This window comes from Chryseobacterium sp. MYb328, from assembly GCF_037572595.1.
GTDB lineage: Bacteria > Bacteroidota > Bacteroidia > Flavobacteriales > Weeksellaceae > Chryseobacterium > Chryseobacterium pennae.
On record NZ_JBBGZQ010000022.1, the window covers coordinates 1 to 57,671 of the forward strand.

The 57,671-nt window shown below is 36.4% G+C and carries 48 protein-coding genes, 8 tRNA genes and 1 other RNA gene (1 of these 57 running past the window's edge); 7 read left to right on the forward strand and 50 right to left on the reverse strand.

Features of this window, described 5'->3' with window-relative positions; translation table 11 throughout:
• Positions 1-128: 128 nt before the first annotated feature.
• The 45 genes from WH267_RS18860 to rpsU all read right to left on the reverse strand — a co-directional run bounded on the left by WH267_RS18860 (position 129) and on the right by rpsU (position 44,468).
• Complete coding sequence (locus tag WH267_RS18860; protein ID WP_340010273.1) at positions 129-1,427, reverse strand: alkaline phosphatase family protein; 1,299 nt, start codon at positions 1,425-1,427, stop codon at positions 129-131.
• Positions 1,428-1,536: 109 nt separating this feature from the next.
• The gene (locus WH267_RS18865; RefSeq protein WP_340010274.1) at positions 1,537-2,373 is read right to left on the reverse strand and encodes a GNAT family N-acetyltransferase; all 837 of its coding nucleotides are present in this window, start codon (positions 2,371-2,373) and stop codon (positions 1,537-1,539) included.
• 31 nt (positions 2,374-2,404) lie between these two features.
• Positions 2,405-2,800 (reverse strand): cytidine deaminase family protein, encoded by a 396-nt coding sequence (locus tag WH267_RS18870; protein ID WP_340010275.1) that lies wholly within the window; start codon positions 2,798-2,800, stop codon positions 2,405-2,407.
• Between the two features lie 11 nt (positions 2,801-2,811).
• Positions 2,812-3,414, reverse strand: coding sequence for a GrpB family protein (locus WH267_RS18875; RefSeq protein WP_340010276.1), 603 nt, complete (start codon positions 3,412-3,414; stop codon positions 2,812-2,814).
• Between the two features lie 138 nt (positions 3,415-3,552).
• Positions 3,553-4,299 carry a T9SS type A sorting domain-containing protein gene (locus WH267_RS18880; RefSeq protein WP_340010278.1) on the reverse strand — a complete coding sequence of 249 codons (747 nt, stop codon included), beginning with the start codon at positions 4,297-4,299 and terminating at the stop codon, positions 3,553-3,555.
• Positions 4,296-4,826, reverse strand: coding sequence for an ankyrin repeat domain-containing protein (locus WH267_RS18885; RefSeq protein ID WP_340010279.1), 531 nt, complete (start codon positions 4,824-4,826; stop codon positions 4,296-4,298). Before WH267_RS18885 ends, WH267_RS18880 begins: the two co-directional genes overlap by 4 nt.
• Entirely contained in the window at positions 4,823-5,368 is a 546-nt protein-coding gene (locus tag WH267_RS18890; RefSeq protein ID WP_340010280.1) for a YceI family protein, read from the reverse strand. Before WH267_RS18890 ends, WH267_RS18885 begins: the two co-directional genes overlap by 4 nt.
• Before the next feature lie 12 nt (positions 5,369-5,380).
• Positions 5,381-5,728: a hypothetical protein gene (locus WH267_RS18895; protein WP_228438578.1), complete on the reverse strand. Its 348-nt coding sequence runs from the start codon at positions 5,726-5,728 to the stop codon at positions 5,381-5,383.
• Between the two features lies 1 nt (position 5,729).
• Positions 5,730-6,572: a DUF5777 family beta-barrel protein gene (locus WH267_RS18900; RefSeq protein ID WP_340010282.1), complete on the reverse strand. Its 843-nt coding sequence runs from the start codon at positions 6,570-6,572 to the stop codon at positions 5,730-5,732.
• Between the two features lie 127 nt (positions 6,573-6,699).
• The gene (locus WH267_RS18905; protein WP_340010283.1) at positions 6,700-7,347 is read right to left on the reverse strand and encodes a Crp/Fnr family transcriptional regulator; all 648 of its coding nucleotides are present in this window, start codon (positions 7,345-7,347) and stop codon (positions 6,700-6,702) included.
• A gap of 327 nt (positions 7,348-7,674) precedes the next feature.
• On the reverse strand, positions 7,675-7,980 hold the full coding sequence (locus WH267_RS18910; RefSeq protein WP_034723398.1) for a DUF3467 domain-containing protein: 306 nt from the start codon (positions 7,978-7,980) through the stop codon (positions 7,675-7,677).
• 87 nt (positions 7,981-8,067) lie between these two features.
• Positions 8,068-12,333: a DNA-directed RNA polymerase subunit beta' gene (rpoC, locus tag WH267_RS18915; protein WP_115970255.1), complete on the reverse strand. Its 4,266-nt coding sequence runs from the start codon at positions 12,331-12,333 to the stop codon at positions 8,068-8,070.
• A gap of 122 nt (positions 12,334-12,455) precedes the next feature.
• Positions 12,456-16,277, reverse strand: a complete 3,822-nt coding sequence (gene rpoB, locus WH267_RS18920; RefSeq protein WP_340010287.1) for a DNA-directed RNA polymerase subunit beta — start codon at positions 16,275-16,277, stop codon at positions 12,456-12,458.
• 499 nt (positions 16,278-16,776) lie between these two features.
• Complete coding sequence (locus WH267_RS18925; protein ID WP_340010288.1) at positions 16,777-17,631, reverse strand: hypothetical protein; 855 nt, start codon at positions 17,629-17,631, stop codon at positions 16,777-16,779.
• A 472-nt stretch (positions 17,632-18,103) separates the two neighbouring features.
• Positions 18,104-20,704, reverse strand: coding sequence for a T9SS type A sorting domain-containing protein (locus WH267_RS18930; RefSeq protein WP_340010290.1), 2,601 nt, complete (start codon positions 20,702-20,704; stop codon positions 18,104-18,106).
• Positions 20,705-20,738: 34 nt separating this feature from the next.
• Positions 20,739-21,869 carry a hypothetical protein gene (locus tag WH267_RS18935; RefSeq protein WP_340010291.1) on the reverse strand — a complete coding sequence of 377 codons (1,131 nt, stop codon included), beginning with the start codon at positions 21,867-21,869 and terminating at the stop codon, positions 20,739-20,741.
• 121 nt (positions 21,870-21,990) lie between these two features.
• Positions 21,991-22,476, reverse strand: coding sequence for a hypothetical protein (locus WH267_RS18940; RefSeq protein ID WP_340010292.1), 486 nt, complete (start codon positions 22,474-22,476; stop codon positions 21,991-21,993).
• Positions 22,477-22,748: 272 nt separating this feature from the next.
• On the reverse strand, positions 22,749-23,117 hold the full coding sequence (rplL, locus tag WH267_RS18945) for a 50S ribosomal protein L7/L12 (protein ID WP_045501110.1): 369 nt from the start codon (positions 23,115-23,117) through the stop codon (positions 22,749-22,751).
• A 46-nt stretch (positions 23,118-23,163) separates the two neighbouring features.
• Complete coding sequence (gene rplJ, locus WH267_RS18950; RefSeq protein WP_340010293.1) at positions 23,164-23,751, reverse strand: 50S ribosomal protein L10; 588 nt, start codon at positions 23,749-23,751, stop codon at positions 23,164-23,166.
• Between the two features lie 17 nt (positions 23,752-23,768).
• Positions 23,769-24,461, reverse strand: coding sequence for a 50S ribosomal protein L1 (gene rplA, locus WH267_RS18955; RefSeq protein WP_076354938.1), 693 nt, complete (start codon positions 24,459-24,461; stop codon positions 23,769-23,771).
• Between the two features lie 12 nt (positions 24,462-24,473).
• Positions 24,474-24,920: a 50S ribosomal protein L11 gene (gene rplK / locus WH267_RS18960; protein WP_115970249.1), complete on the reverse strand. Its 447-nt coding sequence runs from the start codon at positions 24,918-24,920 to the stop codon at positions 24,474-24,476.
• A 271-nt stretch (positions 24,921-25,191) separates the two neighbouring features.
• Entirely contained in the window at positions 25,192-26,814 is a 1,623-nt protein-coding gene (locus WH267_RS18965; protein WP_340010296.1) for a T9SS type A sorting domain-containing protein, read from the reverse strand.
• A gap of 143 nt (positions 26,815-26,957) precedes the next feature.
• Positions 26,958-28,517: a tetratricopeptide repeat protein gene (locus WH267_RS18970; RefSeq protein ID WP_340010298.1), complete on the reverse strand. Its 1,560-nt coding sequence runs from the start codon at positions 28,515-28,517 to the stop codon at positions 26,958-26,960.
• Positions 28,518-28,690: 173 nt separating this feature from the next.
• Positions 28,691-29,359 carry a hypothetical protein gene (locus WH267_RS18975; RefSeq protein WP_123320866.1) on the reverse strand — a complete coding sequence of 223 codons (669 nt, stop codon included), beginning with the start codon at positions 29,357-29,359 and terminating at the stop codon, positions 28,691-28,693.
• Positions 29,360-29,365: 6 nt separating this feature from the next.
• Entirely contained in the window at positions 29,366-30,004 is a 639-nt protein-coding gene (locus WH267_RS18980) for a hypothetical protein (protein WP_340010299.1), read from the reverse strand.
• 9 nt (positions 30,005-30,013) lie between these two features.
• On the reverse strand, positions 30,014-30,634 hold the full coding sequence (locus WH267_RS18985) for a hypothetical protein (protein ID WP_340010301.1): 621 nt from the start codon (positions 30,632-30,634) through the stop codon (positions 30,014-30,016).
• A gap of 710 nt (positions 30,635-31,344) precedes the next feature.
• Entirely contained in the window at positions 31,345-31,887 is a 543-nt protein-coding gene (gene nusG, locus WH267_RS18990; protein WP_115970243.1) for a transcription termination/antitermination protein NusG, read from the reverse strand.
• Positions 31,888-31,905: 18 nt separating this feature from the next.
• Positions 31,906-32,112, reverse strand: coding sequence for a preprotein translocase subunit SecE (gene secE, locus WH267_RS18995; RefSeq protein ID WP_002976410.1), 207 nt, complete (start codon positions 32,110-32,112; stop codon positions 31,906-31,908).
• Positions 32,113-32,124: 12 nt separating this feature from the next.
• Positions 32,125-32,195 (reverse strand) — tRNA-Trp (locus WH267_RS19000).
• Positions 32,196-32,250: 55 nt separating this feature from the next.
• Positions 32,251-33,456, reverse strand: coding sequence for an elongation factor Tu (gene tuf, locus WH267_RS19005; RefSeq protein ID WP_340010304.1), 1,206 nt, complete (start codon positions 33,454-33,456; stop codon positions 32,251-32,253).
• 267 nt (positions 33,457-33,723) lie between these two features.
• Positions 33,724-36,822, reverse strand: a complete 3,099-nt coding sequence (locus tag WH267_RS19010) for an efflux RND transporter permease subunit (RefSeq protein ID WP_340010306.1) — start codon at positions 36,820-36,822, stop codon at positions 33,724-33,726.
• 62 nt (positions 36,823-36,884) lie between these two features.
• Entirely contained in the window at positions 36,885-37,970 is a 1,086-nt protein-coding gene (locus tag WH267_RS19015) for an efflux RND transporter periplasmic adaptor subunit (protein ID WP_115970240.1), read from the reverse strand.
• Positions 37,971-37,973: 3 nt separating this feature from the next.
• Positions 37,974-39,215 carry a TolC family protein gene (locus WH267_RS19020; RefSeq protein WP_340010308.1) on the reverse strand — a complete coding sequence of 414 codons (1,242 nt, stop codon included), beginning with the start codon at positions 39,213-39,215 and terminating at the stop codon, positions 37,974-37,976.
• Positions 39,216-39,437: 222 nt separating this feature from the next.
• Positions 39,438-40,802, reverse strand: a complete 1,365-nt coding sequence (locus tag WH267_RS19025) for an ATP-binding protein (RefSeq protein ID WP_340010310.1) — start codon at positions 40,800-40,802, stop codon at positions 39,438-39,440.
• Positions 40,803-41,483 (reverse strand): response regulator transcription factor, encoded by a 681-nt coding sequence (locus WH267_RS19030; protein WP_115970237.1) that lies wholly within the window; start codon positions 41,481-41,483, stop codon positions 40,803-40,805. It lies immediately after the preceding gene.
• Positions 41,484-42,036: 553 nt separating this feature from the next.
• Positions 42,037-42,108 (reverse strand) — tRNA-Thr (locus WH267_RS19035).
• A gap of 41 nt (positions 42,109-42,149) precedes the next feature.
• Positions 42,150-42,222, reverse strand: a tRNA-Gly gene (locus tag WH267_RS19040).
• An 89-nt stretch (positions 42,223-42,311) separates the two neighbouring features.
• A tRNA-Tyr gene (locus tag WH267_RS19045) sits at positions 42,312-42,392 on the reverse strand.
• 20 nt (positions 42,393-42,412) lie between these two features.
• Positions 42,413-42,486 (reverse strand) — tRNA-Thr (locus WH267_RS19050).
• An 89-nt stretch (positions 42,487-42,575) separates the two neighbouring features.
• Positions 42,576-42,648: transfer RNA gene (locus WH267_RS19055), tRNA-Gly, on the reverse strand.
• Positions 42,649-42,735: 87 nt separating this feature from the next.
• A tRNA-Tyr gene (locus WH267_RS19060) sits at positions 42,736-42,816 on the reverse strand.
• Between the two features lie 19 nt (positions 42,817-42,835).
• Positions 42,836-42,909, reverse strand: a tRNA-Thr gene (locus WH267_RS19065).
• A 107-nt stretch (positions 42,910-43,016) separates the two neighbouring features.
• On the reverse strand, positions 43,017-43,307 hold the full coding sequence (locus WH267_RS19070) for an HPF/RaiA family ribosome-associated protein (RefSeq protein ID WP_115970438.1): 291 nt from the start codon (positions 43,305-43,307) through the stop codon (positions 43,017-43,019).
• Complete coding sequence (locus tag WH267_RS19075; RefSeq protein WP_340010367.1) at positions 43,304-44,191, reverse strand: tyrosine-type recombinase/integrase; 888 nt, start codon at positions 44,189-44,191, stop codon at positions 43,304-43,306. Before WH267_RS19075 ends, WH267_RS19070 begins: the two co-directional genes overlap by 4 nt.
• A 79-nt stretch (positions 44,192-44,270) precedes the next feature.
• On the reverse strand, positions 44,271-44,468 hold the full coding sequence (gene rpsU / locus WH267_RS19080; protein WP_045501128.1) for a 30S ribosomal protein S21: 198 nt from the start codon (positions 44,466-44,468) through the stop codon (positions 44,271-44,273).
• A gap of 272 nt (positions 44,469-44,740) precedes the next feature.
• Between rpsU and WH267_RS19085 the strand changes: the two genes are divergently transcribed.
• Both WH267_RS19085 and ssrA read left to right on the forward strand, forming a co-directional pair.
• A complete protein-coding gene (locus tag WH267_RS19085) occupies positions 44,741-48,157 on the forward strand; it encodes a choice-of-anchor L domain-containing protein (RefSeq protein WP_340010312.1) in 3,417 nt (1,138 codons plus the stop codon).
• A 131-nt stretch (positions 48,158-48,288) separates the two neighbouring features.
• Positions 48,289-48,690, forward strand: a transfer-messenger RNA (tmRNA) gene (gene ssrA / locus WH267_RS19090).
• A 54-nt stretch (positions 48,691-48,744) separates the two neighbouring features.
• On the opposite strand, the gene WH267_RS19095 is transcribed toward ssrA, so the two are convergent.
• The 4 genes from WH267_RS19095 to catB form a co-directional block, all read right to left on the reverse strand.
• The gene (locus WH267_RS19095; RefSeq protein ID WP_340010313.1) at positions 48,745-49,305 is read right to left on the reverse strand and encodes an NADPH-dependent FMN reductase; all 561 of its coding nucleotides are present in this window, start codon (positions 49,303-49,305) and stop codon (positions 48,745-48,747) included.
• 95 nt (positions 49,306-49,400) lie between these two features.
• Positions 49,401-50,192 carry a helix-turn-helix domain-containing protein gene (locus WH267_RS19100; protein WP_340010315.1) on the reverse strand — a complete coding sequence of 264 codons (792 nt, stop codon included), beginning with the start codon at positions 50,190-50,192 and terminating at the stop codon, positions 49,401-49,403.
• A 73-nt stretch (positions 50,193-50,265) separates the two neighbouring features.
• On the reverse strand, positions 50,266-51,681 hold the full coding sequence (locus WH267_RS19105; RefSeq protein WP_340010317.1) for an aldehyde dehydrogenase family protein: 1,416 nt from the start codon (positions 51,679-51,681) through the stop codon (positions 50,266-50,268).
• A 161-nt stretch (positions 51,682-51,842) separates the two neighbouring features.
• Positions 51,843-52,472, reverse strand: coding sequence for a type B chloramphenicol O-acetyltransferase (gene catB, locus WH267_RS19110; protein WP_340010319.1), 630 nt, complete (start codon positions 52,470-52,472; stop codon positions 51,843-51,845).
• 393 nt (positions 52,473-52,865) lie between these two features.
• Here catB and WH267_RS19115 point away from each other — a divergent pair, with 393 nt between their 5' ends.
• The 5 genes from WH267_RS19115 to pyk are packed head-to-tail and all read left to right on the forward strand — an operon-like array spanning position 52,866 to position 57,047.
• On the forward strand, positions 52,866-53,105 hold the full coding sequence (locus WH267_RS19115; protein WP_002976354.1) for an acyl carrier protein: 240 nt from the start codon (positions 52,866-52,868) through the stop codon (positions 53,103-53,105).
• 34 nt (positions 53,106-53,139) lie between these two features.
• Complete coding sequence (gene fabF / locus WH267_RS19120) at positions 53,140-54,384, forward strand: beta-ketoacyl-ACP synthase II (protein WP_340010320.1); 1,245 nt, start codon at positions 53,140-53,142, stop codon at positions 54,382-54,384.
• A gap of 9 nt (positions 54,385-54,393) precedes the next feature.
• Entirely contained in the window at positions 54,394-55,158 is a 765-nt protein-coding gene (gene rnc, locus WH267_RS19125) for a ribonuclease III (RefSeq protein ID WP_123320878.1), read from the forward strand.
• On the forward strand, positions 55,136-55,609 hold the full coding sequence (locus WH267_RS19130) for an IPExxxVDY family protein (protein WP_340010321.1): 474 nt from the start codon (positions 55,136-55,138) through the stop codon (positions 55,607-55,609). Before rnc ends, WH267_RS19130 begins: the two co-directional genes overlap by 23 nt.
• A complete protein-coding gene (pyk, locus tag WH267_RS19135; RefSeq protein ID WP_115970581.1) occupies positions 55,602-57,047 on the forward strand; it encodes a pyruvate kinase in 1,446 nt (481 codons plus the stop codon). Before WH267_RS19130 ends, pyk begins: the two co-directional genes overlap by 8 nt.
• 105 nt (positions 57,048-57,152) lie before the next feature.
• Here pyk and WH267_RS19140 read toward each other — a convergent pair whose 3' ends face one another.
• Positions 57,153-57,671 carry the end of an aldehyde dehydrogenase family protein gene (locus WH267_RS19140; RefSeq protein WP_115970447.1) on the reverse strand. It continues 774 nt past the right edge of the window, so only the last 519 of its 1,293 coding nucleotides appear in the window; its start codon lies off the right edge, out of view; the stop codon is at positions 57,153-57,155.

Genomic DNA, 57,671 nt, shown 5'->3' on the forward strand with positions numbered 1-57,671 from the left:
CCTTTGGCGCGCCGAAACTATATAGGGGATACCTAAAAAAGAAAATCACAATACCATAAAGTATTGTGATTCTGATAAGTTCAAACTGATTTCAATTGTATATCAAGCTCTTACTGAAGACTGAATGGTTACCTCAGCTCATCTTTACTGCTTTCTTTTATAATGTTTTTCAGCACTTTTATTTTCCCGTCAATCGGCTGATCAATTGTTAATCCTAAAATTTCAGCTACCAAAGGATAAACATTGATATTGGCAAATTCACCAATTTCCATATTATTTTTGAATTCCGGCCCCCATGCGTAGAAAGTCGCTTTCATTTCAGGAACTGTTTCTGGATTGTACCCATGTTTCCCAACAGATGTTTTCTTTCCTTTTTCCAAAAATATTTTCGGAGCTTTAGGAAGGAGAAGAATCTGTCCTATCCTGCTGTATTTATCATCTCTTGTAGCGAAGTGCAGATATTTTGGTAATTTTTTATCCAAATAAACTTCGTAGTCATCTGTTTTATGAGCTTTTAATTCTTTATAAACAGCTTTTACTTCATCCTGATTTTTAACATATACTCTTAAAAGAGTCTGTGAATTGTAAAAATCAAATCTGTTTTTATCAAAAAGAAGAGCTGGAATTTCCAATGGAGTTCCCCCATCAACCTTAATCATTCCGTGATCGGAAACAAAAATAAAATTAACATTCTTCAATCCAAGATTATCAACTTTCTGAACCAGATCACCTATTGCATGATCAATCAGATGCACAGCTGTTTCTGTTTCTTTTGTGTCAGGACCATAGTGATGTCCGCTTCCATCTACTTCCGGGAAATATAATGAGATAAAATGTGGCCTTTTATCTTCCGGCAGTTTCAGCCAGTCTACCACTTTTTTTACTTTTTCAGACGGAGTAAATTTTTCATGGTAAGGATAATAATAAGTAGGTCTCATTCCGCCTGCATCACTCGCAGAACCTACCCACATTAAGGATGCCGATACCATTCCCTGCTTTTCGGCCAATCCCCAAAGCGGAGTTCCTCCATACCAGCTTCCGTCTTCGGCATTTTTCTTATTGCTCATTGCGTAGGTTTCTTTTCTCTTATAATCGTAGAAAAAATTATCTATCAAACCATGATGAGACGGATAAAGCCCTGTAATAAGGCTCCAGTGATTGGGGAAAGTTATACTTGGATAGCTTGGAATCATTGCATCTGCTTTTACCCCATTATGGGAAAGTTTCAGTAGATTTTCAGCATTATATTTTTTAGCATAATCATACCGAAAGCCATCTGTAGAGATCATGATAACATAAGGTTTTGACTGATTTTCAATACTGTTCTGACGACCTGGCACTACTACCTGAGCAGTATCTGTATTTACCTGCTGAGCAAAAACCGTTAAGGAAATAAACAGCAGTAAAAAAGGTAATCCTCGCTTCATTATTTTAAAATTTTCGCCAAAGTTACATTCTCTACTGCTCCCTGAAAAGTTTAAGAGGTTAAAAGTATATTAAAACCTTTTATTTTTAAATTCAAATGAAAAATTTTTATTAAATGCTGCGTTTCATTTCGAACTGTGATAACCAATTCTGCAGGCCTGCTTTTTTATCAAGAAATACAGCGGTTTCTTTGGATGCATCATCTACGTTATTAATAGCAATTGGCTGTCCATCCGCAATAGCAGTAAAAAGTACGGCACCTATCCCCTGTTTTCTGTAGTCTTTATGAACTGCAATCTGATATATTTTCCTGGTTACCGGACTGTAAATAATATATCCTACCAGATTTCCATCGGTATATGCACCCAAAGTTTTAAAGTTTTCCGGCATAGGATCCAGTACATAAACGGCTCCCTGCCATGAAGGTTCTATATCCCAGAAAGAACGTAGCTCCTCCCATTGGATATCCTTCATTTCTTTAATTGTGATCTTAGTATTTTCTGCTGTTGAATTAATATCTCCTTTAAAACAAAGTAATCTTCTGATTATCTTAAAACCTAAGTTTTCATAGGCTCTGATAGCGGCAGCGTTTCCTTCAATCACTTCCAGTAACAGTATATCTGCGTTTCTTTCTTTTAATATAGGAATGATAAAATCATACATTTTTCTCACTAACCCTTTTCCCCTGCTTTCCGGCACTACACCAGTTCCCCCATTGTAAATAATCTTCTGACCTTTCTCCAGTTTTTCTGCCTGAAGAATGAAACTTACTAGTTTTCCTTCTTCAAAAGCTCCTACTGATAGATTCATATCTAATTTTTCTGTCTCAATTTTAGAAACAAGAACTTCTTTGGTTAGATGAAAAGGAACAATATAATCGGAAAAGGAATGATTGAATACTGCTAAAAGCTCTTCTACATTTACATTGGCTAAGGTTTTAAACTCCATGGATCTTTAATTTTATTTTTTTATACTACATTTACCATTCTCTGTCAAGATCTTCTTTCCAGTCATAAGGCATTAATTCTTTTAAAGTCACGAAAACACCATTTTTTACTTCTATGATAGCGTTAAGATTTTCTTTGGACAGCTGGCTCATCAATTCTCGGCAACGTCCACAGGGCGGAACTGCATTCCCATCATTTCCTACAGCTACTATAGCTTTGATATTGTGCTCTCCATTCTTCAGCATTTCCGCTACGGCACTATGTTCAGCACAAAAGCCCATAGAGCAGGCTGTATCAATACTTATTCCTGTATAAATATTACCATCTGCCGTTTCAATAGCTGCAGCCACTCCTCCATATTCTATAAAGTCATTAAGCGTTTTGGATTTCGCAAACTGTCTGGCTATTTCTTTTAAATCTTTTTTCATTGGGTACGCTATTAAAGTTTTTGATTATGTAAATACCATTGAATAGCTTTCTGTTCTTCTCTTTTTATAAAAGGATCTTTTCCTTCGTTATAATCATTACCATCAAACCATTCCATTGTACTGAGCTGCTCTTTTAGCTGCTGATATTCATTCTTCACTTCAGGATGGGAACGAAGGTAATCACGGAAGGCAATATGGCGGATCCAGTGTTCTGATGATACAGGAATTGTATGAATATGTGCGATGCGGAGGTGATGATTGTGGAGGTCTTCAGGAATTTCTTCTCCCGTATGAATAATCTCTGGAAATCCCAGGTTTGGAGGCTGATCTGTCAGTTTAATAAAAAAACGGCGATAAGGCATATCTTCGTTATATTTTTCATAGTAGACATAATCTTTTCCCTGTAATAAAAGTGGAATCTGATCCAGTTCTGATTCATCTTTTACCCCAATCATAATATCGATAATAGGTTTAGCAGACAACCCTTCTACAGAAGTACTTCCGATATGTTCTATTTTGGGATGTAAAAAGCCTATACTTTCTTTCAGTTCATTTTTAATAGTTTTAAACTGAATTTTCCAGGATGGATTGTATTCTTCAAAAGTAATTTTCATGACAGGCGCTTACTACACAAATATATAAAAAAAACAATCATAAACCCTTGAATAATGAGCCCCAGAGCCTATTTTCAGCGAACAAAAAAACACCTCTGTTTTTCAGAGGTGTTTTTGAAAATATTTGGATGTGTTTTTTTATTCTTTAATCAGTTTTTCGTACGATAGGCTACCATCTTTCAATCTGATTTCAAAATAATAAGTTCCTGACTTAAGATCATTTATTCTGATACTTTCTTTTTCAGGGGCCACAGATTTCACTTTTCTTCCTGTGGCTTCGTAAATTTCAATTGATTTTATTTTGTCAAAATTTTTGAAATTAACCGTTTCTTTAGCCGGATTAGGATAAATTGAGACTTTTTTACTTTCAGGAGCAACAACTTCATTTGTTGATAAAGTACTGGAAGCCATTGTTAAAGTTGCATAGTCTCTTCCTGCATCATGATACCCTAAAGTAGTACCGGTCTTACGTGCATAAGAGATATTGATTGTTCCCGCTGCATTCGCAATTGCAAAATCACCAGCGCTACCAGAAAGACTTCTTGTTGCCACAATAGTTCTTGTACTTCCGGATACTGTATTTGATGTCTCTGTCCAATCTTGGCTGGTATCTGCATTAGGCATCGTCTTTCCTATAAATGTATAATCTCTGTTACTAGAAGCATTATAGATAAATCCATCAGATCCTGAGGCCATACCTACAGATCCAAATCCTATCCCAAGCATGGAATTACTATTCCCGGTTAATGTAAGAGTTACCCCTGTAGGAGTTGTATCTAATTTTACCGTCATACCAGTAGCCGAAAGGGCTACCGTTCCTGAGGAAAACTGGGCCCATGCAAAATTCGCTATGAGTAACCCTAATGTAAATAAAGTTTTTTTCATTTGTTATTTTTTAAGATGTTAATAATGTCTTCTTTATGTGTTTGTAATGCATATTCAAAAGGAGTCATTCCCATTGAATCTTTGATGGATTTATCTGCTTTATATTGAAGTAAGAGCTCTATCAGTTCTTTATTCCCAAATTTTACTGCCCAAAAGAGAGGTGTAGCACCTGTAGTATCTGCAATATTTGGATCTGCCTTTTTCTTTAATAAATCTTCTACCAGCTTTTTGTTATATTTTACTGAGAGGCCGGCAAGGGCTGTTCCTTCTTTGCTTTTATAATTTACATCCTTTACATGATCTATCAGAAATTCGGCTACTTCTATATTTCCTCTATAGCAAGCTAAAATAAGGGGTGAAAAGCCTCCATCATTAGTTTGATTGATGATATCCGGATTGGTTTTCATCAGTTCTTTTACTTCAGAAACGGTTCCGCTTCTGGCAATATCAAATATTGATTTTGTTTTTTCCTGAGCCAGCAATAAGGAGCCCAGAAACATGCTTAGTGCTACAATGAGGGTTCTCATGATTTTATCAGGATATAGTTATACTCAACATTTATATTTTCAGCAATCTTTTTAGTAACCATTTTAGGGATTGTTACTTTATAATCGGCTGGTTTTACTACAAAACTTCCCTGCAAATAAACTTTTCCATCTTTCAGAGAAATTGTAGCAGCAGAGGCTACAGCTTTATCTACTCCATGAAAGTTCATGGTTCCCTGGATAGTATATTTCTGTGGACTGGCAGTCAGTTTAGATTTATCAAAAGCTACAATTTTCCCTTTAAATGTTGCTTTTGGATACTTGGCTGATTCCGCATAGCTTTCATTGAAGTGTTCTTCCATCAGTTTTGTTTTAAAATGAAAGTTTTTCACTGCAGAAACGGATGCCATTTCTCCTGTGTCGGCATTAAGGATAACAAGGTTATTGTCATCCTGAGCATAAATATCGTCAAACAGAGGCACTGATGCTTCAAATGTTACTTTACCTGTTTTGGAACTGTATTTCTGAGCGAAAGCGTAACCGGTAAAAAGCAAAAATACGCTAAGAAGTGTTAGTTTTTTCATATCAAATCTTTTTTAGTTTTCAGTTAAACCATCAGCTTTCCATTTAATGAAAGTATTGATCTGTGTAGTGGATAATGATCCTCCTTTCGGCATTTTTTCCTGGTCTCCGTTTGCTCTTTGAATTCGGTTGAGGATACCATCTATATTATTTTTTACCTGGTCATAAGTAGCCAAAGGTTTAAAGCTTGTTGCAGAATGGCAGCCTATACAATTATTATCCATAATCGGCTTTATATCTGTTGTATATTTTACAGGCAATATGATGGGAGTATTTTCTGAAATCTCCTCATAGGTTCTGCTTTCACATGCAATAATAATTGCTGCAAATGATATGGTCAGTAGGTATATTAACTTTTTCATATTAAAAAACTCTATAAAGATTAAACCCAAAGAAAATATTTCCTTTTCCCCAATTTCCGGATGCATTGGTAAGATATCCGATATCTGAATTGATTTGGGAGTTTGTAAATAAAAGCTGGAAAACATGTCCTCCGGTTTCTATATCCACTCCTAATGATAATGGATTCTTATAAAAACTGTGATTATCGAAATTCACAAAATATTCTGCATTTACAGAAATTCTTTTTGAAATTTTATAACGTCCGCCTAATCCTGCTAAAAACTGATTTTTATCTTCAGTAGTAGGCTCGTAAAGGTTTTTATGTACGTATGAAGGAGTAAGCTGTAACGAAAACTTATCACTGAATCTTCTGGAAATCAGAGCTTGGGTAAGATAAGACATCCTGTCACTGAATCTAAGGTGTGGATAGTTATCTTTATCAAGATTTGTATTGACCCCCATTACATTATACCCAACAATATCTACCGGAAAGCTCTCATTTTGCCTTAGCAATCTGTATTTTACGCCGCCCTCAAAGGTTTTCATATTTGTTTCTCTGGACAGGCTTAAGGATATATTATCTGTAACTCCATAGATCGCCCCTAATTTAGTGGAAGCATTATCCAGTCCGAAAAAATTTTTAAACCCATCACTTATATTACCAAACCGGTGTGCAACAACCATATACCATTCTTTTTTGGCTACAAGTTTAGTAGATTGCCCGGTCACAATCTGCAGTGCCTTGAAAGCAGGTTGTGAGGTATCAGTATTGGTTTTGAGAGTATCGATATCCTTCAGCAGATCTTCCTGTGCAAAGGCAAAAACTGATGAAAATACCGACAAAAATAAGAGAACCTTCGTCATATTACGATTTATATTAAATTATGATATAACAAATCTATCGTGTTATCAATTCAAAAACATGTGATAAAAGTCACCAAGAAAATAGTTTTTATCAATCATGAATTAAGATATTATAAGACAATATAAATTAAACCAATCTAAAATTTTGATCTTCAACTACTTTAATCCCTTCCTTTGTTTGTAAGATATCTCCATCGCTTTCAATTTTTTTCAAAACCCTACTTACTACTTCTCTGGAAGTACCAAGATTATTGGCAATTTCTCTGTGGGTAATTTTGATAGGGTCCTGCCCGGTAATGGAAATCTGTTGTTTGATATAATTAAGAACTCTTTTATCCAGACGATGAAATACAGCATCATTTACCATACTCATAACTTCTGAAAATCGTTTGTCATACTCACGGTAAAACAATTTATTGATCTCTGGAAATTTCAACAGCCAATGATGCATGATGGAAACGGGAACCAGCAATGCTTCGGAATCTTCTTCAGCAACTGCATATACCCTGCTTATATAATCTGTAAAAATAGAAGAAAAGGTCATCAGACAGCTATCACTTTCCTTGATATAATAGTAGATCAGCTCCCTGCCGTCATTGAGTGTAAAAACTTTTATAGACCCTTTGATCAAAAAAGGTACATATTTATTTTTCTGCCCTTCTCTTACTATTTCGGTCTTTGATTTTATATCTGTTAAAACGGCATGTTTCTGAAACTCATCCAGAAAATCGTTTCCCAAAAATCCGAATTTTTGAATAATAAATTGATTGTCCATATCCTTTCGTCAATATTTTAAAACAAATATATAAAATAGGATCAACGATTCATTAAAAATAAATTTCTTTCATTATTAATAAACAAACTCTATCTTAAAGCCTATTTAAATAAATATTTACCATAAAATAATACACCTCATTAACAATCTGCAATAAAAAAAATTGTCTCATAAATGAAACAATTTTTATCAGAATCTATATTTCAGACCAGAATCTGTACTTCAGGTTCAAATCATAAAAGAAATAAGATGTATGATCAGCCAGTTCGCTGAATAAAAAATGCCCCGGTAAAACCGGGGCATTCTTATTTTATTGTAAAAGAAATCTTACGCTTGCACGTTGTTTCCACCTAATACGAAAGGCTCAACTTCTTTAATTTCTCCGAACTGCTGCTCGTAATTAGCGATGTTCTGCTGAAGAGCGCTTAATACTCTTTTAGCGTGAAGTGGAGCAAGAATGATTCTTGATCTTACTTTAGCTTGCTGAACACCTGGCATCAACTGAATAAAGTCTACTACAAATTCTGATGGAGAGTGGTTTACCAATGCTAAGTTAGCATAAACTCCAGCAGCTACCATTTCGTTTAATTCGATGTTGATGTTTCCGTCTTGTGGATTTTGATTGTTGTCCATTGTTATAAATTATGTTTTTAAAATTCGAAATTTGAGATTGTGAAAATATAAAAATAATTTCAAATCCCAAATTTCAAATCATTAATTTTAGTTAAGGTCTTCGAATTCTTTCTTAGAGCCTACGATAACATTCTGATACTCTTTAAGACCTGTACCTGCAGGAATTCTGTGACCTACAATTACATTTTCTTTAAGACCTCCAAGGTTGTCTACTTTACCAGCAACTGCTGCTTCGTTAAGAACCTTAGTTGTTTCCTGGAATGAAGCTGCAGACATGAAAGATTTCGTTTGAAGAGCTGCTCTTGTAATACCTTGTAGTACAGGAGTTGCTGTAGCAGGAAGAGCTTCTCTAACTTCTACCAAGCTTTGGTCTTCACGTCTCAGTTTAGAGTTTTCATCTCTTAATTCTCTTGCAGTAATCATCTGACCTGGTTTGAATTCTTTAGAATCACCAGCTTCTACTACTACTTTAAGACCGAATACTCTGTTGTTTTCTTCTAGGAAGTCATACTTATGTTCAAGAGCTGCTTCAAGGAATTGAGTATCACCTCCATCCACGATAGATACTTTTGTCATCATCTGTCTTACGATGATTTCAAAGTGCTTGTCGTCGATTTTTACCCCCTGTAGACGGTAAACTTCCTGAATTTCATTTACTAAGTATTCCTGAACAGCTGTTGGGCCTTTAATTCTTAAGATATCGTCCGGAGTGATTGAACCGTCAGAAAGTGGCGAACCAGCTCTTACGAAGTCATTCTCCTGTACTAAGATCTGGTTAGATAATTTAACTAAATAAATTTTTCTTTCTCCAGTTTTAGCTTCAACGATCAATTCACGGTTACCTCTCTTAATTTTTCCGTAAGAAACTACCCCGTCGATTTCAGTAACAACCGCTGGGTTTGAAGGGTTTCTTGCTTCGAATAATTCGGTAACTCTCGGAAGACCTCCGGTGATATCCCCTGCTTTTGCAGATTTTCTTGGGATTTTGATTAAGACTTTACCAGCCTTAATTTTCTCACCATCGTTTACCATTAAGTGGGCTCCTACCGGTAAGTTGTATGCTTTCTGCTCAACTCCTTTAGAATCTACCACCTTCAGGGTAGGTACGGCTTTCTTATTTCTAGATTCAGAGATTACTTTCTCTTCAAATCCTGTCTGTTCGTCAATTTCAAGTTGGAATGAAATACCCTGGATAATATCCTCGTATTCTACCTTACCTGAAGTTTCAGCAATGATTACCGCGTTATACGGATCCCATCTACAGATAACATCATCTTTCTTCACTTTATCACCTGGTTTTACAGATAATATAGATCCGTAAGGTACGTTAGCAACCATTAACGGAGTTCTAGACTCGTTATCAGCTACTAATCTGAATTCTGTTGAACGTGAAACCACAACCTCAGCTGTATTACCGTTTTCATCTTCAGAAGTAATTGTTCTTACCTCATCCATTTCTACGATACCATCTCTTCTTGCAACGATTGATGGGTTTTCTGATACGTTTCCTGCAGTACCCCCTTGGTGGAAGGTTCTCAACGTAAGCTGAGTACCTGGTTCCCCAATTGACTGTGCTGCAATTACACCTACCGCTTCACCCATGTGAATCATCTTACCTGTAGCTAAGTTTCTACCGTAACATTTCGCACAGATACCTTTCTTAGCTTCACAAGTTAATGGAGAACGAACCTCAACAGCTTCTAATCCAGCTGCTTCAATTCTTTTAGCTAATACTTCATTAATTACCTGATCAGCTTCAGCGATTAACTCATCACTTTCAGGATCATAGATATTATGTAAAGAAACTCTACCTAAGATTCTTTCAGAGATCTTTTCAACGATCTCGTCATTTTTCTTAAGTGCAGTAACTTCTGTACCTCTTAGAGTTCCACAGTCATCTTCTGTAACGATAACGTCCTGTGCAACGTCTACCAATCTTCTGGTTAGGTAACCAGCATCGGCAGTTTTAAGAGCGGTATCCGCAAGACCTTTACGGGCACCGTGGGTAGAGATAAAGTATTCTAAGATGGAAAGACCTTCTTTAAAGTTTGCAAGAATCGGGTTTTCGATGATCTCCGCACCGGTAGAACCAGCTTTTTGCGGTTTCGCCATCAAACCTCTCATCCCTGATAACTGACGGATCTGTTCCTTAGAACCCCTCGCTCCAGAGTCAAGCATCATATATACAGAGTTGAAACCACCTTGGTCAGTTTTCATTCTGCTCATGATCATTTCAGTTAATCCTGCGTTGGTGTTTGTCCAAACGTCGATTACCTGGTTATAACGTTCTGTATCGGTAATTAGACCCATGTTATAGTTAGCTCTAATTTCGTCTACAGTTTCAATTGAAGAAGCAATCATTTGCTTTTTCTCAACAGGAACTACAATATCCCCTAATGAGAACGATAGACCTCCTTTGAATGCGTTTGAATAACCTAAGTCTTTCATTGCATCCAAGAACTTCACAGTTGTAGGGAAATCCGTATCAGCAAGGATTTTACCAATAACGTTTCTCAATGATTTCTTCGTAAGAAGTTCATTAATATATCCTGACTCTTTCGGTACAATCTGGTTGAATAAGATTCTACCTACAGAAGTTTCGATCAATCTTGTTACGATTACACCGTCTTCTTTAATTGGTAGTCTACATCTTACTTTAGCATTTAATGAAACTCTACCTTCTGCATAAGCGATTTCCGCTTCCTCAGGAGAATAGAATGCAAGACCTTCACCTTTTACTTTCATATCTTCTGTAGAGCTCAATTCTTTAGTCATGAAATAAAGACCAAGAACCATGTCCTGAGAAGGTACTGTAATTGGAGAACCGTTTGCAGGGTTCAAGATATTCTGAGAACCTAACATCAATAACTGAGCTTCAAGGATCGCTTCTGGTCCTAACGGCAAGTGTACTGCCATCTGGTCACCATCGAAATCGGCGTTGAAGGCCGTAGTTACTAACGGGTGTAGTTGGATTGCCTTACCTTCGATCATCTTAGGTTGGAAAGCCTGAATACCCAGTCTGTGAAGCGTAGGTGCTCTGTTCAGTAGAACAGGGTGACCTTTCATCACGTTTTCAAGGATATCATAAACTACCGGTTCTTTTCTGTCGATAATTCTCTTCGCAGATTTAACTGTTTTTACAATTCCTCTTTCAATTAGTTTTCTAATGATGAATGGTTTGTAAAGTTCAGCTGCCATATCTTTAGGAATACCACACTCGTGAAGCTGTAAGTTTGGACCTACAACAATTACCGAACGTGCAGAGTAGTCAACCCTTTTCCCTAGTAAGTTCTGACGGAAACGACCTTGCTTACCTTTCAATGAATCAGAAAGTGATTTCAATGGTCTGTTTGATTCAGATTTTACTGCTGAAGATTTTCTTGTGTTATCGAATAATGAATCTACTGATTCCTGAAGCATACGCTTCTCGTTTCTTAAGATTACTTCAGGAGCTTTGATCTCCAATAATCTCTTCAAACGGTTATTTCTGATAATTACTCTTCTATAAAGGTCATTCAAGTCAGAAGTTGCGAAACGTCCTCCATCCAATGGAACCAATGGTCTTAGTTCTGGTGGGATAACAGGAAGTACACGCATAATCATCCACTCTGGTCTGTTGATCATTCTTGTATTAGCACCTCTTAATGCTTCTACAACGTTCAATCTTTTCAGAGCTTCAGTCCTTCTTTGCTTAGAACCTTCGTTGTGAGCTTTATGTCTTAAGTCAAAAGACAATGAATCAAGATCGATTCTTTTTAATAATTCCTCAACAGCTTCAGCACCCATTTTAGCGATGAATTTGTTTGGATCAGAATCGTCAAGATATTGGTTTTCTACAGGAAGAGTTTCCATGATGTCAAGGTACTCTTCTTCTGTAAGGAATTCCATATTTTCAAAATCAGAACCGTCTAATTTCTTAGCAATACCTTGCTGAATCACTACATATCTTTCGTAGTAGATGATCATATCTAATTTCTTAGAAGGAATTCCAAGAAGGTATCCGATTTTGTTTGGTAATGAACGGAAATACCAAATGTGTGCAATTGGAACTACAAGGTTGATGTGCCCGATTCTCTCTCTTCTTACTTTTTTCTCAGTAACTTCTACTCCACAACGGTCACAAACGATCCCTTTGTAACGAATTCTCTTGTATTTACCACAAGCACATTCGTAATCCTTTACAGGACCAAAGATTTTCTCACAGAATAGCCCGTCTCTTTCAGGCTTGTGAGTTCTGTAGTTAATAGTTTCCGGCTTTAAAACTTCCCCTCTTGAGTCTTGTAAAATAGACTCCGGTGAAGCTAAACCGATGGTTATTTTATTAAATCTACTTGATTTATTTTTATTTGACATAATTTTTTTTAGATTTTAGATTTCAGATTTCAGATTTCAGACGAAATCATCATTCCAAATTCAAGGATTATAAAATTCTTAGAGTGCCATAGTCTGACATCTTGTGTCTGACATCTGATATCTTACTCCTCCAATCTTACGTCTAATCCAAGACCTTGTAACTCGTGAAGTAATACGTTGAATGATTCCGGAATACCTGGTTCAGGCATAGATTCACCTTTTGCAATTGCTTCATAAGTTTTTGCTCTACCAATCACGTCATCCGACTTCACAGTAAGGATCTCTCTAAGGATGTTGGATGCACCGAATGCTTCAAGTGCCCAAACCTCCATCTCTCCGAATCTCTGACCCCCGAACTGAGCTTTACCTCCTAACGGCTGCTGAGTAATCAATGAGTAAGGACCGATAGAACGTGCGTGCATCTTATCATCAACCATGTGTCCTAGTTTCAGCATGTAGATAACACCCACTGTAGCTGCCTGTGTAAATCTTTCTCCAGTACCACCATCATAAAGATAAGTGTGTCCGAATTTAGGTAGACCTGCTTTCTCTGTGTACTCAGTGATCTGATCAAGAGTAGCACCATCGAAGATTGGTGTAGCGAACTTCATTCCTAATTTTTGACCAGCCCATCCAAGAACTGTTTCATAAATCTGTCCGATGTTCATACGAGAAGGTACCCCTAGTGGATTCAATACGATATCTACTGGTGTTCCGTCTTCAAGGAATGGCATATCTTCTTCACGAACAATTCTTGATACGATACCTTTGTTACCGTGACGTCCTGCCATTTTATCCCCTACATTCAGTTTACGTTTCTTAGCGATGTAAACTTTAGCCAATTTCATGATACCTGCTGGTAGCTCATCTCCGATTGAAATTGCAAATTTCTCACGGTTTTTAACCCCTTGGATATCGTTATATTTGATTTTGTAATTGTGAATCAACTGTTTGATCAATTCATTCTTATCAGCGTCTACTGTCCAGTCTGAACCGCTAACATTTACATAATCTTCAACTGAAGTTAATAACTTGTGAGTAAACTTCACCCCTTTACCGATGATTTCTTCGTCAAGGTCATTTTGTACCCCTTGAGAAGTTTTACCGCTTACCAGTGTATTTAATTTTTCAATTAAAGTGTTTCTCAACTCATCAAATTTAGCCTTGTAAGTGTTTTCAATTTCTTCAAGTCTAAGTTTTTCTTCAGTTCTCTTCTTTTTATCTTTGATGTTTCTTGAGAACAATTTCTTGTTGATAACAACCCCTCTTAATGAAGAGTCAGCTTTTAATGATGCATCTTTTACATCACCAGCTTTATCACCGAAGATTGCTCTAAGAAGTTTTTCTTCAGGAGTCGGGTCAGATTCACCTTTTGGAGTAATTTTACCAATCATAATATCTCCAGGCTTCACTTCAGCACCGATTCTGATCATACCATTCTCATCAAGATCTTTAGTAGCTTCTTCAGAAACGTTTGGAATATCTGCTGTAAGTTCTTCCATACCTAGTTTGGTATCACGAACTTCAAGAGAGTACTCATCTACGTGGATTGAAGTAAACCAGTCTTCACGTACAACTTTTTCATTGATTACGATTGCATCCTCAAAGTTGTATCCTTTCCAAGGCATGAACGCTACCACTAAGTTTCTACCAAGAGCTAATTCTCCTTTTTCAGTAGCATAACCATCACAAAGTACCTGTCCTTTTTCCACTACATCACCTACTCTTACGTTTGGTCTTAGGGTAATGGTTGTACTCTGGTTAGTTTTTCTGAACTTAGTAAGTTTATATGTTTTAGTAGCAGACTCGAATTGTACTAAATCTTCGTCTTCGCTTCTGTCATATTTAATAACGATTTTGTCAGCATCTACATACTCTACAGTACCAGTTCCTTCAGCGTTAATTAAGATTCTTGAATCTCTTGCAACTTGTTGCTCAAGCCCTGTACCAACAACTGGAGCCTGTGGCTTCAATAGAGGAACGGCCTGACGCATCATGTTAGATCCCATCAATGCACGGTTCGCATCATCATGCTCCAAGAATGGAATTAATGAAGCGGAAATACCAGAGATCTGGTTTGGTGCAACGTCGATAAGGTTAACCTGAGCTGGTTCAACTACAGGGTAGTCACCATCTAGTCTTGCAATAATTCTGTCTGTTAAGAAGTCTCCGTTATCGCTCAATTCAACGTTTGCCTGAGCAATTACTTTATCTTCTTCGTCTTCAGCATTAAGATAAATAGGATCAGCATTAAGATTAATCTTACTGTCTTCTACTTTTCTATATGGAGTTTCGATGAATCCAAGTCTGTTGATTTTAGCATAAATCCCTAGAGATGAAATCAATCCAATGTTTGGTCCTTCCGGAGTTTCAATCGGACAAATTCTTCCGTAGTGAGTATGGTGAACGTCACGAACCTCGAAACCTGCTCTTTCTCTTGATAAACCACCAGGCCCTAGTGCAGATAATCTTCTCTTGTGAGTGATCTCTGATAGAGGGTTGGTCTGGTCCATAAACTGAGATAGCTGGTTGGTACCGAAGAACGAGTTAATTACAGATGTTAAAGTCTTCGCGTTAACAAGGTCAAGTGGAGTAAAGATTTCGTTATCTCTAACGTTCATTCTCTCCTTGATTGTTCTTGCAATTCTTGAAAGACCTACTCCGAACTGTCCTGCTAATTGCTCACCAACAGTTTTAATTCTTCTGTTTGATAAGTGGTCAATATCATCAACATCTGTTTTTGAGTTTACTAGCTCAATTAAGTGTCTTACAATCGCAATAATATCTTCTTTAGTAAGAACTTCAGTTGTAGTTGGGATGTTCAGACTTAATTTTTTATTCAATCTGTAACGTCCTACTTCACCTAAAGAGTATCTCTGCTCAGAGAAGAATAATTTTTCAATGATTCCTCTTGCTGTTTCCTCATCTGGTGGATCTGCGTTTCTTAACTGACGGTAGATATACTCTACTGCTTCTTTCTCAGAGTTCGTAGGGTCTTTTTGTAATGTATTCTGAATGATAGAGAATTCATTGCTGTTTTCTTTGTGAATCAGGATAGATTTCACACCAGCATCCAGGATAAGATCTAAGTGTTCTTTTTCAAGGATAGTTTCTCTATCTAAGATGATTTCGTTTCTTTCGATAGAAACTACTTCACCTGTATCTTCGTCTACGAAGTCTTCGAACCAAGTGTTCAATACTCTCGCAGCCAATGTTCTCCCTTCCACTTTTTTAAGGGCAGCTTTAGAAACTTTCACTTCTTCAGCAAGGTCGAAGATCTGAAGGATATCCTTATCAGATTCGTAACCGATAGCTCTTAATAAAGTTGTTAATGGTAACTTTTTCTTACGGTCGATATATGCGTACATTACGCTGTTGATATCGGTTGTAAATTCCATCCAAGATCCTTTGAAAGGGATAATTCTTGAATAGTAAAGTTTGGTTCCGTTTGCGTGGTAAGTCTGCCCGAAGAATACACCAGGTGAACGGTGAAGCTGCGTAACGATAACTCTTTCAGCACCATTAATGATAAAAGATCCACTTGGCGTCATGTAAGGAACCGGACCTAAATATACATCCTGAACCACTGTTTGGAAATCTTCGTGTTCCGGGTCAGTACAGTACAGTTTAAGTCTTGCTTTTAGAGGAACTGAATAAGTAAGTCCTCTTTCCACACACTCATCAATTGAATAACGTGGGGAATCTACCAGATAGTCTAAGAATTCTAATACGAATTGGTTTCTTGAATCCGTAATTGGGAAATTCTCCTGGAAAGTCTTGTAAAGGGCTTCCATCTTTCTGGCTTCAGGAAGTGTATCAAGCTGGAAAAATTCTCTGAAAGACTCGATTTGGATATCCAAGAAGTCTGGAGTGATGATTTTTCCTTTCGCTGATGAGAAATTAATTCTCGGATTTCCTTGAGTTGTTGATTTTGTTTTACTCATAAAACTTTTAAGAAAGGGTTAAAAAATATTTTGATTCATTTAAAAATATCAGAAAAGGGCAAGAAACAAGGTAAAAGTAAAAGGTAAAAGTGTTTTTGGCGCTCACGAAGGACCTTAGAGTCTTTTAACTTTGTACTTGGCTCTTTCTAACTGCAACACTGGTATATCTTTTCACAGCGTAATGCAAAATATTTTTCTTACTTTTGAGACGGTATTACCCGCAATATCTACAAATACGAAATCCCTTTCATGTTCTACACAATGAAAGAGTTGATTTTCAATATTTTATAAAATTACAAACAATTTTTCGCGCCAAAAGAGGGGCAAAGATACAAAAAGTTATCCACAATAACAAATTAATCTCCCTCATTTTGAGGTCATTAAAATTTCTAAAAGTAATAAGCCGTCTCAAAAGGGAGACAGCTTATTCTATGGAAATCTTTTCGTCAAAGAATTAATTTATATTTTCTATTTTTTCTTAATTGTAAGCATCTTACATCTATGGCTTAGATTTCTCCAAAATTAAATATATACGATGCCTCCCATTAGAAAGGGGACTAAAATCTCTATAGCCATAAAATGTAGCCTTGTATAATACTCCATCATTACCATGGATTGTAAATAGTGATATGCAGGAGCCCAACGTACTTCCCCAATTCATTGTATAGCTATTAGCTACATTCTGATAACCACCATTCTCTTTCAAAGTTACATATGTTTGGGAAGCATTTGTAGTATACCAGTCCCATCTTTCATTATTAAAATCACTCTGTTCCGTGACTCCTCTTAATACTCTGCTACTCTTATTTGTATTAACCAATAAAGGTCTTATACTACTGGGTACTCCATGATTGGTGTTAGTACTGATAAACACAACATCCATTCGAATTCCATCTATCATTGGAATCTTAGCTACCTGACCTGGATCATTCACCTGAAGCCAAGTGGACATCGTGGTCATCGCAGGGACAAGAACCTCATTCCGTTTATTATTATCATTCAGCGATTTTGGAATCGTATCAGGAAATGTATAATAGAAATGCTGCACCTCGGAAGTTCCTGTATTCCCAGAATTTCCACCGACACATCCCCATGCAGGTAATAAAGGTGTACCATTATTGGTCATCAGACATTTTAGATCTGTATCATAAACAATCAGACCGGTTGCTGGAGAAACAATAGTGTTTCTCTCTTCTGTAGTTACAGGATTTAACAGAGTTCCCTTAATCGCGGAAGCATTACTGGCGACGTGTAGATTGGCAGAGCTGTCAGGCTCTGAAGTGTTTATACCTATTTGTGTAAACCCAGTGCCATTTAATAAAATAATTGCCAGTAAGGATAAGATTTTTCTCATTTTTTAGTTGTTTTGTATTTTAAATTAAAAATTTATTGTGTTTTTATATGAAAAGTTATCTTCTCAATTCAAGATCTAATCTCTATGCAATGCATACAATCAATTATAACTATTGATAAAATCTCTTAAGCAAAACTACCCTTATTAAGCATTGGAAGAAATAGTAGATATCTTCTATTTTTTCAAATTTTAAAGGCAAGACTAACAAAAAAACGGTATGATAAAATGCATTTATCAGGTAAATTCAGGGTGGCAAAAAGAAAATTATATAGAAAAAATCACAAAATCCAAGTTAGTTTCATTCTATCCAATTTTATAGCTATAAAATATTTTTATTCCCAGCGTATTATTGCAATTATTTTTATCGTAGACAAAAATCTTCACTATCAAGCATTTTATTATAGGGGCATTAAAAAAATAAAGGGCTGCTCATTTCTGAGCAGCCCTTCTTTAACACTAAGTATTCTTATGGTTATTTCACAATAACTTTATAAGATTTTGCAGTTGATTTAGTATCTATGTTAATAATATAAATTCCCGTAGGCAATGCAGAGGTATCAATACCTGTACGTGCAGAGAATTTACCAGACTTCACGACTTTTCCTTCTGCAGAGAACAATGTATAAGTTCCTTCTTCTGCTGCTGTAACCATAAGGCTTTCTCCAGCTTTTACAGGGTTAGGATAGATCTTCACATCATTAGCTGCTTGTGTTATTTCTGACTTTCCTGCTATTTTTGCAGAAGCTGTCTGTGCATTTTTCAACAATGAAGCATATGGTGAAAGTGGAGACTTTGGCGCTCCTCTTTTCACAAGATCTGTATCTACTACAGCCTGAATACCATCTTTATCACCATCATTAATCGTAGAGATAAATCCGCCGCCCATTGTATCAAGGTTACCTTTTCCTATCTGATACAGATCGAAGTCTGAACCGTTAGAAGTAACATCCAGGAAGTCAGGTAGATTATCACCATCTGTATTTTTGATTGGGTATTTTAAAGTTCCGGAATCCGGATAAGTTTCCAGGATATCTGCCAAACCATTTTTCCCTACTGCAACACCACTGTCAATAATACCATTATGGTCTGCATCAATCTGGTCAATTACTGAAGTTGGAATACCTGATTCAAACAGATCTAAAATTCCGTCATTATCAGAATCCAGATCACGATAGTTTGGCACAGAATCTCCTAATATTGGCGTAATCAGAACATCACCCTCCATATCATCATCTTCAAATTTTCCATTTTTATCAAAGTCTTCCATTGAATCAGGAATACCATCATTATCGGAATCAAAATCACATGCATCTACAATACCGTCACCATCTGTATCCAGTGTAGGCGATTTATCATTCACCACTGTACATCCTTCAGCACAGTCAGGAATACCGTTACCATTATTATCAATACTGTCATCACCGTTAGGACAACGATCGAAACAGTTTGGCACTCCATCATTATCATCATCTTTGCTGGCAAATGCATTATAGATGTAATAGTTTTGAGGAATACGAACTGCCGTACCGCTATTGAAAGTAATTTTCATTCTGTTAAAAGGTTTTGTAGCCTTTCCTCCTACATAAAATTTATTGGAATTCGTTGTAAAGAAATTTCCACTGATAAGACTTCCTGAACTTGTAAAGTTGTCCGTTACAGTATTCCCATTATATAATGTTACTGTAATATTCTCCAGTACGCTTACTCCAAGAAGGTTTCCTGCTTTTTCCACTGTAAATCCAGCCATCGTATTCGCAGGAAGTGTAGTACTACTGCTTACTGTAGCATATGCAGAGAAGATACTGAAGATAGATGCAGCCGGAATTGTTGCAGTAGCATAATTAGAAGGATTGTTATCCACAATTGCTTCAGGATTTGTCATTTTAGCCAAAATAAGACCAAGGAATCCAGGCCCTGATGTCCAGCTTGATCCCGTTACCAGATTTCCTGGTACTGCTGATCCACTGGTCTGAATTTTATCATCACATTCACAAGAGATCGGCTCTTCAAAAGCATAATACACTTTAAGCGCTCCAAGATTAAATCCTACCGTCTGAGTAATTTTTAATCTTACTTCATTAAAAGGCTTAGTAGTTGTTAAAGTTACTTTCTGTTTTCCAGAACCGTATCCAAGAACTTTAATATTAATCAATCCACCACCATCAGACAACTGCTTAGAATCCTGAAGCTGTCCGAATAAGTAAGTTTCAATAGTGATATTCTTTAAAAATTCAGCGCTTAGTAATTTCCCCTGATCATCAGGCTCAATGACAAATCCAGTTCTGTTTCCTGCAGGGTATACCTGGTTTTTATCTAAAACTCCCACTGAGTAAGATCCCAACAATCCAATTGGAAGAACAACTTTTCCAAATGAATTTTTATTTCCATCCCCTATATTTTCTTTGTTCTGAACGTAAGAAAGCGGAGCAAGAAAACTACTGCTTCCCGATACATTACCATCCACCCCACTTCCTGCAATGATATCATCACAAATACCATTGTTATCAACAGGTACTCTTGCCGGATCAAATGCAAATGCATAATACACATTCATAGCACTGAATACAGAAAGAACATTGGTCTGATACAATCTCACTTCATCAAACTCCTTAGAAGTTTTAAAATGTAAAAAGATTCTGTTCTTGCTTCCTCCGAATGCCGGCACCGATAAAAGGGTACTGCTGGAAGTAGTTTCCTGAAGCACTCCGTTTCTATAGGTGCTGATTCTTAAAGAACTTAAAAGATCAATCGTAATAAAGCTTGTCCCAAGATCCACATTAAATCCGGTAATATATCCTGCCGGGTAAGCTGTATTTTTGTTTTTTACGGAAATTCCGTTGCCACTTATCAAAGAAGCAAAGTTTCCCATATTTACACTATTATCCAGATTAGCATCTACCACCGGATTCATACTTCCGTTATAACATGCTAAACAGATTCCGGAGTTATTTACCGGTTTTGCTTCTACGCCCATCCCGCGGATCGGCTCGTAGCCCTGCTGTGCAAATGCTACAGCTGACATCACTAATGTCATGAGCACTGCGGTCAGTTTCTCGAATAATTTTTTGGTCATTTTTTAATTTTATAAGGTTTGTGTTTATTATGAATTAGTATAAAGCTTTCCATGATGTACCATTACATCCTTCATGTACTCTAGCTGTAGAATTGTACCGGATTGCTCCTTCTTCTTTACCTGAGCAGGCAGTTCCGGATGTAGCAATACCTTTCAGCTGAAGTGCTGCTCCTGTTGCGGTGTCAGCAGTAGGTACCATGTTAATTCCTACAATTGTATCCGTTCCGTTCGTTACATTAAAAAAAGCATGTGATTTATTAGCAAATACTGTTTGTCCAGAACCTGCTGTTCCAGAAAAACCAATAGCCAGGGCCTGCCCTCCGGTAGCCGAACTTGCAGAACCCACTGCCATACTGTTTAAATCTACTGTATTGCCACTACCTATAGCAATTCCCCCTTTATTGGTATGTAGGTTCCCCAATGTGAGTCCTGCCACACCAGTAACTGTATTTGTATTTCCAAATACAAGATGATTGGCTCCCGATGCGCTATTAGAATTTCCAATAATTTTTGCGCCATTGGTTGCTGAATTATTAGCCCCAATGGCTATCGCTGGAAAATTAGCAGTTGCAGCAGTTGCAGTATTATTTCTTCCGATAGCAACATTTGATGATGTTGAATTAATCGTATTATTTGATCCCCATGAAAAAGCGGCATAAGATCCTGTTGCATTATTAGAATTCCCACCTTGCAGTGTTCCGTTTACATCCAGTATTCCTTTTACATTTTTTTGAGTGGCCAGTACCAGATTCTGCCCGTCACTTGTTCCCAGATAGTTTCCTGTAGAAATATTTGTTCCTAATGTTGCAGAAGTAGCCACTGTACCACTGTTTCCTACTGTGCGCCAATCTGCATTTAAATTCCCCCATTTTGTTCCATCGAAATAATAGTAACCAGGCGTTATGACATCTACAGTTTGTCCTGTAGGTGCAGTTTCTGCTGAAGTTACATATACAATCGCTCCAGTCTGGGCAGCTGTATAGCTTTTAGCATTCAGCTGTACTCCAGTAATTCTAGGAGCAATAATACCATCCAGTTTATTTTTATCCGATGGAAAACCCACCACATCAAGGCTAGCTTGCGGTTGTGGACTGTTAATCCCTACCTGTGCGAAAATAGAAACTCCGACAGATAGAAGTGCTAATGTGAATAATTTGCTTTTCATTCTTAGTTGATATTTGTTGTGTTTATTTTGGTATAAAAAGACAATCCTTTAGCCCTTCATTTAAAATAATATAAATGAATAATGAGAATTCCGGCTTGGGATCGTAAAAATTTCAGAAGTACTACTGTATAGTAATGACGGTAAGTTTATCAGGAATTTTAATAATAAACTTAAAACCATCGACTAATTTAAAAGAGTTCATATCAAAAGTCTTTACCATTTCAAATATTGCGACAGGATTGGTATGATGGACCGGATTGGCCCACCTCCATTTATTCCAGTCAGAAGTAAACTTTAAATTCTTCACAGAGAATAACACAAAGTTCTGGTCATTCACAAATGGAATATTGCCGGGTAAAACAGCATCTTGAAAGTTATCATTAATTTTTAAATGATGGGCAGATCTGCAACTCACAGAATTGATTGATTTCTGTGAAAAAATATCAGATAAATGCAGGTAAAAATCAGAATCGGTTATATCCGCACGATGAAACAATTCAGGCTTGCTCACCGTAGAAGATATAATCCTCGCATTTAGTCTTCCTATAGTCGACAGCAGCAATAGAAATGCTATTTGACCATAGGAAAGAAAATAATTTCTATCCAATTATGTTGTGTTTTCGTTGATGCAAATATAGTATTTTTTCAATTAAAACAATGTTTTAATAAAAAAAATACAACAAAAATATTCATTTAACATAATTAAATTATTTTATTATGTTAATTTTTACGAAATGATCAATCATAATAAAATATTAAACTATACATATCAATAATATTGCAATACACATATAGATAAAGTGCAAAATAGATTCAAATAAGATCAAAAAAAAGCCTGAGCAAATGCTCAGGCTTCTTATATTTATTATAAAATTGAAATTATTTCAATTCTACTTCAGCACCAGCTTCTTCTAATTGCTTCTTAAGAGCTTCAGCTTCGTCTTTAGAAACACCTTCTTTGATTGCAGAAGGAGCACCATCTACGATATCTTTAGCTTCTTTAAGACCAGCACCAGTTAAATCTTTTACTAATTTAACGATAGCTAATTTAGAAGCACCTGCAGACTTAAGAATTACGTCGAATTCAGTCTTTTCTTCAGCAGCTTCACCTGCACCACCTGCAGCAACTACTACAGCAGCAGCAGCTGGCTCAATTCCGTACTCATCCTTAAGGATAGTAGCTAATTCGTTTACGTCTTTTACAGTTAGGTTTACTAGCGTTTCAGCTAAATTTTTTAAATCTGACATTGTTGTAATGTTTTTGTTGATTATTTATTTAATTTTTTGAGTATAATTATTCAGCACTTGTTTCTTCAGTGCTTTCTGCAGCAGCTTCTGGAGCTTCAGCAGCAGGAGTTTCTTCTACTACAGGAGCAGCTTCTTCAGCTTTAGCTTCTACAGTTTCAGGTTTGTTTTGAAGAGCAGAAACAACTCTCTGGATTGGAGACTGAAGTAATCCGATGATTTCACCGATCATTTCTTCTCTAGACTTGATATTAGCTAACACGTCTAGGTTGTTGTCACCAATATAGAAAGCTTCTTGAACAAAAGCAGACTTTAAAGCTGGCTTTTCTTCTTTCTTTCTGAATCCTTGGATAAGTTTCGCAGGAGCGTTTGCTGTATCAGCAATCATTAACGCTGAGTTTCCTTTGAAAGATGGGAACATTTCAGAGTAATCTACTCCTTCAATTTGCTCCATCGCTTTTTGTAAAAGTGTATTTTTTACAACTTTCACTTTGATGTTTTGCTTGAAAGCCTGTCTTCTGAAATCTGAAGATTTACCAGCGTTCAAACCATCTAAATCTGCTACGTATACTACTTTTGCATCCTGAAGCAAATCTTTGATCTCTTGTATTGCTACAACTTTTTGGTCTTTTGTCATTGTCTTAAGGATTATTATTAGTTAACAGATTTAGTATCAATTGCAATACCTGGGCTCATTGTAGAAGACAAATAGATAGACTTCACATAAGTTCCTTTAGCAGCAGTTGGCTTCATTTTGATCAAAGTAGAGATCAATTCCTGAGCATTTTCCTTGATTTTAGCAGCATCGAAAGATACTTTACCAATACCAGCGTGGATAATACCGTATTTGTCTACTTTAAAGTCAATTTTACCAGCTTTTACTTCAGTTACTGCTTTACCAATTTCCATTGTTACAGTTCCTGATTTAGGGTTTGGCATTAAACCTCTTGGACCTAATACTCTACCTAATGGACCTAATTTACCCATTACAGCTGGCATAGTAACGATAACGTCAACATCTGTCCAACCATCTTTGATTTTTTGTAAATATTCGTCAAGACCTACATAGTCAGCACCAGCAGCTTTAGCTTCTGCTTCTTTATCTGGAGTTACTAAAGCCAAAACTTTAACATCTTTACCAGTACCATGAGGAAGAGATACAACACCTCTTACCATTTGGTTTGCTTTTCTTGGGTCTACACCTAATCTTACAGCGATATCTACTGAAGCATCAAACTTTGTAGTGTTCACTTCTTTTACAAGAGCTGAACCTTCTTCAAGGTTATAGATTCTTCCTTTTTCTACTTTGCTTAAAGCTTCCTTTTGCTTTTTAGTCAATTTTGCCATTTTCTAATAGTATTAAGCGTTAAAAGTTGGTTTAGTTCCTGTTACTCTTAATCCCATAGATCTTGCAGTACCTGCAACCATAGAAACAGCAGAATCCATTGTAAAACAGTTAAGATCCGCCATTTTATCTTCAGCGATTTTCTTTACTTGTTCCCAATTTACAGAACCTACTTTGTTTCTGTTTGGTTCACCAGAACCTCCCTTGATTTTAGCTGCATCCATTAACTGGATCGCTGCAGGTGGAGTTTTAATAACGAATTCAAAAGATTTGTCTTCGTATACTGTAATTACTACAGGTAAAACTTGCCCTGGCTTATCTTGGGTTCTTCCGTTAAATTGCTTACAAAACTCCATGATGTTCACACCTGCAGAACCCAATGCTGGACCTACTGGTGGAGAAGGGTTAGCTGCGCCACCTTTCACCTGAAGCTTTACCATTTTAAAGACTTTCTTAGCCATTGTTTGTTTTTTAAATTTGAATAATTAATGAGTTTGGAAGCATTTATTATTCAGCAGATTATCGCACTCACTTATGATAAGTCTGCTTTTTGGACTGCAAAAGTATAAAATATTTTTGAAACTACAAACGGATATTGCTGATTTTTAAAAAGTTTAGAAAAAAAAATAATATCCTAGAGCTCTACCTCTCCTGACCTTCTTTCTATTCCACGAAACATTCTGCTGATACAAAGACTTCTTCTTTAATCTTATTATTACAATTATAGAATCCTTACTTCTTGATAAATTTTATGCTTTTTTCTTTTACCTTTATATGATAGATTCCTTTTATAAGATTTTTGACATCAATTTCCCCCTGCTTCATACGTCCTGATTTTATCAATTGTCCAACGGCATTATAAATGCTAAAATCCTGATCTTTCATTCCATCAATATGAATAAAATCCACCGCAGGATTCGGATATAATCTGATATTGGAATTATTATTGGAAATTTCATGAGTTCCCATCGTACCATTAGGTAACATCAGATTCTGTGCATAGATACCAGACAAGTTAGTCTCGGTATTTTTGGTTTCCTGAAATACAACGACTCCCTGCCCATTAATAGGTTTTAATACGGAAATATATCCTTTAGAAGCCTCAAAAGTTGCTACAGGAAGATAATGTTGTGGCCATTCAAAATCGCCATTGCTATCCAGTAGAACAGCATTTAAAGATATATTGAGCGCAGTTCCTACTTTTTTCTGTACAACAAAATAAGGCTTATCATTTACCAGCTGCAGACCATCATAATGGAACATAGACATATTATCTACAGCAAAAACCTGTTTTGCATTATCAGTAAATAATCTTGCTCCGGTATTTTTATCAAACTTCTGTACAAATTCACCATTGTCTCCCTGAGATGAAGAACTGTAATTGGCAATGGACCATATATAAGAAGACCCTGGTGTAAAAGCAATTTTCATATCTTTTTCAAAATAAGTCTGATGAGTATCAAAGTCTACCCCAAAAATGCCCCATGGAAGGCTACTATCGGGATTGATTCTTTGAAGATACCCGTCAAATCGCATATTTTCACCAGTACTGTATCCGTAGTATACCACATTACTATCTACGACTCCGCTATATTTTGCATTATAGGCTGTAGATTTAGTCGTGATCTGTTTAGCTGTATCCCATAATAGCCCTCCGCTGATAAGGTTTAACTTTTGAGCGAACAGGTAACTTGTGGTTCCAAAAGACATTTGTTTGTGGAAAATAATTTCACATTCATCTCCTTTGAGTTTAAAAAGATCAGCCGGGACTGTATTCTTAGTATTATCATCAGAAACAATCTGAGCCGGACTTGTCCATACCGGCTGCCCTGAAGCATTAAATCGTTGTACTTTAGTATGCTTCTGGCTAGGTGGAAAATATCCGACAATAATATCTCCTTCAGGCAATGGCAGAATAGTCGGAAGATATCCTTCCCCAAGACTGATCCCGTTTGGCCATATGGAAGTTCCCTGTGGGGTAATTTTAAAAACATAACCAGGATTTCCACCTCCTGTTCCTGTAACTCCAATATACAGATTATCTGACGAGTCTACTGCTGTTTTTTCCATAACAGTATAGGTACTCATCGGAATTTGGTCACTTACTTTGATTCCTTCCGGCCCCAGCTGCTTATTTCCGGCCTGATCCAGAATCTGGACCCATAATTCATAGTTTACCGGTGCGGAAACCCGTTTCCAGTATCCGATGTAAGTTTTCCCATCACTTGTAGTAGCAGCAAAGGAAGATCCCCCTCCATTCGCTACCAAAAAATTCTGATCCAATACAGGATTCCATTGTGCCTTTCCCGGAGAATATATTGAAAGAGCAATAAAAAGAATAAGTAACTTTTTCATAGTGGTATTGTTTTAAATAGGAGACAAAGGAATGCATTGCCACTCAACCTATATAAAAATACCACACACAATTACCACTTATAAGGAAAAAAACACCACATCATTTCCACACACATAATAGCAATATACTAAATACCAATACATTATAATTCATTTAAATATTGAGCAAGGTCTTCTTTGGTATTGGTAAGATTCATTTTTTTCCTCAGGCGTGTTCTCGAATTTTCAATTGTTTTTGGGGTTACATTCAGCAGATTTGAAATTTCTTTTGTAGACAATTTAAGCTTCAGCATAGCTGCCAGCCGTTTATCGTAGTTGGTAAGCCCGGGATGTTTGCGATCCAGATTTTCGTAAAACGATTCATGGATATTCAGAAAATGGTATTCAAAATCTCCCCATGAGTCGTGTTTAGTATTCAGCTTAATTTCGTTGATAATCCTGGAAACCTCATTGATCTCACTGTCTTTAAGCTTAGTTTTCAAAACATTGACCTGTTCCAGAAGAGATTTAAAAATTTCTTCTATTTTAGATTGTTCCATAGATTTATATACCAACATTTTTTCTTTCATCTGATTATCTATTTCCAGCTGCTTCTCACGGTTTTCAATCAGTTTCTTTTCTAAGCGGAGTTTTTCAGCCTTGTTTCTGAAATTAATAAGCAGCAAAATACTGATTGCTACGACCAGCAGAAGAATAATGACCATCACTACATACAGCATATTCTTTCTATCCTGCTCTATTTTGTCTATTCTTTTCTGCAGTTCATAATCATGTCTTACTTTTAAACGCTCTACATTCACTGCTTTTTCCTCTACGTTCAGCAATTCCCGTATAGAGTCATATTTTTTAAAAGTTTCTACAGAGTTTTTATAGTCTTTATTGAGCTGGTAAGCCTTATATAAAGTTCTTAAATAATTTGTATTATCAAAGCTGATGGCATTGGGGACAATATGGTTTCCCACATTTCCGGCATACTGTAAGGCTTTTTCAGGATTTTCTGTTTCAATATAGAAATTGGCAAGGTTATAATTAACCTGATAGTTGGATTTATGATCTTCAATCTTATTATTTTTCACAATAGCTTCTGCTTCTAAAAGATACTCTTCTGCCTTAGCATTGTTACCTTCCAGAAAATTAAGTTTCCCCAAATTTGAGAAGACAAATGCTTTGATAACAGGATTATTATATGTTTTAAAAGCCACCAATGCTTTTTCAAAGTAATATCTTGATGAATCCAGTTTGGATAATACCAGATAAGCATTTCCCAAATTATTGAGAAGCTTAATGGTTTCTGTTTCCTGTTTTTGCTTCTGATAAAATCCTAAAAGTTTCTTGTAATAAGAAATAGCCCGCCTGGTATCGTTAAGCTGTGAGTAAGTATAAGCAAAAATACCATCTATTTTAGCCATTTTCCCTTCATCTTTATCCAAAAACAGATGATAAGCTTTGTTGGAATAATCCAGCGCCAGATCAAAATAATTTACATCACTGTAAATTTTTGCAGCTTCGATATAAAAGTCTCCTAAATCACGTTCATCAACTTTTTTTCTTGCCTGCTGTATATTAAACTCTGCCTTTTTCCAGTCTTTAAATTTCAGCCCATTGGCAGTATTCATATATTGCTCATACTCTTTTCTGTTCTGCCCCAAACACAGCGCTACTGAAAACAGTAATAATAATATAGAAGGTATTCGTTTTCCCATTTCAATATAATTCCATATAAAATTATAAAATCATTTGAAAAAGCAATAAACAATATTCAACTACACCTGATAAATTGACAAAACATTCATTATATAACTGTAAAAATATCAAAATAAAAAACCAGACTCTTATTCAAAAGTCTGGTTTCTTAATCAACTAAGTTTTTATTGTATTAAAAACCTGATGGTTTATTAATTGTTTGAGCAGAACCATCAGTTCCACCAAGATTAGCATTAACCTCATTGATATTATGCTTTGTAATCAATCTTTTATAGGCCATCAGATAAAGATCAACAGTAAAATCATTATAAGTTCTTGATGGTCCCGCAGAAGTGTTGGCAATAATTCTGCTATCAGTAAATCTGGCTTTGATATGCCATGTTCCATTACTTTTGAACGCAGTTACATCAGGTGATCCCTGTTTGTTGTCATTAACTCCGTTATCACCATAATCAAGCATTACATTGGTATTTCCATTGCTAAGCTTGAAAGAATAGTTATGAAGTACAACCAGAAAGTTATTGGCATCAATTTTTGTATCATAATCAGCAATTCCTTGTCCCGAAACTCCTGTCAGCGTAAGCTTGATATAATTGAATAGTCCGCTGCTTTCCAGATTCGGATCATATAGCTGTAATGCATTTTCTGATGTGGCCAGAAAACTTCCCCCTGTCATGGTAGGTTCTCCCGGATTTCTGAGATATAAAGAATTGGTATGAGTCTTTCCGTTTACATCAAGTGTCTCTGTAGGGTTATCTGTCTTGATTCCTACTTTTCCGGTCTGGGCATTCAGAAAGATCCCCAGTCCTATCATCATTGTAATATAAATTTGTCTTATCATGTTTTATTATTGAAGCCCAAGAGGCGTGTTGGTAGATACTCCGGTAAAAGACGCCGAAGCTGAGACAGAACCAGCAAATGTTCCCCAGTCTTTTACCAGAGATTTTTCAAATACATTTAAAGTAAGTGTCCATGTCCCGCTTTGTGCAGATACAGTACCCGCTCCCTTAAAACTAAGATTAACGGCCTGATAATTTTTCCCGTTTTTTTGTATTTTGGTTACTTCTGTAGAATACGCCCCGTACAGTCTTGAAGTAGAGGTTGTAGTAGCAGAAACAGCATCAGTGAAAACAGCACCAGTAATAGCTACAACATATTTATCTGCATCCAGCCCTGTATTCAGGTTAATTACTTCGTCCTGCTTTACGTTTTTCAGCACTACATTATACATATTTACCGGAGCTACGTTACGAAGTGTAATATCAAGCAGCTTCACTTTCCCTACAGGAGAAGAATCCTTAGAACGGGTAAGCAGTAAATAGTTCCCTCTTGCCGTTACATTTTCAGTATCGATAAGATAAGATTCTACTAAAGTTTCTCCTTCTACATCCAAAGTTCCCTTTGGGTTGGCAGTATTAATTCCGATTTGTGCCTTTACTCCCAATGAAGCAATAGTCACAAAGAATAACGTTATCATTTTTTTCATTGTCATGTTTTATTGAATTAAAGGAGCAGCAGCGGCACCTGTTGTAGAGTTTCTAAGGGACTGAGTTGAGTTAAATTCTTTTGCGTAAGATCTGTCATATACCAATAAATTAAGCGTCCATTCTCCTGTTGGCAACGTAGACGTGGGAGAAAAACCTTCATAGTCAGCTTTTAATTTCCAGGTAGTACCTGTTGAATAAGCAAATATCTGAGGAACCGGAGTCAGCCAGTCTGCGGTATTGGTTCTTACAGGCTGGGTAAATCCGAAGGAAGAGATTACTACCAGAAATTTTTTAGAATTAATTTTGGTATCAAACTCTTTTACCCAGTCTTTATCTGAAGGATCACAGGTAATTTTAAACTGTATAATATTGATGGGTGCCGGCGAATTGGGTACAAAAGAATCATTGTACGCCGTAATTTTATTTTCAGGAGCAGGAGATTTGATAATAAAAGTATAATTTTCATCAGTGCCCAGTTTTTCCATTGGCTTTTTGAAAACAATACCTGAAGTTTTCATCGTACCGTTCACCGTAAGCTCCTTTTCCGGGTTTGAAGTATTTATACCAACTTGAGCATTTAATAATACTGCTGAACCTAATAAAAGGATCATCGAAGTAATTTTTGTCATTGTGCGTTATGTGTTTGCTAAGATTTCCATTCCTCCCACATCTCATGAATCACATTTAAGATTTTCGGTTTAAAACACAAAATATACTGCGCATCTGTAAACAGTGCACGTATGAGAAAAACAATAAGTTTTATGGGCTGATTGATGAATAACTTACAAGAAGCATGCCATCAAAATAGAATTAACCTTTGAAAACACCTTTAAATAAAGGAAAAAATACCTATTATCCCATAAAAGTGAGTATTGAATTCTGGTAAAGTCCTTAATAGAAACGGCTAACGTGAATCATATTTTGTGTTTTTAATAAAATAATCCATTAAAATTTATAAAAAATAAAATTATACAGATAAAAAATGATAGTTTTTTATTAATATTAAAATATTTTAGAAAAAAGTATAGTTGAAAGACTTTAAAATTAGCTCCATATTATTCATTAAATGGATCAATATCGGGTTTTGCCAGACCAATGGATGAATACTTTATCTGATAAGTAGGCTAGGATCTCCGCTTCTATTGAAAGGTTAATATCAAGTATCCGATAATCCAGAGCTAATAGCCAATTATTACAGTTTCTCAGAAATAATAGAATAAAGACTGATCTTTACATTCAATCCTCATTAACAATCATATTTCTGATCCTTAAATGGGGATGTTATAAAATGAAAAAAGACCGCTTAAAAGCAGTCTTTTTTATATTATGTAAGTAATTATTATACTTTTTCTACTTGCATGTAGCTAAGCTCCATTGGAGTTTTTCTACCGAAGATCAATACAGAAACTTCAATTTTCTTTTTATCTTCAAGAATCTTCTCAACTGTACCATTGAATCCGTTGAAAGGACCATCGATCACTTTTACGTTTTCACCTACTACATATGGAATCTCAACATCACTTGCGAATTCTGAAAGTTCATCCATTCTTCCAAGCATTCTGTTCACCTCAGATTTTCTCATTGGAACAGGATCTCCACCTTTTGTTAGACTTAAGAAAGAAATAACACCAGGGATGTTTTTGATAACGTGAGGAATTTCCCCCATCAGTTCAGCTTCAATCATCAAGTATCCAGGATAGTAAGGCTTTTCTTTAGGAACTTTCTTACCGTTTCTAATTTGAATAACCTTTTCCATAGGAATAACCACCTGAGTAACGTACTGCTCAAACCCTAAACGTTTGATTTCTGTCTCAATATAGTTTTTCACTTTATTTTCCTGTCCGCTGATTGCTTTCAGCACATACCATTTCAATTCGCTCATTATGGGAAAATACTTTAATTAGTTGAACAAGTTGATTAGCATTCCAATGATGTTGCTGATTGCTTTTGAAAACAATTCATCAACTCCAAAAGTAAATAAAGCCAAGATCACTGTCGCAATAGTCACTACAATTGTAGACGACTGAAGGTCAGCCCATTTTGGCCATTCAACTTTATGTCTGAATTCGTTATAAGAACCTTTTAAAAAATCAACAAATGAACTCATAATTTATATTTGCACGGGCACAAGGATTCGAACCCTGATCAACGGTTTTGGAGACCGGTATCCTACCATTGGACGATGCCCGTAGTTAAAAAAGCTTCCGAGAGTTTCCTTTCGGAAGCTTTATTTATTTTAAGATGATTAGTCTAAGATTTCAGTAACCTGACCTGAACCAACTGTTCTACCTCCTTCTCTGATCGCGAATCTAAGACCCTCGTTAAGAGCGATTGGTTGTAACAATTCTACAGTGATTTCTAAGTTATCACCAGGCATTACCATTTCTACACCTTCTGGTAAGAAGATTTCACCTGTAACGTCAGTAGTTCTTACGTAGAACTGAGGACGGTATTTGTTGTGGAATGGAGTGTGACGTCCACCTTCTTCTTTAGAAAGGATATAAACAGATGCTTTGAATTTTTTGTGTGGCTTCACAGAATCTTTCTTAGCGATAACCATACCTCTCTTGATGTCAGTTTTTTCAATACCTCTCAACAATAGACCAACGTTATCACCAGCTTCACCTCTGTCTAGGATTTTTCTGAACATCTCAACTCCTGTAATAGTAGAAGTTAATTTTTCTTCACCCATACCAACGATATCAACTGGATCTCCAGTGTTGATAACACCAGCTTCGATTCTACCAGTTGCTACAGTACCTCTACCTGTAATAGAGAATACGTCTTCAATTGGCATCAAGAATGGCTTATCAGTATCTCTTACTGGCTCGTCAATCCACTCATCAACTGCATCCATTAATGCTTCAACAGTTTTGAACCACTTATCTTCTGAGTCACCGTTAGTAGCTGCAGTAAGTGCTCCAAGAGCTGAACCTTGGATTACTGGAGAGTTATCTCCATCAAAGTCATAAGTAGCTAATAGATCTCTAAGTTCCATTTCAACAAGCTCTAACAATTCTGGATCATCCACCATGTCAACTTTGTTCATGAAAACAACGATCTTAGGTACGTTTACCTGACGGCAAAGTAGGATATGTTCTCTAGTTTGAGGCATTGGACCATCAGTTGCAGCACATACTACGATAGCTCCATCCATCTGAGCAGCACCAGTTACCATGTTCTTAACATAGTCGGCGTGACCTGGACAGTCAACGTGAGCATAGTGTCTTTTTACAGTTTCGTACTCGATGTGAGCAGTATTGATAGTGATCCCTCTTTCTTTTTCTTCTGGAGCAGAGTCAATTGCAGAGAAGTCTTTTTTCTCAGCAAGACCTTTGCTAGCTAATACAGCAGAAATAGCAGCTGTAAGAGTAGTTTTACCATGGTCAACGTGACCAATAGTACCAATGTTCAAGTGTGGTTTGTTACGATTAAACGTTTCCTTTGCCATGATTTAAAATTATTTATTTATTGTTTTTCAAATTTTCGGTGTGCAAATATAATGAATTTTTAGATACCAAAAACTTTTTATTCAAAAAACTTTCAATATTCTTATCCAATGAAGGACAAACCTTATATTTCAACGTATTGAGACTGCAAATTTACACATTTTTCCGGATTGAAAAAAACTTTCTGGAACCTTTTACAACCACTTTCATGAAAGAGCCTGAAATACAGAATATTTCAGGCTCAATTAATATATAAAATGAAAGATAAATCAGGCTTGACTTAGCCTTTTAGTCCTGTTAAAAATCCAGAAAATAATAGGAAATATAAGCAGGGTAAGCACAGTAGCAGTGATAAGCCCACCAATAATTACAATGGCAAGAGGCTTTTGAGATTCTGAACCAATCCCAGTAGATAAGGCTGCCGGCATTAATCCTATAGACGCCATCAGAGCGGTCATAATGACTGGTCTGGTTCTGGATTTTACTCCACTTAATATCGCATTATCTATATCCAGTCCGTTTTTAACATTCTGATGGAATTCCGTAATCAAAATCACTCCGTTCTGTATACAGATTCCCAGAAGTGCGATCATTCCTACTCCTGCGGAAATTCCAAAATTCATTCCGGTAACATGTAGGGCAATAATCCCTCCAATCAGAGCAAATGGAACATTCGCTAAAACCAGAAGAGAATCTTTCATATTTCCAAACAGGATAAACAGAAGGAAGAAGATCATCAGAATACTTACCGGAACCACCTGGGCCAATCGGTGTGAAGCACGCTGTTGGTTTTCGAACTGTCCTGTCCAGCCTAAGGAATATCCATCCGGAAGTTCAACCGCTGCCACTTTTTTCTGAGCATCAGCGATGGTACTTCCCAAATCACGATCCCTGATTGAGAATTTCACTCCGATATATCTTTTAATATTATCCCTGTAGATAAATGCAGCTCCATTATCTTTAACGATAGTACTGATTTCTTTTAAAGGAATTTTTGCTCCGTCCTGAGTAGGAACCATCAAAGCGGCAATATCATTCTCATTGGTTCTGTATTCCTGGGAGTAACGAAGACGGATCGGGAATTTTCTTTCTCCATCAAACATTTCAGAAGCCGTTTTTCCTCCAAAGGCCATTTCCAGTACCGCCTGCGCATCAGCTGGCATTACTCCATAAGCTGCCATTTTATCTCTGTCCAGTACCACACTTACCTCAGGCTGACCGATATTTTTAATAATACCCGGATCTTTTACTCCTTCAACGTCTTTAATTTTTGCTAAAACCTCATTCGCTAATTTGTCTAAGGTTTCTAAATTATCTCCATAAATTTTAATTCCGTTCTCAGCTTTAAAGCCAGCTACTGCTTCTGCCACGTTATCTGAAATCGGCTGGGAATAATTGAACGTGATCCCTTGATAGTTTCTCAGCTTCTGGTCTATTTCATTGATGAGTTCATCATAAGTGATCTTCCGTTTCCATTCTTCTCTTGGTTTAAGGTTTACAGCAAACTGTACGAAACCGAATCCGTTCGGGTCTGTTCCGTCATTACTTCTCCCCGTCTGTGCCAGTACATCTGTTACTTCAGAGAAACTCATGATATCCTTTTTCAAAAGATCTGCAGTTTTCAGCGACTCTTTTAATGATGAACTCATTGGCATTTCGGCAGTGATCCAAAGTGAACCTTCATTCAGCTGAGGCAGGAATTCTGTTCCTAAAAATTTTCCGGAGAATAAGGTAACTGCCAGAAATGAGATGGCTACGATCATACTCGTTCTTTTATGCTTAAAGGTTAAATTAAAACCTTTCAAAACGATTCTGTCCCAGAAATTCACAAACGGATTATTTTTTTCTTTTACATTTTTATTTAAAAGAATATGGGAAAGTACAGGAACGAGTGTTAAAGTAAATATCAATGCTCCTATCAATGCAAACCCTAAAGTAAAGGCTAAAGGTGAGAACATCTTACCTTCCACTTTCTGGAATGAGAAAATGGGAATCAGAGAGGTAATAATAATCAGCTTTGAGAAGAAAATTGCTTTACCCAAACCTGTACCCGTCTGCTTAATCCAGCCTCCTTTCGCTAATTTATTGAATTTCTCCTTTCCGTATTTATGTGCTTTATGGTCGAGCATTACAAAGAGTCCTTCTACCATGACGACAGCTCCGTCAATGATAATTCCAAAGTCTACAGCTCCCAGAGAAAGCAGATTGGCACTCATTCCTGCCAGTTTTAAACATAAAAACGCAAATAATAGGGATAGAGGAATAATAATGGAAACAATCAATGTCGTTCTCCAGTCTGCCATAAAGATCAAAACGATCACCGTTACCAATATAATCCCTTCAATCAGGTTATGCATTACCGTTTTAGTCGTAAAATCCATCAGGTTATCCCTATCGTAGAAAGTCACCATTTTTACATCTTTCGGCAGGATTTTCTCGTTCAGTTCATTAATTTTAGCTTTTACCCCTATCAGAACTTCTCTTGGGTTCTCTCCTTTTCTCATCACAACAATTCCTTCTACAGTATCATCATGAGTATTCAAGGCCGCCTGCCCTACTCTAGGCATAGAGCTTTCATGTACTTCTGCTACATTTTTTACCAGAACTGGGTTTCCACTATCATTCTGAATGGTGATATTTCCGATATCTGCAATAGATTTTACCAACCCTATTCCTCTTACGACATACGCCTGTCCGTTTTTTTCAATGACATCTCCTCCGACATTCAGATTGCTCTTGGTAACAGCATCATATACCTGAAGAGGTGTCAGATTATATTTATCCAGTGCTCTGGGATCAATACTTAATTCAAATACTTTGTCCTGTCCTCCAAAAACATTGATATCCGCTACTCCGGGAACTCCTCTCAAAGCGCGGTCTATCACCCAGTTTTGCAGGGTAAGCAGTTTTCGGGAATCTTTTGTTTTACTTTCCAGGGTGTATCTGAAAATTTCTCCGGTTGGCCCGTAGGGTGGCTGTACTTCTGGATCTACCTCATCAGGAAGGCTAATGGTTCTTAATTGGTTATTGACCTGATTTCTGGCAAAAGTATCATCCACCCCATCATCAAACAGAATCTTAACAATGGAAAGACCAAACATAGTGGTACTTCTCACACTGGTTTTCTTCTGAACCGGGCTCATCGCCAATTCTATGGGAGTAGTAACAAAACGTTCTACTTCTTCTGCACTACGTCCGTTCCATTGGGTAATGATTACAATCTGAGTATTGGTAACATCCGGGAAAGCTTCAATAGGCATATTTTTGAAACTTATAAACCCGGCAATCGCCAAAATAGCAACCCAGATAAAGGTAAATGCTTTATTTTTTAATGAAAAAGCGATTATATTTTTTATGAATTTATTCATGATAGATACATTGATGACCTAAAAAAGCCGTTGAGAGAATTTATTTTAAATCATTACAATTTTCAGCTGTTCAGAGAACGGTATATCAACAATTGGTTGTTGGTTATTACTTCTTCTCCTTCTTTAAGGCCATCCACAATATAAGTAACATCACCTACCTGTTTCTGTACTTTCACTTCTCTCACCTTCACATCTGTTCTGGATTTAAAAACCACAACAAAACTTTTGTTATCATCAAAAATTACTGCTTTGGAAGGTACAGTCAGCATTGTATTGCTTTCCAGACTGGAAACTTTTATGGTGGCTTTACTGTCCGGGATCAACAGTCCATTGGCATTATCCAGTACTACTCTTGCCTGCATGGCATTGGTTTGCGGATCAATGATTTTAAATATTTTATCAATTTTTCCATCAAAAACCTTATCCGGGTAAGAGAGTGTAGATACCTGAGCTTTCATTCCAAGGCTTATTTTGTCAATATCGGACTCGTTAACGTTCATGATCGCCCATACATTGGTTGTATTAGCCACATCGAAGATATTTTCGCTTCGGTCACTTCTCAGCTGCATATCTTTATTGATACTCTTCTGAACAATATATCCGTTGATTGGCGCTACCACGCTGTATATATTTCCTGATTTTACGTTATAGACAGTACTTACGGCTGTAGCTCTCTGTAGCTGGTCCTGAGCTTTCTGCAGCTGGCTTTTTGCTTCCAGCACATCTCTTTCGGTATTCAGTTTCCCTTCATAGAGCTCTTTAGCAACCCTAAGATTATTTTTTGCGACGACAAGATCTGTTTTAGAATCGCTGACATCTTTTTGAATTTCTGCAAGCTCCGTACTTCTGATGGTGGCCAGTACCTGTCCTTTTTTCACATAATCCCCAAGTTCTACGTTTACACTCATCACATTTCCACCTACCAATGGATAGACATCTATATAACTGTTTTTGTCTGCAGAGATCTTCCCGTAAAAGCTATATTCATCTTCTATATTCTTCTGTTCAACCTTTGCCAGGGAAATGGAATTCAGCATGGTATTGCTGAGTTCAAAACCTTTTTTGGCCTGGTTATTTTTTTCTTCCTCTTTTTTTGAGCAGGCCATTAGCGATAAGACCATCAATACTGGAATAATATAAGTTTTCATTGTTTAATAGAAGATTTTCGTTTGTACTAATTGGTTAAGTTGTTCCGCCGCCTGCATAATTTCGTTTTTCATATCATAGATCTGAAGAGCAGTTTCCCGGTAGCTGTCCATAAAGTCTGTAAATTCGATAAGGTTTACATTTCCTTTTCTGAAATTGGTCATCATCCCGTTATAGACCAGATCCATATTCTGCAGATCCGTTGTTTTTATATCCAAAAGCTGATCGTATTGTGCTTTCCAGGTTTTATAAGCCGCCTGTACTTTAGTTTCAAGAGTGAGTTTCTGAAAATCTGCATTTTTTTGATTCTGCTGGATTGCATAGTTGGCTTTTTCCACATTTCCCTGATTCGCTCTCCATAAGGGCAAAGGAATTCCCAATGTTAGATTGGCTTCATTATTAAAGGTTCCTCCTGCCTGATCCCATGCTGCTCCCACATTAAGATCCGGCACATTCAATGATTTCTGCCACTGGGCGTACAGTTTGCTGTTATCAATTAATTTTAAGTTATATCGATAATCCGCATTATTTTCCAATGCCTTACTTTTCAGTTCTTCTTCACCTCCAAAAGGCTGGGCTCCTAATGCTTCTTTAGCTTCAGATTCAGGGATCAAAGGCTCTATGTCTTCTGAAATTCCTGTAAGAACTTTTAAGTTCTGCTCAAAGCCAAGAATATTTTTATTGATTTCAAGCTTGTCATGATTCAGCTGGATCACAAGACTCTGAAGTCTTACCGCATCTTTAAGGGATACATTCCCTTTTGCAGACTGTACACGATAGGCACTTAACAGGTCATTCATATACTCTAGTTGCTTATCGGTATTCTCAAGCTTTAATTTTTCGTAATAAAGATTAAAATAAGCAGTCCGGAGCTGGGCCCTCAGGTCAACAAGAAGCTGAGAAAACTGAAGCTGGGCAAGTTCTTTATTTGATTTTGCAAAGGCAATTTCATTTTTCTTTTTACCGCCCATATAAATTAATTGGGTAATTCCTGCTCCCTTTGAATGCCCTATATCAAAATTTTTTTTATCCTGAGGATTATAAGCATTAAACTGTCCACTCAATTGTGGCAATTCCCAGATTTTAGCCTGCAGAATATCAGCATCAGCCATATTGATGTTGTATTGTTCGGCGAGCAGCTGGAGATTGTTCTTCTGAAAGGCTTCTTCGCATTCCAAAAGAGACATTTGCTGTTGTGCCGCCATGAATGAGGAAACAGCCAGACACAGCACTGCAATTCTGTTCATTATTTTTTATTTTAAATTACAAAATTGCTTGGATGCGATTAAAAGAAACTTAAATGAGCCTTAAAAAAATATTAAAATCACTTTAGACAGGCCATTTCCGACAAGGTTAAATAAGATTAAAAGGACAATTTTTCTCCAGGTATTGAATTTTTATTTGAAATTTTAATCTGAAGTTTAACAAAAATTTGCAACTGTTTTGGGATAACAGCCTATCCGTAAAATTTATTTTTTAAAGATCACGGTGAAGGTATTCATATATTCTGTTGGAGATGAATAAATGATTCCCGCATCATGATATTCCAGAATTCGTTTAACAATTCTCAGCCCTAAGCCGGAACCGGAAATATTCTGGGCGTTATTTCCTCTTGTAAAGGCTTCAAATAATTTGGATTGTTCTTCTTCTGATATAGTGTCTCCATGAGAAGTTACATCAACACTCAGATGATCACTGGTCTCGGTTATCAAAACCTTTACTTCAGTAGTATCAGAATATACAGCAGCATTCTTGAATAAATTAATAAAAACAATCACCAATAACGATTGAATCCCACTGATGGTAAGAAAAGCATTTTCGGAAGGATCTTCGGTAATCAGAAAATCCAGTTTAAGATCAGGATAACTTTTCTCAACTGCATCAAATGCTTCAAAAATAACTTCATCAACTCTTACATCTTCATAAATGCTCTGAATGTTTTCTTTATCAAACTTTGTAAGTAACAACAGTGAATTCGTCAGATCAGATAATTGATAAACATCCCGCTGGATCTGCTGCAGAGAAGATAATGTTTTCGGAGAATGTTCTTCAAATTTAATCAGGTTTTCCAATTGAAAAGCCATTCTTGTGATAGGAGTCCGAATCTCATGGGAAGCACTTGCCGTAAAATCTTTTTGCGACTGGAATACATCATTAAGTCTTACGATCATTGTATTGAACGATTTTGCAAGAACGTTCACTTCATCATTAGATTCCTGCACAGGAATCTGAGTCGTTAATTTATGGGCCGTGACTTCTGAAATTTCCTGATTCAGATCTTCCAAAGGGCGAAGGAATTTTTCTACAAAATAATAGCTGAAAAAACCAATAAGAAGTGTACTCATTGCATAGGCAGCAATCAAGAGGTATTTCAGATACTTCAGCTTCGATTTTCCATTGGTATCAAAGGCACTGGTAAGAATGTAATAATCCTCCCCATTAATATTTCTCAGTGCTGCATAAATCTCCGGAACTGTTTTTTCTGTATAAATAATTTTCTTCTTATCCAGTTCCTTAAGCATAGTAGTATCCCAGGTAACATTCCGGTCTTTAATGGTACTGTAGATCAATTCTTTTTGCTCATTGAAAATTAAGATCTTTTCATTAAGGAGAATATTATCTGAGTTTTCATTGAAAAAAATAGGTGCTTCTTCTTCAAAATCTTTTGACTTTGAAATAAAATGCGTGGTAAATTCCAGCCTCTGTCTGAATCTTTCTTTAAACTCATCTCGCCTGAAATCATTAAAAGATAAATAAATAACAGCCATCACCATTCCAAAAAGTAATGAAAAGGCGATACTGATCGTTAAAGCTATCTTTCTTTTTAAGGACATTTATAGTGGGCTTAAGTAATATCCGAAACCAGAGCGGGTATGAATGAGTTTTATTTTAAAGTCTTTATCGATCTTTTTTCTTAGGAAATTGATGTACACTTCTACCGTATTGGTATTGGTATTAAAATTATGTTCCCATACGTGCTCAGTGATCTGTTGCTTGGAAACAGTTCTTCCCTGCGCTTCTGCCAAATACGCCAACAATTGGAATTCTTTTAAAGTAAGGGTGATTTCATTTCCGCCACGATACACTTTCTGTTCTGTTTTATTGATAATAAGGTCGTCTATTCTGATAATATCCTGATCGGAAGTATCAGATGGCATTTTCCGTCTCAATAAAGAATTAATTCTTAAAAGAAGTTCTTCAAACTGGAAAGGCTTTACCAGATAATCATCTGCAAGACGGGTAAAGGCATCCTTCTTATCCGAAATATCTCCATAAGCGGAAATGATAATGATGGGGGTGCTTTTATCAAAAGAACGGATCGTCTGACAGACATCCAGCCCGTTTATTTTGGGAACATTAATATCAAGCAGATACAGATCGTAGGAATTATTTTTTATCTGGCGAAGAAAGGTTTCTCCGTCATAAATTTTATCGCAGGTAAAATTATTGGATTCCAAAAACCGACAAAGCTCCGCAGAAAGAATGAGATCGTCTTCTAATAAAAGAATATTCATCAAAAATTATTTTACACGAATTTAACGAAAATTTTTATGATGGTTATGAATCAGTCTTAAAAGTTGCCGGATAATATTGTTTGTATTTATGGAATTTAATTTGATGCAAAGTTTATTAGCGCCTTACCTCATATTCTTAAGAAAAAAAGGAATGGAATCAATTTTATTGATTCTTGCCAAGCAAATTCATAGTCACGAAACTTCTACAGTTATAAAATAGCACTTCTTAGCTCTCTAAAATAAAACATTTGAATCATCTTTCTTTACAATGAAAAATAATCTGCTTCTTCAATGAAAAATATAGCTCTGTATTAATCCTCAAGTTTATGCCTGATTCAGAAAAATCAGAATGCAATTTAAAAGAACTACAATATAAATGTTTTTTCTCTCTAGATTACCTAAGCTTTTTGTATCACCTGAAGTTTTATACCGATCCGATCTTTTGTCTATTTTTAAACAAGCGTATAACTATTTTACTCTATCATCATCAGTATTTTTCTTAATCTGAATTTTGAGCAAAAAAAAATTCCCGAAAAAATTCGGGAAAATCGAGAGCCAACTACGGGACTTGAACCCGTGACCTCTTCCTTACCAAGGAAGCACTCTACCGCTGAGCTAAGTCGGCATCAACTAAAAAAATCACACTAAGTAGCATGATTTTTATTGAGCGGAAGACGGGGGTCGAACCCGCGACATTCAGCTTGGAAGGCTGACGCTCTACCAACTGAGCTACTTCCGCAATTTTGTTTCCAAAATTATTGGTAAACGCTTTGCAAAACTAAGAATTAATTTTTAATTCTGCAAACTTTTTTCTAATATAAAATATAGTGGGGAGAGCAGGATTCGAACCTACGAAGCCGAAGCAACTGAGTTACAGTCAGTCCCATTTAGCCACTCTGGAATCTCCCCAGATATTTTATATTAAATTGAGCCTCCAGAGGGATTCGAACCCACGACCCCGAGATTACAAATCACGTGCTCTGGCCAACTGAGCTATGGAGGCAATTTAACTTTTAGACTGAAAGCGATTGAGAAAATCTACTCTACGCATTTCAGTGTTAAAAAAATCAACTTTAAATATTGATTTTTGTGAGCGGAAGACGGGGGTCGAACCCGCGACATTCAGCTTGGAAGGCTGACGCTCTACCAACTGAGCTACTTCCGCAATTTTGTTTCCAAAACTATTGGTAAACGCTGTGCAAAACTAAGAATTAATTTTTAATCTTGCAAGTTTTTTTTCAAAAATATAAAGTGGGGAGAGCAGGATTCGAACCTACGAAGCCGAAGCAACTGAGTTACAGTCAGTCCCATTTAGCCACTCTGGAATCTCCCCAGATATTTTATATTTTATGAGCCTCCAGAGGGATTCGAACCCACGACCCCGAGATTACAAATCACGTGCTCTGGCCAACTGAGCTATGGAGGCAAAATAAAAAAGAATTCAAAAGATCGCTGTTCCTTTTTTGCGATTGCAAAGATAGAACGGATTTTTTGAATTCTCAAATATTTTATAAACTTTTTTTATTTTTTTTTCTATGCCATTTCTTTTTTCTTGATTAATAGCTTTTTAGCAGTATCAACGCAAAGGTCCAAACTTTCCTCAAAACTTGCACTTGTCTTTTTTACTACAATATCATCTCCCGGAACCGCTAAAATAATCTCAGCTGTTTTGTTAGCTTTATCAGCATTATTTTCTACTTTTAGAAATATTTTACACTCATGAATTTTATCATAGAATGTTTCTAGCTTGCTTACTTTTTTTTCGATGTGTGATTCTAGTGGTTCATGTGGAGTTAAACCAATTGATTGTACTGTGATCTTCATAATTCTTCTTTTTTTGATGCTCGAGGGTGAGCTTGATTAAACACTTTTTTCAATTGTTCAATATTAGCATTCGTATACACTTGAGTACTTGCAAGACTGGAATGCCCTAATATTTTTTTTACTTTGGAGATCTCCGCCCCATTATCCAATACGTGAGTAGCAAAGCTATGCCGAAGGATATGAGGACTTTTTTTTTCTTTCGTTGTTATAAGACTAAGGTACTTATTAACTACCACATAAACAAATTTTTCGTTGAGTTTTTTCCCCTTCTTATTGACAAAAAAATAGGTTTGATATTCTGCCTGCGGATTTCTTATTTTCAAATAATTTTTAAGAAGCTCAGACAACTCCCCGGAAATAGGAACTACCCTTTCTTTGTTTCCTTTTCCGATGATTTTTAATTCATTTCCATTTAAGTCAACATGTTCAAATACCAGGCCACAAAGTTCCGCTTTACGCATTCCTGTCTGATAAAGAACCTCCATAATAGATTTCTCCAATATATCATGCATTTGTCCAAAGACACGTTCATTAAGATCTTTCATTTCTTCTTCAGACATAGGGATCTGTTTTTCAGCATAAAACTTAAGAGAAGAGACTCCTTCCGTGGGAGAAATTTTTATTTCACCTATTTTTAATAGAAATAGATAAAAACTTCTAAGAGAAGATAATTTCCTATTGATACTTCTTTTTGAAATATTGTTTTCACTTAAATCAACAATAAAGTTTCTGATAATTTTTTTATCAGCTTTCGAAATATCTTCAGAAGATTCTGTTCGGAGATAGAAATGGGAAAAGTCGTCAAGGTCTTTTTTGTAGCTTGTAATCGTGTGAGGAGAGTACCTTTTTTCGAATTGTAGATATTCTAAAAACTTTTCCAGCATCATGGGATATAAAATAAAAATTCACTTCTCAAATATAAGAATTTAAGAAGTGAATTAATATGTGTTTAAGAAAAAATTCTTAAGCCTGCTCTTCCTTGCTAAGTGCTCTTTGCTTGTAAGCAGCTTTCAACTTAGATTGTCTCAAAGTTACAGAAGGCTTGATAAACGCTTGTCTAGATCTTAATTGACGAACTGTACCTGTTTTATCAAATTTTCTTTTGTATTTTTTTAAAGCTCTGTCGATGGATTCACCATCTTTAACTGGAATTATTAACATATTTTACATCTCATTTTGGATTGCAAAACTAAACATTTTTTCTTAAAACACAAAATTAAAAGCATTTTTATTTTCAACGACTCATGGAATTCCCTAATCCTCCATCCTTGATCAAACTAATAAGTTAAAGAATCCACCGAAACAAGTTATTAATTTAGAATAAAATTCTATTAAAAATATCTCAAACTTGAAAAACAACATAAAACACTAACTAACAGCGTTTTAAATAGGAAATAAGAATAGTAAATTTTATTTTGCAAAAAAACACACAAATGACTCGACACCTTTTTATTTCCTTAATTTTCTTCAGCAGTTTCGTATTTTCTCAGCAAAGAACTAAGATACCTCCACAGAAACCAGGTCCGGCCAGTATGAAAGCTGGCGCTTTTATAGATATTAACTCTGCTCCATATCCTGAGTCCAATTATGACATAACACAATTGGTAAAAGATGTACTTATTACAGGAGGATCTACATGTACTGGAGCTAATGTTAGCAATGTGATGGTATCTCCGAATTTGGCTGCCACCAACCAGAACAGAAGCTGGGGATACTTTAATAAGGCTACTACAAATTTCCCATTTGAAAAAGGTATAATGCTTTCAACCGGATTTGCCAGAAGAGCAGGAAATAATTTCCAGGCAGATTTAGGCGACAATCTCCCTTCCGGCGGAGATACAGATTTAGCAACAGCATTAGGAATTTCAAATTCAGATTTATTCAATGCCACTTTTATAGAATTTGATTTTGTTCCTTTATCCACTGAGGTATCATTTAAATATTTATTTGCTTCTACGGAATATCAGAGTAATTTTACATGTAATTTTACCGACGGTTTTGCTTTACTATTAAAAAAAGTGGGAGACCCTGCTTATACTAACCTTGCTGTCCTTCCTAATGGAGAACCTGTAAGTGTAACCAACATCATTCCTTCCCAGTTGTCTTGCGGGCCAAAGAATGTTCAATACTTTGGTGGATTGAATCCTTCACAAACTGTAACCAATTTTAAAGGCCGCACAATACCATTAACAGCAAAAGCTACTGTCATTCCCGGCCAGACCTATCATTTCAAAATAGTTCTAGCAGATTTTGGTGATTCTCTATTTGATTCCGGGGTATTCCTGGAAGCAGGTTCTTTTGATATCGGAGTCAAAATATTAGACCCTACAGGTGTTCAACCCCCCCCTTTCATCAACCTTTGTGATAACAAGTCACAAGTTCTTACTGCATCGGTTCAGGCCGGAAACCCTACTTATCAATGGTCATTCAACAACATTCCTATTCCAGCTGCCACCTCGGCAAGCCATACTGTAACACAGCCAGGAGTATACAGTGTACAAGTGATCCTACCTGGAAATGCATGTCCAGGGACAGCCAGTATCACCGTCACAACAGGTACATCTGCTACAGTACAAAATACTAAATTAACAACATGCTATACTTCCGGAAATGCTATATATAACTTAACCTCAGCACAATCTTCTATAAGTACAACACCAGGGGTTACATTTCACTATTATCAAAACCTATCTGATGCTAATTCCGGAAATACAAATACCATTGGTACCCCAACAGCCTATTCAAGTCCTGGAAATCAGACAATCTATGTATTGGTAAAAAATGGATTATGTAATAAGGTCGCAGAACTCAGTCTAGTCAAGGCCAATGAAATCATTACCACTATTACAGCTTCCACATCCACTATATGTTATGGACAGAGTGCAACACTAACCTCCAATCATCCCTCCGGCAACACCTGGTCTACTGGAGAAACCACCCAGTCAATTACCATCACAACATCCGGAGTCTACACTTTAACAAACAGCTTAGGAGAATGTACAGGCCAACCAGCTTCTGTAACCATCACCGCCGAAGCAGATCCTAACATACAGATAACCGGCAAACTCTCATTATGCAACGCTCCGACACAGCTCACCGCATCTTCATTGGGAGCGGGAAACACCTATACATGGTCAAATGGAGCAACCGGAAACTCTATCACCGTTTCCATAGCTGGAACTTATACTGTCACAGTAGAAACCAGCAATGGATGTAAATATCAAAAATCAGTAACAGTAACGCAAGATATAATACCTATTCCAACAATCTCAGCTTCCTCTCAAGTAATCTGTGGTAACAATAGCATAATCCTGACTTCCAATCTTCCAACAGGCAATACATGGTCAACCGGAGAAACTACGTCAAGCATTACTGTGACCACTCCAGGCATTTATACGCTAACGAACAGCAACGGGGTCTGTACAAGCCTTCCCGCCTCTGTCACAATTACCAAAGAAGCAAATCCTAACCTAAACATCACAGGAAATACAACTTTCTGTGGAGGAGCTTCTACTACATTAACCGCTACTGCAGCAGGAAATGGAAACAGCTTTTCCTGGTCAAACGGGGTAAACACCGCCAGTAACACTGTAAATACTCCCGGAACTTATACTGTTATTGTAACAACTGGAGCAGGATGTCAGTATCAAAAATCAATAACCGTAACAATGGATCCCAAGATCACAGTCAACATTGCTATACCTGAGGAGATCAACTGTATCAATAAGCAAATTACACTAGATGCTACTACATCCGTTTATCAAGCAGGAGCAACATTTTTATGGACTGCAGCAAATGGAGGAAATATTGTATCAGGTACTAATACTTTGACTCCCATTGTAAGTAACAGTGGAGTCTATACACTTACTATTACTAATCCCACCACCAACGGATGTACAAAACAAGCTTCAGTAACTGTAACAAAAAACACAACTCTTCCTATAATTTCTATTTCAGCTTCATCTCTCACAATATGTCAAGGAGATTCTGTAATCATTACTGCTTCAGGGGCTACAACCTATACATGGTCCGGATTATCGGGAACAGGAAATACTCAAACCGTAGCACCCACTATCACCACAACATATTCAGTTACAGGAACCAATCCAAACAGCTGTAGCTCTACAACAACCATAACCATTAAAGTTGTCCCTGAAATTATATCTACGCTACATAATATTGAAATATGCCAAGGTGACAAAGCGCTTTTAGATGCAGGCCCCGGGCCCCAATACACTTACCTATGGAACAATGGAGCAACGACCCAGACAATTCTCACCAATACTGCAGGAAGTTATTCTGTAAAGATCAGTAACGAAAATTGTTCTAAAATCTTTACAGCAACCGTTTCTTATATTGCCGTACCGGAAATACAGGAAATAACCTACAAAGACAATACATTAACAATACATGCAAAGAATAATGGGAATACACCTTTAGAATACTCTATTGATAATGGTGTCACCTGGCAGTCTTCTCCGGTTTTTCAAAATATTCTCAGAAATTCCCAATATTATATTGTTGTAAAGAATAAAGGAGCATCATGCGCATCCCATATTGAATATTATACTTTTTTCATGGCCAATATTATCACGCCCAATTATGATGGTATCAATGATGTCATCGATTTCAGTATCATCAGTAAATATGGAAATTTTCAGGGTAATATATTTGATAGGTATGGAAAAAATGTTTTCAAAATAGGTACTAAAAAACCTGTCTGGGATGGGACATTTTTAGATCGTCCACTTCCTACCGGCACTTACTGGTATACATTATCATGGGAAGACCGAATTACTAAAAAACCTGTCACATCATCAGGATGGATACTCTTAAAAAACAGAAACTAAAATTTTATATGCCGGCCATTGTGCCGGCATTTCTATTGATCATCACTGTCTTCATTATTATTTTAAAAAGTAATCCAGAGTATTAATGGTATGTAAACAAAAAGTATTACCTTTGCATTCACTTTATTCATGGGGTTGACTGGTTTCGACAGCAAGATCAATGGGTAAGTAAGCATGCAGAGAACCGTAGTGCGATCTCTATAATCCCTTGCTACAAAATTTTAACTGGCAACGAAGAGTTCGCTCTTGCAGCTTAATATCGAAGTATAGTAGATCAAGCGTTTTCCCGAAGTTTTCAGTAGGGAAGCAAGATATTCCACAAATGCTCTGTTCTGCGGCGTTTGATCCTGGGATATAGGAATGCAGAAATAAGATTTCAGAAGCTTCGGCTGAAATTCGAAAAACTTAGAAGATAAGCTGGAAGTTGGGTGTCTACCCTCTGCCTTCAGTCGAAAATCAATGGTAGAATAAGCATGTAGAAAGCTTATGTGTTGCTTGTTTGGACGAGGGTTCGAATCCCTCCAACTCCACAGAAATATAAAAACCACTGATTTATTCAGTGGTTTTTTTTATAAATACAACATATATTATGAAGTGCTATTCTTTTTAAACCATTCAATATAAGCACCTACAGCTTTCTGGAGAAAATTTCTCACTTCTTCATCTTTTAAATTCCCGTTTTCATCCCATACTTTATCAATATGAGGCAAATAAACTTCAGGTTGCTGCATCGCAGGGACATTCAAAAAAACAAGGCTTTGCCTCAAATGATGATTAGCTCCAAAGCCTGATAAATTTCCCGGCGAACTACTGAATACCGCTCCCGGCTTTCCATCCCATACATTCTTACCTGCAGGCCTTGAACCAACATCTATAGCATTTTTCAATACTGCGGGAACAGATCTATTGTGCTCTGGGGTAATAAAAACAACTCCGGCAAGGTTTTTTATTTCATCTCTGAATTTCACATAAGATTCAGGAGCATTATTATAATCATCAAAATCCTGGTTGTATATTGGCAAATTGTCTATTAAAATAATTTTAAACTCAAAACCATGAGGAGCCATAGAAATTAAGGCTTTTGCTATTTTTTTAGAGAAAGATTCTTTCCGTAAACTGCCGGCTATAAGTCCGATTACTTTGTTCATAATAATAGTATTTAAGTGATTATACTATTGATAACAGCAAAAATAATGCGACAATATCAGGAAAATCCGGATTACCAGATAACAGCAATAGAATATTAAGATATCATACTGGGGGATAGACCAAACTGCTTTTTAAAGGTAAAAGAAAAATGAGACAGATCTTCAAATCCCAGATCAAGATAAATATCAGACGCTTTTTTGCCTTTCTCCAACAAATACCAGGCTTCCTGTAACCTCTTTTGAAGCAGCCATTTTCCGGGAGCAATTCCAAAGATTTTTTCGAAATCTCTTTTAAATGTTGCTAAACTTCTTCCGGTGAGATAAGCAAAACGGTCTAGCTTTACATTAAAATGATAATTCTTCAACATAAACTCTTCAAGGTTGATTTTATGTGGATCATAACTGTCATATAAAATATTTTTAAGGGTTACATCGTGTCCAAATAAAAGCAATAACGCCTCTTTTTGTTTTACCAAGGCTAGTTCTGGAGATTTATTTTCTAAAAGATCCTGATATTGCAACAAAGATTCCATAAAATATTTTAAATATGAAACTTCTGATAAATTGATAAATGCCGGTGTTTTCTTTTTTTCCTGTAGTACAAAATCTTCCTCAGTACTCATTTGCTTTAGTAAAGTATCATCAAATCTTATAGACAGTGATTTAAATCCTTCCTCTTCACATGGCTTTTTCAGGAATTTTAAAAGCTGATTTTTCTGAACAAGATACACATCTCCACTTCGGAACACTTTTCTATGTACTCCGTCATTAAGTTCCATTTCTCCTGAAATCACCATAGACAATGCATTATAAGAAACAAACTGTTCTCCTTCACGGAAAACCGTAAAGTAACATGAGTAATTGATATAATCCAGATTTTCAGACATGATAATACTTTGAAATACAGTCAAACCAAAAAAAAATCTGACGTGACTGTTAAAGATACTGTTTTTAATTATTTTATACTAAAATAGATTTCGGCTCAAGGTATTCTTCTAAGCCATAAACTCCAAATTCCCGTCCTATACCCGACTGTTTAAAACCTCCAAAAGGAGCTAAGGGATCATGTTTAAAACCATTTACACAAACTCTTCCTGCATCTATCCATGAAGCTACGTTTAATGCACGCTGTTCATCTGATGATGAAACATAAGCAGCTAATCCATATGTAGTGTCATTTGCAATCGCAATAGCATCTTCTTCATTCTCATATGGGATGATTGAAAGTACCGGACCAAAAATTTCGTCCTGTGCTATTCTCATTTCATTCTTTACATTGGTAAAAATAGTAGCCTTGACAAAGTTACCATTTTCCAGACCTTCAGGCTTCCCTATACCTCCTGACAATAACTCAGCACCCTCTTCTACTCCAATCTTGATATAACTTTGTACCCGTTCATATTGTTTTTCTGAAACCATTGGTCCTACATTCGTGTTTTCATCCTCCGGATTTCCTACTCTTACCTGTTGAATGACTTCTTTTGCAATAGCGTTTACTTCCGCAAGCTTTGAATAAGGAACCAGTAAACGTGTTGGAGCAACACAAGCCTGACCACTATTCATATAGGCTCCAAACACTGCCTGAGGAATTACCTGTTTCAAATCAGCATCATCAAGGATAATATTTGGTGACTTTCCTCCGAGTTCCAATGTCACCCTTTTCATAGAGCCTACAGCCTCTTTCGCAATCATTTTCCCTGTCTGTGTAGAACCGGTAAATGATATTTTAGAAATATAAGAACTATTTACTATTTCACTTCCAACAACATTCCCTAATCCATTCACTACATTAAAAATTCCTTTTGGAAGTCCCGCATTATGAAAGCACTCCATAATAACCTGCGTTTGCATTGCACTCATTTCACTAGGTTTTACTACCATTGTACAACCAGCAGCAACAGCTGTTGCAAATTTGCTACAGATAAAACTATTACTGGAATTCCAAGGGGTAATAATTCCCACTACTCCTACAGGTGTCATTTCTACCTTGGTGTTTCCTGCTTTTCGGGTAAATTTAAAATGACGCAAAACTTCTATCATACTATCGAAGCTACTTAGCATATTTTGAAAACTCATGGTACAAAACTGTCTCGTTCCACCATATTCCAGAATCATCGTCTCAATGAGATCTTTTTCTCTACTTTCAACAGCTTTCTTTACATTCTGAAGAATAGCAATACGTTCTTCAACAGTTGACTTTGAAAATGTTTTAAAAGCTTCTTTTGCAGCAATAATCGCTTTTTGGGTATCTATTTCATTTCCCAATACCACCTCTCCAATTTTCTGATGATTGGAAGGATTAATGAGGTCAAAAGTTTCAGTCCCACTCAGTGTAATAAATTCGCCATTAATATAGGCTTGGTCAATATTTTTCATATGTATTTATTTTAATTTTACATGACAAATTTCTGACAATAGATCACTCATAGCTTTGCCAAGAAGCTCAATTCAACTTTGTTAAAAAGCTCAAAAAAAATATAACGTGAAAAATACGCCCTTAAGAAAACAAAAAAGACCCTTAAATAGGGCCTTTTAAATTATTTCATCTTTTTATAAAATTCGTAGAGTGCATCAATATCTGCAGAGCAAAGTATGGGGAGCACTTTCTCAAGAATTATTTCATCCCATTCCCACCATTTCATTTCAAGCAACAGTGCTATATGATATTCACTAAACCTTTTTCTGATAGGTTTTGCTGGGTTTCCCCCTACAATCGTATAAGGTTCTACATCTTTGGTTACCAGAGCACGGCTCCCAATCACTGCTCCGTCACCAATTTTAACTCCAGCCATGACCATTGCTTCCGTACCAATCCACACGTCATTTCCGATGACAGTATCACCTGCTGGTTCAAAGGCATCTTTACTATTTTGAAAGTATTCCACTTCTGACATATAATAGAAGGGAAAACTTGAAATCCAGTCATAGCGATGTCCCTGATTTCCACTCATGATAAAACTGGCACCACTTCCAACGGAACAATAGGAACCAATAATTAACTTATCTACATCATTTCTGTCAGGAAACAAATAACGGGCACAATCGTCAAAGGAATGGCCATGATAGTATCCGGAGTAATATGAATATTTACCGGCAATAATATTGGGGTTTTGAATATGGTCTTGTATGATTTTGCCCTTAAAAGGACTTTCAAAGAAATTTTTCATTTTTTAGCTTTTAAATATAACAATAGAGATAAGGAGAACAGCTGTAAGCCATTCTTTAGAAAAAATAGGTTTTGTTAATTCAAAAAAGCTAACGTGTTAATTTCATAACACACAAATATAGGTAAAAAAGCATAGACTTTTCATTCATTTTTGATCCGGAAAAGACAAAATCTGACTTTTTTCAACCATTTTATTCAGAAAATAATTCAGTCTATCAGCAATTTAAAATTAATACTCTATAATCCAATCAAATATAAATAGCTGAAAACTAAAACACTAAACACAGCTCATCTAAAATGAAAACTCTCTGTCCACAAAAAAGACTAAAAAAATGTTTTATCGTAAAGAATTTTATATATTTGCAGCATCTAACAATTAAAAAAATAATTTACTATGTCAGACATTGCATCAAGAGTAAAAGCTATCATCGCTGATAAGCTTGACGTTGAAGAAACAGAAGTAACTCCTGAAGCTAGCTTCACTAACGATTTAGGAGCAGATTCACTAGATACAGTTGAGTTAATCATGGAATTTGAAAAAGAATTTAACATTCAGATCCCTGATGACCAAGCTGAAAAAATTACTACTGTAGGGCACGCTATCGCTTACATCGAAGAAGTAGTAAATAAATAATATTCTTCAACAAAAAAGAAATTAAACAAAGTTTATGGAATTAAAAAGAGTAGTTGTAACAGGTTTTGGAGCAATAACACCAATCGGAAATAATGCAAAAGAATACTGGGAAAATCTTGTAAAAGGTGAGAGCGGAGCCGCTCCGATTACTCTTTTTGATGCCACAAACTTTAAAACCAAGTTCGCTTGTGAGGTGAAAGGTTTCGATCCATTACAGCATTTCGATAAGAAAGAAGCTAAAAAAATGGACCGAAATACTCAATTGGGGCTTGTTGCTGCTAAAGAAGCAGTAGCACATTCCGGCATTATTGAAGATAATGTAGATAAAAACAGAGTTGGTGTAATTTGGGGCTCCGGAATCGGAGGTCTGGAAACATTTGAAACGGAAGTTTTAGGATGGGCAAATACGGAGATTCCTAGATTCAACCCGTTCTTTATTCCTAAGATGATTGCTGATATGACTCCTGGTCAGATCTCAATTGAATATGGTTTCCATGGTCCTAACTATACAACTGTATCTGCATGTGCTTCTTCAGCTAATGCTATAATTGATTCCAAGATGCTTATCCAATTAGGGAAAGCAGACGTGATTGTGTGCGGAGGCTCTGAAGCAGCCGTTACGGCAAGTGGTGTCGGTGGATTCAATGCAATGATGGCACTTTCTACAAGAAATGATGATCCTACAACAGCTTCAAGACCTTTTGACAAAGACAGAGATGGATTTGTATTAGGCGAAGGTGCTGGATGTATTGTTCTTGAAGAATATGAGCACGCGGTAAAACGTGGGGCTACAATTTATGCAGAATTATTGGGAGGCGGTATGAGTGCAGATGCATATCATATGACTGCTCCACATCCTGAAGGCCTTGGTGCTTATCTGGTAATGAAAAACTGTTTGGAAGATGCAGGCTTAACTGCTGATGAAGTAGATCATATCAACATGCATGGTACTTCTACTCCATTAGGAGATATTGCAGAATCCAACGCAATTTCGAAATTATTAGGCGAGCATGCTTTTGACATTCAGATCAATTCTACAAAGTCAATGACAGGTCACCTTTTAGGGGCTGCAGGTGTTATTGAGGCTATCGCTGCGTTAGGAACTATTATTCATGGTATTGTTCCTCCTACCATTAACCATTTCACTGATGATGAAAAGATTGACAGCAGACTAAACTTTACGTTTAACACTGCCGTTAAGAAAGATGTAAAAGTAGCCATGAGCAATACTTTTGGATTTGGCGGGCATAACGCTTGCGTTCTATTTAAGAAAATCTAAATTCAATGAATGGAGTTACAGAAATACTTTTCTAAATTCCTTCTCAAAAAAAGAAAAAGACAATTAACGGAAAGAGATTATTTCCTCAGTACTGAACTTAAAAAAGTTTTGGGTACAGAGGTAGAAAATATGGCTCTTTACCGTGAGGCTTTTTCTTTAAAAAATTCTTCTAAAAATCAAGACAGTAATTACGAAAGGCTTGAATTTTTAGGAGATTCTGTTTTGGGTACAATTATTTCTTGTCATTTGTTCCAGACCTATCCTCAGGCTAATGAAGGATATCTGACACAGATGAAATCTAAGATTGTTAATAGGAAAAATCTTAATAAATTAGGGGAAGACCTTAAGCTTACAGACCTTCTGCAAAAGCAGAATAATTCTTCAGCTTTAGGGGAAAATATCTCTGGAAATTTATTTGAAGCTTTAATCGGTGCCGTTTATCTGGATTTCCATTATGACACTTGCAGAAAGATCATTCTGGAAAGACTTCTGACCCCTTCCGAAATTAACAAACTTGAAAATAAAATTGTCAGCTACAAAGGTCTCCTTCTTGAATGGAGCCAGAAAAAGAAGGTAAGTATAAAGTACGAAACCTGTGAGGAAATACAGCCCAACAAAGCAGTTATGTTTCGTTGTCATGTATGGCTGGGTGATGAAAAGATTGCCAATGCTACAGAAACCTCCAAGAAAAAGGCTGAAGAAAAGGCAGCACAGAGGGCTTTTTATATTTTAAATAAAAAAGAAAATATACTTGGAAATTCAAAAACTTTATGATCTGGATGATATAGAATTTGAAGATATTGCCATAGGATTGGTAAGATTAGCAAAAGATATACCCGCTCATGAGTTTTTCTATAAAATAAATCAACTTAACAATCTCAGTTTTTCAAGAAAAAAAGACATGGTCTTTCATGGGGATTATTATGATTACTTTTTTCCAAGGTTTGAGGCTTATCACAAGTTTTCTAAGACCTGTTTTACCTTTATTTCAAATAAATCTTCTGAAAGTAAACAAAAAAAAGTTCAAACCGAGCTCTTTACAGAAGAAGAAAACATTAAATTTTTATTAAATAATCAGGTAGATGTAGAATATATTCTGCATAGTTCGGAACAGTTTCCTGATTTTTCCGTAATTTTACTCCCTGAAAATCTTGTTTTTCCAATTCAAGATTATACACTGAGTTCTGATGAGGAACTTTATCAAATTATCCAGTATTATGAATAAGTATTTAAAGAAGACAAAAATTATCGCAACACTAGGGCCTGCTTCGTCATCGAAGGAGGTAATGTTAGATCTAATGAAGGCGGGTGTTGATATTTTCAGAATAAATTTTTCCCATGCAGATTACGACTTAGTTCGATCAAATATTGAAATAATTAGAGAGCTAAACAACGAGTATGGTTATTCAGTGGGTATCTTAGGAGACCTTCAGGGACCTAAGCTAAGAGTAGGTGTCGTAAAAGAAGGATCATATCTGAACCCTGGAGATATTCTTACTTTCACTAATGAAAAGATGGAAGGAGACTCTACCAAGGTTTATATGACTTATCAACAGTTTCCACAGGATGTAAAAGTAGGGGAAAGAATCCTTATTGATGATGGAAAACTGATGTTGGAGGTTATCGAAACCAATGAAATAGATACTGTAAAAGCAAAAACCATTCAGGGAGGTCCGTTAAGTTCTAAAAAAGGAGTTAATCTACCTAACACGAATGTTTCTCTCCCTGCATTGACAGAAAAGGATATTCAGGATGCTAACTTCATGCTTGACATGGAGGTAGACTGGATTGCTCTTTCTTTCGTACGTCATGCACAGGATATCATTGATTTGAAAGAATTAATTGCAAAACATCCAAACGGTAAATTCAAAACTCCGATTATCGCTAAGATTGAAAAACCTGAAGGGGTTAAAAATATTGAAGAAATCTTATTGGAATGTGATGGACTGATGGTTGCCCGTGGTGACTTAGGAGTTGAAGTTCCAATGGAGGAAGTTCCAGCTATCCAGAAAAACCTGGTAGAGAAAGCAAGATTCTATTCTAAGCCGGTAATTATTGCCACTCAGATGATGGAAACAATGATCAACAGCTTAACGCCAACCAGAGCGGAAGTAAATGACGTTGCCAACTCTGTATTGGATGGAGCTGATGCGGTAATGCTTTCAGGAGAAACTTCTGTAGGAAGATATCCGGTACAGGTGGTAGAAAATATGGCTAAAATTGTAAAAAACATTGAAACCACTCACTTCTATCAACACAAGAACGAACCAATTGAAAAAGACTACAACTGCATCGATGAGAGATTCATTACGAACAGGGTATGTCTTGCTGCGGTAAGAATTGCTAAAACAACAAACGTTTCTGCGATCGTAACCTTGACTCACTCAGGATATACAGCTTTCCAGCTTGCAGCTCACAGACCTAACTCTCAGATTATCGTATACAGTGGCAACAAAAGAGTAATTACTATGCTGAACCTTCTTTGGGGTGTTCACGCTTACTATTACGATATGAAAAAGTCTACCGACGAAACCATTATCCAGGTAAATATGCTAACCCATAATTACGGTTATATTGAGACAGGTGACTTCGTTATCAACATCAATGCAACTCCATCGTATGAAGGGGGTAAAACTAATACGTTGAGATTAACGACAGTTTAATTGAATAAGCAATAAGCAATAAGCAAAGTTACTTTTTGCCAAAGCATAAAAAACTCCCGGAAATTGATTTTCGGGAGTTTTTATTTTATAATATAGGTTTAAAACTTAGTTACCTACAATAGTCTTTGCGGTTACAAACTCTTTTAAAGCATGTAAAGAAAGCTCTGTTCCATACCCTGAACCCTTTGAGCCTCCGAATGGGAAACGTGGGTCAGAACTGGTCATTCTGTTGATATTAACAGTTCCTGATTCCAGGTTTTCAATAAAGAATAGCTGACGGTCTTTGTCTTTAGTCCAGACAGAGTTTGAAAGCCCGAAAGGAATATCATTGGCAATCTGTAATGCTTCTTCCGCATCCTTTGCAATCATGACCATTCCAAGTGGTCCGAAAAGTTCTTCTTTTAAGATTGGATTTCCTTCCTTAACTCTGATTAAACCCGGTTGAAATTGATTCTCTGAAATTCTCTCCAAAGGAAGAATGATTTCAGCACCATTTTCCAACGCTCTGTTGAACTGAGCTTCTAACTCATCAGCCAAGTCTGGTCTTGCCATTCCTGCTAATCTAGTTTCTTTATTTAAAGGATCTCCGATTTCATATTTTTTATATTCTTCAATGAAAATAGG

Coding starts and splice junctions, on each gene's coding strand:
- WH267_RS19115 (WP_002976354.1), top strand. CDS start 52,866: ATGTCAGACATTGCATCAAGAGTAAAAGCTATCATCGCTGATAAGCTT.
- rplL (WP_045501110.1), bottom strand. CDS start 23,117: ATGTCAGATTTAAAAAATTTAGCTGAAACGCTAGTAAACCTAACTGTA.
- rplK (WP_115970249.1), bottom strand. CDS start 24,920: ATGGCTAAGAAAGTCTTTAAAATGGTAAAGCTTCAGGTGAAAGGTGGC.
- rpsU (WP_045501128.1), bottom strand. CDS start 44,468: ATGTTAATAATTCCAGTTAAAGATGGTGAATCCATCGACAGAGCTTTA.
- rpoB (WP_340010287.1), bottom strand. CDS start 16,277: ATGAGTAAAACAAAATCAACAACTCAAGGAAATCCGAGAATTAATTTC.
- nusG (WP_115970243.1), bottom strand. CDS start 31,887: ATGAGCGAATTGAAATGGTATGTGCTGAAAGCAATCAGCGGACAGGAA.
- WH267_RS19010 (WP_340010306.1), bottom strand. CDS start 36,822: ATGAATAAATTCATAAAAAATATAATCGCTTTTTCATTAAAAAATAAA.
- WH267_RS18910 (WP_034723398.1), bottom strand. CDS start 7,980: ATGGACAACAATCAAAATCCACAAGACGGAAACATCAACATCGAATTA.
- secE (WP_002976410.1), bottom strand. CDS start 32,112: ATGAGTTCATTTGTTGATTTTTTAAAAGGTTCTTATAACGAATTCAGA.
- catB (WP_340010319.1), bottom strand. CDS start 52,472: ATGAAAAATTTCTTTGAAAGTCCTTTTAAGGGCAAAATCATACAAGAC.
- WH267_RS19085 (WP_340010312.1), top strand. CDS start 44,741: ATGACTCGACACCTTTTTATTTCCTTAATTTTCTTCAGCAGTTTCGTA.
- WH267_RS18975 (WP_123320866.1), bottom strand. CDS start 29,359: ATGATAAGACAAATTTATATTACAATGATGATAGGACTGGGGATCTTT.
- WH267_RS18885 (WP_340010279.1), bottom strand. CDS start 4,826: ATGAGAACCCTCATTGTAGCACTAAGCATGTTTCTGGGCTCCTTATTG.
- fabF (WP_340010320.1), top strand. CDS start 53,140: ATGGAATTAAAAAGAGTAGTTGTAACAGGTTTTGGAGCAATAACACCA.
- WH267_RS19015 (WP_115970240.1), bottom strand. CDS start 37,970: ATGAAAACTTATATTATTCCAGTATTGATGGTCTTATCGCTAATGGCC.
- WH267_RS19095 (WP_340010313.1), bottom strand. CDS start 49,305: ATGAACAAAGTAATCGGACTTATAGCCGGCAGTTTACGGAAAGAATCT.
- pyk (WP_115970581.1), top strand. CDS start 55,602: ATGAATAAGTATTTAAAGAAGACAAAAATTATCGCAACACTAGGGCCT.
- WH267_RS18890 (WP_340010280.1), bottom strand. CDS start 5,368: ATGAAAAAACTAACACTTCTTAGCGTATTTTTGCTTTTTACCGGTTAC.
- WH267_RS19030 (WP_115970237.1), bottom strand. CDS start 41,483: ATGAATATTCTTTTATTAGAAGACGATCTCATTCTTTCTGCGGAGCTT.
- WH267_RS18935 (WP_340010291.1), bottom strand. CDS start 21,869: ATGAAAAGCAAATTATTCACATTAGCACTTCTATCTGTCGGAGTTTCT.
- WH267_RS18875 (WP_340010276.1), bottom strand. CDS start 3,414: ATGAAAATTACTTTTGAAGAATACAATCCATCCTGGAAAATTCAGTTT.
- WH267_RS18980 (WP_340010299.1), bottom strand. CDS start 30,004: ATGAAAAAAATGATAACGTTATTCTTTGTGACTATTGCTTCATTGGGA.
- WH267_RS18860 (WP_340010273.1), bottom strand. CDS start 1,427: ATGAAGCGAGGATTACCTTTTTTACTGCTGTTTATTTCCTTAACGGTT.
- WH267_RS19100 (WP_340010315.1), bottom strand. CDS start 50,192: ATGTCTGAAAATCTGGATTATATCAATTACTCATGTTACTTTACGGTT.
- rplJ (WP_340010293.1), bottom strand. CDS start 23,751: ATGACAAAAGACCAAAAAGTTGTAGCAATACAAGAGATCAAAGATTTG.
- WH267_RS19105 (WP_340010317.1), bottom strand. CDS start 51,681: ATGAAAAATATTGACCAAGCCTATATTAATGGCGAATTTATTACACTG.
- WH267_RS18865 (WP_340010274.1), bottom strand. CDS start 2,373: ATGGAGTTTAAAACCTTAGCCAATGTAAATGTAGAAGAGCTTTTAGCA.
- tuf (WP_340010304.1), bottom strand. CDS start 33,456: ATGGCAAAGGAAACGTTTAATCGTAACAAACCACACTTGAACATTGGT.
- WH267_RS18900 (WP_340010282.1), bottom strand. CDS start 6,572: ATGACGAAGGTTCTCTTATTTTTGTCGGTATTTTCATCAGTTTTTGCC.
- WH267_RS18985 (WP_340010301.1), bottom strand. CDS start 30,634: ATGACAAAAATTACTTCGATGATCCTTTTATTAGGTTCAGCAGTATTA.
- WH267_RS18905 (WP_340010283.1), bottom strand. CDS start 7,347: ATGGACAATCAATTTATTATTCAAAAATTCGGATTTTTGGGAAACGAT.
- rpoC (WP_115970255.1), bottom strand. CDS start 12,333: ATGTCAAATAAAAATAAATCAAGTAGATTTAATAAAATAACCATCGGT.
- rnc (WP_123320878.1), top strand. CDS start 54,394: ATGGAGTTACAGAAATACTTTTCTAAATTCCTTCTCAAAAAAAGAAAA.
- WH267_RS19025 (WP_340010310.1), bottom strand. CDS start 40,802: ATGTCCTTAAAAAGAAAGATAGCTTTAACGATCAGTATCGCCTTTTCA.
- WH267_RS18880 (WP_340010278.1), bottom strand. CDS start 4,299: ATGAAAAAAACTTTATTTACATTAGGGTTACTCATAGCGAATTTTGCA.
- WH267_RS19020 (WP_340010308.1), bottom strand. CDS start 39,215: ATGAACAGAATTGCAGTGCTGTGTCTGGCTGTTTCCTCATTCATGGCG.
- WH267_RS19075 (WP_340010367.1), bottom strand. CDS start 44,191: ATGCTGGAAAAGTTTTTAGAATATCTACAATTCGAAAAAAGGTACTCT.
- WH267_RS18965 (WP_340010296.1), bottom strand. CDS start 26,814: ATGAAAAAGTTACTTATTCTTTTTATTGCTCTTTCAATATATTCTCCG.
- WH267_RS19070 (WP_115970438.1), bottom strand. CDS start 43,307: ATGAAGATCACAGTACAATCAATTGGTTTAACTCCACATGAACCACTA.
- rplA (WP_076354938.1), bottom strand. CDS start 24,461: ATGGCAAAATTGACTAAAAAGCAAAAGGAAGCTTTAAGCAAAGTAGAA.
- WH267_RS18930 (WP_340010290.1), bottom strand. CDS start 20,704: ATGACCAAAAAATTATTCGAGAAACTGACCGCAGTGCTCATGACATTA.
- WH267_RS18870 (WP_340010275.1), bottom strand. CDS start 2,800: ATGAAAAAAGATTTAAAAGAAATAGCCAGACAGTTTGCGAAATCCAAA.
- WH267_RS18925 (WP_340010288.1), bottom strand. CDS start 17,631: ATGAGAAAAATCTTATCCTTACTGGCAATTATTTTATTAAATGGCACT.
- WH267_RS18970 (WP_340010298.1), bottom strand. CDS start 28,517: ATGGGAAAACGAATACCTTCTATATTATTATTACTGTTTTCAGTAGCG.
- WH267_RS18895 (WP_228438578.1), bottom strand. CDS start 5,728: ATGAAAAAGTTAATATACCTACTGACCATATCATTTGCAGCAATTATT.